We start from the raw sequence: 55583 nt of genomic DNA on the forward strand, positions 1-55583 counted from the left end.
GGTCCGGATCCAGCCCGCAAAGTAACCGGGTGCGGTAGCGCCGGGCCATGCCCGGCGAGCGCAGCGGCCTGCATCAGCAGCCGTGTCGCCCTGTAGAAGGGCCGCCGGCATGGCCCGGCGCTACCGTGACAAATGACCGGTCACAAACCGGCACGCGGCTCCGTCATGGGACACAATCCCAGCAGGAGAGCCGCCGCCATGACGACCTTCGCCGCATCGATCGACCAGACCCTGGAACGCGAACTGCCTGCGGCCGCTGGCGGCTGCCAGCATGCCTATGGCCGCATCGTGCTGGCCTGCCAGAACACGGTCACCGCCATCGCGCTGGCCATTACCCGCGACCGCCAGGCCAGTGAGGACATCGCCCAGGAAGCGTTCGTGAAGGGCTGGCAGCAGCTGCATCAGCTGCGCAGCTCGACCAGCTTCCTGCCCTGGCTGCGGCAGATCACCCGCAACCTGGCCCGCGACTGGCTGCGCGCGCAGCGCGGCCGGCCACTGACCGGCGAGGCGGCCGAAGTGGCACTGGGCATGGCCGCCGATCCAACCCCGGGGGCCGCCGACCGCCTGCAGCGGGTGGAAGAAGAGATCGCCGCCGAGGACATCATCTCCGCCCTTCCCGCCGACAGCCGCGAAGTGCTGTTGCTGTACTACCGCGAAGGCCAGCGTTCGCAGCAGGTGGCCGACCTGCTCGGGCTCAGTGATGCGGCCGTGCGCAAGCGCCTGTCGCGCGCCCGCGCGCTGGTGCGCGATGGCCTGCTGCAGCGCTTCGGCGAATTCGCCCGCAACAGTGCGCCGAGCGCGGCATTCGCCACCGCCGTGGTGTCGATGGTGCTGGTGGCCGCGCCCGGCACGGCCAGCGCCGCGATCCTGCTCGGCACCGGCGTCGGCATCGGCGGCAGCAAGCTTGGCCTCGGCGGCGCCAGCGCTGCGGGCGGAACCGCGATGGGCTCGTTGACCGCCACGCTGGGCCAACTGCACGTGCTGCCGGCCGAAAGCTGGGGGGCGGTCATTGGCGGCGTGGTCGGTGGTGCGATCGGCAGCTATCTGGGCGGACGCTTCCTGATGTCGTACACCGAAACGGCGTCCGAGCGCGCCGACGTGCGCCGCTTCCTCTACCTCAACATCATCACGGGCATGTTCTGGTGCCTGGCGATCCTGCTTGCGGTACTGCTGCAGACACCGGTCTGGGCACAGCTGACGGTACTGGCCGTGGGCCTGGGGGTGGTCAACTACCAGTGCCTGGTGCCGCTGCAACGGGTGATGGCACCGATGATCGCGCGCGATTCGGCACGGCGCGGGCGCACCGGGACCAACTGGAAGTACGAATCCATGTATGGCCGCACCGGCATCATCGCGATGAACCTGATGGTCATCGCGCTGGTGCTGTATTCGCTGGCACGCAGCGGCCGCCTGTAGCGGACAACGCCGGCAGTGCGCCGGCGTTGTCGTCGATCATTGCAATGAAACTCAGCGCTGCGGCTTCGGCGCGGCACCGTCACGCGGGCCGCCGTGGCGCGGGCCACCGTGCATCGGGCCCTTGGCGGCATCGAACTCGGCCTTGCTCAGCTGGCCATCCTTGTTGGTGTCGGCGGCGGCGAACCAGGCATCACGATGCTGCTTCATGCGCAGCTCGCGGTCAGCCTTGTCCAGGTAACCGTCCTTGTTGAGGTCGAGCTGATCGAAGCGCGCGGCCAGGCGCGGATCGGCCTTGGCTTCCTCGCGGCTGATGCGGCCGTCCTTGTTGACGTCCAGCTTGGCCCAGCGCTCACCGCCGTGGCCACCGCGGCGACCATGCTGCCAGCGCGGCAGCTCATCGCGCGAGAGCTTGCCGTCCTTGTTCTTGTCCAGCTCGTCGAACTTCGCGGCCAGGCGCGGGTTGGCAGCGGCCTCGCTGCGGTCGATGACGCCGTCGCCGTTGGTGTCCAGCTTGGCCGGGCGCTGCGCCGGCGTGGTCGGGGTGTCGGCCGCGAGCGCGATACCGGTAGCGGAAGTGCCGAGCAGCAGGGCCAGCAGCAGGGGGGTACGGATCATGGGGTCACTCCTGGGGATGGGGATTGCGTCGGGGTGATCACTTCACCCTCGGGAGACAACAACGCCCGGGCGCGACATCGGTTGACGCCGCTGCCGATTCCATTCATCCGGCGGACAGTCGCCGCCACTGCGACAGGCTGGGGCTATGCTGTGCCCATGGCGATTCACGGCGACAGAGACGACGAACTGCGACTTTTCCAGACCGGCGAGCACCCCTGCGGGTACTGGTCGGACCGGGCGGCACGCGACCTGGTGCTGGACCCGCACGACCGTCGTCTCGGCGGCCTGTACCCGCTGGCATTGAGCTGGGGCTTCCGCCGCAGCGGCGACCTGGTCTACCGCCCGCACTGCGCACACTGCCAGGCCTGCGTGGCGGTGCGTATTCCGGTGGCTCGCTTCGCCCCCGACCGCAGCCAGCGCCGCTGTGCCGCCCGCAATGAAGACCTGGAAGTGCGGATCACCGCCGCCACCGCCCGCGACGACCTGTTCGCGCTGTATCACCGCTACCTCACCCATCGCCACGCCAATGGCGGCATGGATGACCACGGCCCGCACGAGTTCGAGCAGTTCCTGATCGGCAGCTGGTCACACACCCGTTTCATGGAAATGCGCCTGCCGGGCCAAGATGGCCAGCCCAGCCAGCTGCTGGGTGTGGCGGTGACCGACGTCACCGAGCATGGCCTGTCGGCGGTCTACACCTTCTTCGACCCGGACCATGCCGCGCGTGGGCTGGGCACCTTCGCGATCCTGCAGCAGATCGAATGGGCCCGCCGCGAGGGCCTGCCGCACGTGTACCTGGGCTACTGGATCCGCGGGCATCAGAAGATGGACTACAAACGGCGCTATCGACCGCTGGAAGCCTACGACGGCCGCCGCTGGCACGATTTCGACGACGAACTGGACGGACGCTGACAAACCACTGACACCGGGCCGGGTGCACAATACGGCGCATGAACCTCCGACCCCAGATCCTCGCCCTGGCCCTGCTCTGCGGCGCCACCGCCCCCGCCTTCGCCACTTCCCCTGCGATGACCGAAAAGCCGTCCGCTGCGCTGCGCCTGGCCACCTACAACACCTCGCTGTACTCCGATGAGACCGGTGGCCTGATCAAGGAGCTGGAAGGCGACAGCGAGCACGCGCGCAAGATCGCCGCGGTGCTGCAGCAGGCGCGCCCGGACCTGGTGCTGCTGAACGAATTCGATTTCGACGACGCCCACCGCGCCGCCGACCTGTTCCAGAAACGCTACCTGGAAGTGGCCCAGCCCGGCGGCGGCAAGCCGCTGCACTTCGCCTACCGCTACCTGGCCCCGGTCAACACCGGCGTGCCCAGCGGCCTGGACCTGGACAACAACGGCGTGGTCGGCGGCGAAGGCCGAGGCCGCGGCAACGACGCGTGGGGCTACGGCCTGCATCCAGGCCAATACGGCATGCTGGTGCTGTCGCGCTACCCGATCGATGAAGCCAAGGTGCGCAGCTTCCAGCTGCTGAGGTGGAGTGCGATGCCAGGCGCGATCCGCCCGGTCGATCCGCGCACCGGCAAGAGTTTCTACAACGACCACGTGTGGTCGCAGCTGCGGCTGTCGTCGAAGTCGCATTGGGACGTGCCGGTGAAGACCCCGGCCGGCGTGGTGCACGCGCTGGTCTCGCACCCGACGCCGCCAGTGTTCGATGGCCCGGAAAAGCGCAATGCCGCGCGCAACCACGACGAACTGCGCCTGTGGCAGGAATACCTGTCCAAGGGTGACAAGCCGTGGCTGTGCGACGACAAGGGCCAGTGCGGCGGCCTGGCGCAGGACGCGCGCTTCGTGATCCTCGGCGACCTCAACAACGACCCGGTGGATGGTGATGGCCGCCATGAGGCGATCGTCGAACTGATCGAGAACGCCCGCGTGCTGCGCTACCCCACCCCGCGCAGCGTCGGTGCCGAACAGACCAGCCTGGCCTATGCGGCCAAGGGCATCGAGCGCAAGGGCGCACCGTTCCACGCCACCGGCGATTTCGGCCCGAAGTCCGGCACCATGCGCCTGGACTACGTGCTTCCCTCGACCGGTTTCGAGTACATCGGCAGCGGCGTGTTCTGGCCGGCCAATGAAAGCCCGGAAGCGAAGATCGCCGACGGCAGCGACCACCACCTGGTGTGGGTGGATGTGAAGCCGTAACCGGTGTCGGTGGGTACCGACCAACGGTCGGTACCCACCGAAATGCGGTCGCCGGGCATGGCCCGGCGCTACCGGTTTACGGGCGCAGTTCGACGCCGATGGCGTCGGCAGCATCACGCGCGATGGCGCGCGCTTCGTCGATGGTTTCCGCGCGCGCCAGGGTCACGCCCACGCGGCGGTGACCATGCACGCTCGGCTTGCCGAACAGGCGCACGGCGGTATCCGGCACCTGCAGTGCGGCGGCGACGTTGTTGAAGTACGGCACGCCCTCACCATGCGCCAGCAGCGCGCACGAGGCCGACGGTCCGCTCTGGCGGATCACCGGAATCGGCAGGCCGAGGATGGCGCGCGCGTGCAGCGCGAACTCGCTCAGTTCCTGCGATACCAGCGTCACCAGGCCGGTGTCGTGCGGGCGCGGCGACACTTCGCTGAACCACACCTCGTCGCCCTTCACGAACAACTCGACGCCGAACAGGCCCCAGCCGCCGAGGTCATCGGTGATCGCACGCGAGATCTCTTCGGCACGCGCCAGCGCCTTGCTCGACATCGGCTGCGGCTGCCAGCTCTCGCGGTAGTCGCCGTCCTTCTGCAGATGGCCGATCGGCGCACAGAACGAGGTGCCACCGGCATGGCGCACGGTCAGCAGGGTGATCTCGTAATCGAAGTCGATGAAGCCCTCGACGATGCAGCGACCGGCACCGGCACGACCACCGGTCTGTGCGTACTCCCACGCTGGGGCGATGTCCGCCTCGCTGCGCAGGGTGCTCTGGCCCTTGCCCGAGGACGACATCACCGGCTTGACCACGCACGGCAGGCCGATGGCAGCCACGGCTGCACGGTACTCGGCTTCGGTATCGACGAAGCGGTACGGCGAGGTCGGCAGGCCCAGGGTTTCGGCGGCGAGGCGGCGGATGCCCTCGCGGTCCATGGTCAGGCGTGCGGCGCGTGCGGTCGGGATCACCCGCAGGCCCTGCTCCTGTTCCAGCTGCACCAGGGTCTCGGTGTGGATGGCCTCGATCTCCGGCACCACCAGGTGTGGCTGCTCTTGGGCGATCAGCGCACGCAGGGCCATCGCATCCAGCATGTCGATCACGTGCGAGCGGTGCGCCACCTGCATGGCCGGGGCATCGGCATAGCGGTCGGCGGCGATCACTTCCACGCCCAGCCGCTGCAGCTCGATGGCCACCTCCTTGCCGAGTTCGCCCGAGCCCAGCAGCAGCACGCGGGTGGCAGAGGGGGACAACGGAGTTCCAAGCTTGGCCATGGCGGTTCCAGCAGCAATGTGAAGGCGGGGGGGCATTCTAGCTGGCCGGGCACCCAGGCCATGGCATCCGACGAACGGTCGCCCTTATGTGATATCACTTTGATATCTTCATTTCGAACCCTCAAGGACGTACCGCCATGAAAGAGAAGTCGCTGTCTTCCCTCAACGGCCTCGGCACGCTGGCCGGCGCCCTGCTTGTCGCCCTCGCCGGCGGCGCCCTGTTCGTACTGGGGGTGGCAGCCAAGGCCAGCACCGGCTCCCCGAACCTGCTGCTGATGCTGGTCGGCATCCTGGTGGCGGCGCTGGCGATCTTCGCTCTGGCCGGCCTGTACACGGTCCAGCCCAACCAGGCGGCCGTGCTGAGCCTGTTCGGCAAATACGTGGGCACGGTGAAGGACAACGGCCTGCGCTGGAACAACCCCTTCTACAGCAAGCGCCGGGTCAGCCAGCGCGTGCGCAATTTCGAGAGCGGCAAGCTGAAGGTCAACGAGCTCGATGGCAGCCCGATCGAGATCGCTGCGGTGATCGTGTGGCAGGTGGTCGATGCGTCTGAAGCGGTCTACAACGTGGACGACTACGAGAGCTTCGTGCACATCCAGTCCGAATCGGCGCTGCGTGCGATGGCCACCAGTTACCCCTACGACCAGCACGAAGAAGGCCAGCTCGCGCTGCGCAGCCACGCCAGCGAGATCTCCCAGCACCTGAAGAACGAACTGGCCGAGCGCCTGGCCGATGCCGGCGTGCAGGTGATCGACGCACGCATCAGCCACCTCGCCTACGCCGCCGAAATCGCCCAGGCGATGCTGCAGCGCCAGCAGGCCAATGCGGTGATCGCCGCACGTACGCGCATCGTTGCCGGTGCGGTCGGCATGGTGGAGATGGCACTGGCCGAACTGCAGAAGAATGGCGTGGTGCAGCTGGATGAGGAACGCAAGGCGCACATGGTCAGCAACCTGTTGACCGTGCTGTGCTCGGACCGCGGCACCCAGCCGATCGTCAACGCCGGCTCGCTGTACTGAGCCACCCTCGCAACGGGGCGCCCCACCGCCCCGCCAGGAGCCCCCATGAGTGAGAAGAAAGCCTATCCGCTGCGCATCAATGCCGAGGTCCTGGCCGCGGCGCAGCGCTGGGCTGATGACGAACTGCGCAGCCTCAACGCACAGATCGAATACGTGCTGCGCGACGCGCTGCGCAAGGCAGGACGCCTGCCCAAACCCAAGGCATCGCCGGAGGACAAGGAATGAGCAAGCGCTGGAGCTACCAGACGATCGAGGTCAAGACCTCCATGATGGGCGTACTCAAGGCCGAGGATGTCCAGGCCGAGCTGGGCCGGCAGGGCCAGCTGGGCTGGGAACTGGTCAACATCATCATCCCCGCGCCGATGCGCCCGGCCATGCTGGTGTTCAAGAAGGAATCCTGAGCCATGAGCGGCAGCGATCCGAAACCGTTTGAAGTGGCCGAGAGCTCGCCACTGCGCGTGCTCTGGGTGGTCCTTCCATTGCTTGCGGCGTTCGTGGCCTGCGTGTATGCGCAGTTGTACAAGGCACCGGCCACTGCACCCTGGATCGAAGTGACGCTCTCCCCGCCCTGGTTCCGGATGGGTGGCAGCGCAGCGTGGAGCCTGGTGGTGATCGCGCTGATGGGCATCGGGCTGGGCACGGCCTTCTTCCGGCGCCGGGTGGAACTGGCCGGTGACGTGCTGGATGTGCGCTCGACGATGTACCGTCGGCGTGTGCCGGTGGCACAGCTGCGGCTGGACCAGGCCGAGGTGGTCGATCTCAGCCGTGATCGTCGCTATGGCATCCGCTTCAAGACCAACGGCTATTCGATGCCCGGCTTCCATTCCGGCCATTTCCGCCTGCAGGGCGGTGGCAAGGGTTTCGCGCTGGTCACCGACCGTGCACGTGTTCTCGCTCTTCCGGTCAGCGATGGCAGCACGCTGCTGCTCAGCCTGGACCGGCCGCAGGCGCTGCTCGATGCCCTGCGCAAGGTGGCCGCCACCGCGCTGCCGCAGTAAGCTGGATCGATGCACCGCACCACGCCGCTGTTGATCAATACCGAAGCCATCGAGTTGTGGCCCGCCAACCTGCTGCGCGCGCGCAGCAACCTCGATGCACGCCTGCTGGCGCGTGCGCGCTGGGTGCTGCGACGCAAACGCGATGGCCGCTACCTTGCGGCGGTACTGGCGCATGGCGTGCACTCGCTGGTACCGAGCCTGCCGCGCGAGCCCGGGGTCGAGGAAGCGCTGGCGCTGCTGGACGCGGCAGTGGCACGCCCGTTCGGCGCTGCGCTGGAAGAGCAATGGCTGCCGCTGGCCGGGCTGCAGCATCGCCTGCAGCAGCTGGGTCTGGATGCACAGCGCTATGCAGACGACAGCGGCCTTCCACTGGAACCCGAGCCCTGCCTGTTGCACTTCGCCGGCCGTGATCGTTTCGCCCGCCCGTTGTGGCTGCGCCGCGGTGCCGCGCAGGGTTGGCGCCGCATGCGCCTGCACGCCGCGCGGGACGGCATTGCGCTGGACGCGATCTCCGGCTTCCGCAGCCATGCTTACCAGCTGGGCATCTTCGAACGGAAGCTGGCGCGCGGCTTGAGCGTGGCGGAGATTCTGAAGGTCAACGCCGCGCCGGGTTTCAGCGAACACCACAGCGGCCACGCTCTGGACATCGGCACACCGGGCGATGCGCCGGCCGAAGAATCGTTCGAAGCCACCGACGCGTTCGCGTGGCTGCAGGCACATGCCGGCGAGCATGGTTTCCACTTGAGCTACCCGCGCGACAACCCACACGGGATCGTCTACGAACCGTGGCATTGGTGCTGGGGACCGGCCAACGGCTGAGCCCCTCGTGGCGGCCGCAAGGCGAACTCCATGGAGCTGTCCGGGCGAATGGGCTGCGCAGGAGACGCAGTCAATACGTCCCTGTAGGCTCGGGCGCCCCATCCATGGCGCTTGCGCTCCTGCGCAACCCACCCGCCCGGCCACGGACAGATTCCGCGTGCGTCCGCCACGGAATGGAACAAGAGAGCACAGGCAGAAGCGGGTCGCCTTGCTCGAAGCCTCTATAACGGATCAGCACGCGGCTGTTGGGTCCGCCTTCAAGCGAGCCGAGCACCGCAGGTCCGGCGAGGGCGAAGAGGTGCGGGTGTCTGAGCGCAGCGAGTTCCCGCACCGCCCCTCGACGGGCCGAGGAGCACAGGGCACCGGTGCGCAGCACCGGCTCGCCGCCGGCGGCGCGTTTCTTTTGGTTACTTTTCTTTTCGCGCGAAAAGAAAAGTAACGCCCATGAACGGTGCAGATCGCATCAGCATGGATTGAAGCGACAATCTCGACTCAGTTACCGCCTCAACGCATTGATCGCCAGCAGCACCCATCCGGCCATCATGCTGGTGCCACCGATCGGCGCCAGCCGCGTCGGCCACTGCCACAACGCGCCGCCCACCAGGCTGCCGGAAAACAGCAGCACGCCCAGCAGCAGCACGTACAGCGCCAGGTGCGCGATCGCGCCCTGCGCACGTGGCCCCAGCGCCACCAGCACCGCGCCATGCGCGAACGCATACAACGCCGCCATGTTCAGATGCTGCTGCGCCAGCGGATCGGCAACACCGTGCGAAGCATAGGCGGACAGACCGATCGAAGCCGCCGCCAGCAACGCCCCCAGACAGGCCAGCAGCGAGGGCTTACGTGCGCGTCGTTCAACATTGAACATGACTGCTCCTTGCGCAGCGCCCGATGCCGGGCGCGGGATGAAAAAAAACGCGCCGCAGGAAGCGGCGCGTTTTCGTGTCCAGCACTACATGGGTCAGCCGAGGCTTACTTGACGGCCCAGTAGATGTCGTACGTGGCTTCCGGAGTGAACGACTTGTCGAGGCCGTCCTTCCAGGTTTCGTACGGACGGTCGATGACTTCGTTGCCCGAGGTCACGGCCCAGGCACGCAGGCCGCTGCGCGCCACGTCCAGACCCGCCATGTGGCCGGTGTAGGCCGCATGTGCCGAACGGTGCGGAGCAACGTGCACGTACTTGACCGGAGCACCGCCGTCGATCTTGACGGTCAGGGCTTCAGCAGTTGCACCTTCAGCACCCTTCTTCTTCACCGGCTGGGCGATGTCGAAGGCGTACTTCTCAGCACCGAAGTCGGTGGTGATGATGCGGAACGGGCCGGCGGCTTCGAGGCCATTGGCCTCCATCACGCGCTTGATCCACTCCTGGTTGTCCTTGATGGACTTGGTGATGCTGTCCTGGCCGCGGTCCACGTTACCGGCGTTGACGACCAGCAGGTCTTCAGCCGGCACATCGACGATGGCCAGATCGGTCAGCGGGGCTTCCGGGGTGCGGTAGTCCACGTTCGGAACGCTGGCCAGCATGTTGGCCATGCGCGACAGGCCCATCTTGATGTCGTCGCCGATCTGGCGGCTGACATAAAGACCGGCGTAACGGCCGAACAGGTCGAAGCCGTACTTCACCGAGTAGTCCTGGGTGATCTTGACGTTGCGACCGCCCTTGCCGGTCGGCTCCAGGGTGAAGGTGGTGACCTTGTCGTGACCCTTGGTGGCGTCGTCGATGTTGATCACAACACGCTTGTTTTCCTCGGCTTCGGTGATCTTCCAGGAACCGGTGCCCAGGTCCTTGGACGTGAAGTCGAGGGTGGCACCGGTACCGGAGACCGGGCCGGACAGCTTCAGTTCAACGGCGGGATCGCGCAGTACCAGCGGGTTCCAGTCCTTGAAGCGGCGCAGACTGCTGACCGTGTCGTACACGATCGTCATCTTGCGGTTGGTCTCGATGCTTTCGGTGATGTGACGCTCGCCCGGCAGACATACGCCAATGATGACGAACAGGCCAGCCACGATCCCCAAGGCGATCAGGAACTCGATAATACGGGTCATTCAGAGAGTCTCCGGGGCCGATCCCACGGCCGGGTTGATTGAAGCGAAGCGCCAATCCTAGCAGGCTTCGCGGGCATTGTTTATCGGGATTGGCGCACCGGTTTCCCTGCCGGCTGCGTATTTGTATGGACAAAGAATTCGAAGGGTAACGCATACCGGTGCCCGGCATGTAGGGGTCAACCCCGGCCAGGGTCCGGGGTTGCGGTCCAAGTCGTTGTCCGGGAACGATTTTCCTCAGACCAGCTGCAGTTCGAACGCCTTCAGTACGGCACGCGTACGGTCGCGGACGCCCAGCTTGGAGAGAATGTTGGACACGTGGTTCTTGATCGTGCCTTCGGCCACGCCCAGCGAATTGGCGATCTCCTTGTTGGAGAAACCACTGGCCATCAGCCGCAGGATCTCGGTCTCGCGGTCGGTCAACGGATCCGGGCGATCCAGGCTGACGAAGTCGTTGCGCATGTGCTCCAGGCCGGACAACAGGCGCTGGGTCACCGCCGGCTGCACCAGCGAGCCCCCGTCGGCCACCGTGCGGATGGCGCCGACCAGCTGTGCCAGGGTCACGTCCTTGAGCAGGTAGCCCTTGGCACCGGCCTTGAGCCCGGCCAGCACCAGCTGATCGTCATCGAAGGTGGTGAGGATGATGGTCGGCGGCAGTTGTTCCTGCCGGGACAGCATCTGCAGCGCCTCCAGCCCGGACATCACCGGCATGCGCATGTCCATCAGCACCACGTCCGGGCGCACCTGCGGGATCAGCTCAACCGCCTGCCGGCCATCGCCGGCTTCGGCCACCACTTCGATACCGTCGTCGAGCGCCAGCAGGGAGCGGATTCCCTGCCGCACCAGGGTTTGGTCGTCGACCAGGCAGACGCGAATCATCAACGCACTCCTTCAGGAACCTTGGTAAGGGCGGCCACCAGCACCGTTGCCGGCACCGTCGCCCGCAGGCGGAAGCCTTCGCCGGGACGGGTCTCGACCTGCAGCTGGCCACCACATTGTTGCAGGCGCTCGCGCATGCCGCGCAAGCCATTGCCGACATTGACCATTTCCGCGCCGACACCGTCGTCGCGGGCCTCGATCACGACCCGGTCGGGGGCTTCACGGTACACCTTGATCCACAGGTGGCGCGCACCGGCATGGCGCACGGCGTTGGTGATGATCTCCTGGGTGCAGCGCAGCAGTACGTGGGCCCGCTGCGGGTCCTCCACGTTCAGCGAGTCCTCGATCTCCAGCTGGATGTCCAGCGAGGGCACGTTCTCGGTCAGCGGCCGCAGCGCGGCAGCCAGGTCGATGGCACCGGTCTCGCGCAGTTGGCTGACCACCTCGCGGACGTTGCCCAGCAGCAGCTTGGCCAGGCCATGCGAACGCTTTACATGCTCCAGTGCCTGGCCCTCGGCCAGGTGGCTGGCCACTTCCAGGTTCAGGGTCAGCGCGGTCAACTGGTGGCCGAGCAGGTCGTGCAGCTCGCGCGAAATGCGGGTGCGTTCGTTGACCCGGGCACTTTCAGCCAGCAGGGCGCGGGTCGCGCGCAGCTCCGCGTTCAGCCGGCGCTGCTCGTCGCGGGCCTCGGTCTGCTGGCGGGCGACCAGGCTGGTCACGAAGATGAACATGGAGAAGCCGCCGTACAGCAGCGACTGCATCACCGCCTCGAACAGCGGGAAGCGCAGCAGCATGTAGTAGACCGGGGCCACCGCCAGCTGGCTGACCAGCAGCCACAGCACGCCCAGCCGCACCGACAGCATCCAGGGAATGACCCCGGCGGCGACCATCATCAGGATGCTGCCCAGGCCCGATCCACTGAGGAAGCTCACCGCCAGCGCCGAGACGGTCAACAGCAGTAGCAGCCCGCGGTCCAGCCAGGTGGTATGGCTGTCGCTGCGCAGAATGCGGGTCAGCCAGTAGTAGGCGGTGCCGAAGGACAGATAGGCGACGAACAGCAGGATCGCCCAACCGCCCATGTCGTTGCGGCTGTGCAGGTTCTCGAACTGCGAATACGCCAGCGGCAGTCCGACCATGACCCAGGTGAACAGGCCGGCCAGGCGGAGGACGCGTGTATGGCTGAGGACTCCCAACATGCCAGCACTCTACGGGCCCAGCCTGCGTCCCGCACCCCACGGAAGTCATGCCCGCCCGGTCGCCTGTTCATGCCGCAGCCCACCCCGGGCATGCAATAATCGTGCGCAGGGTCCTTTGATGGACCAACCGCGTTACCCCACGGAGTCACAATGTCGATTGTCATCCGCGACGTGCGCGAGCACGAGCTCGATTCCGTCCTGGCTTTGAACAACAACGCTGGCCTGGCCATCCTTCCCCTGGATGCGGCACGCCTGCGCCTGTTCTATGAAACTGCTGAATATTTCCGCGTCGCCGAGCGCGACGGCAACCTGGCCGGCTTCCTGATCGGCTTCGGCAGCGACAGCCAGCACGACAGCAGCAACTTCGCCTGGTTCAAGCAGCAACTGGACACCCCGTTCTTCTATATCGACCGCATCGTGGTCGCCAGCCGCCGTCGCGGCGGTGGCGTCGGCCGTGCGTTCTATGCCGACGCGCAGAGCTTCGCCGAGCTGCGCTATCCGCAGATGACCTGCGAGGTCTTCCTCGACCACGGCGCCGATGCCGCCCTGCTCTTCCACGGCAGCTTCGGCTTCCGCGAGCTGGGCCAGAACACCATGCCGCACGTCGATGTGCGCGCCAGCATGCTGGCCAAGGAACTGTGCAGCTACCCGTGGGTCCAGGAGACCTACGGTGACAAGCTGCCGGATGTGGCATGGACACGTGCCCGGCAGCTGCCGGCACAGGCACAGCGGCCGACGGGGACCTGAGCGTGGCGGTGAATTTCGATTACGAACAGGCCGGTGAACTGAAGATCGGCCAGGTGGGCATCGCCAACCTGCGCATCCGCACCCTTGATGTCGAGCGCCTCGTACAGGAAATGCACGAGCGCGTGACCCGCGCGCCGAAGCTGTTCGGCCGCGCGGCGGTGATCCTCGACTTCGGCGGCCTCAGCCAGGTGCCGGACGTGGCCACCGCGCAGGCGCTGGTCGATGGCCTGCGCAGTGCCGGCGTGCTGCCGGTGGCACTGGCCTATGGCACCAGCGCGGTCGACCTGCTCTCGCAGCAGCTCGGACTGCCGCTGCTGGCCAAGTTCCGTGCCCAGTACGAACGTGCCGAGGCCGAACCGGCTCCGCCACCGCCCGCACCGGAACCGCGCCGGGCCGCGCGCGCCGAACCGAAGCCGGCACCGGCCACGCCGGTAGCCAAGGTCGCCGATGCGGCCGCACCGCAACCGGGCCGCATGCAGCTGGGCAACGTGCGCTCGGGCCAGCAGCTGTACGCGGAAAACTGCGACCTGACCGTGATGGCCACCGTCGGCGCTGGCGCCGAAGTCATCGCCGACGGCAGCATCCATATCTACGGGACCCTGCGCGGCCGCGCGCTGGCAGGGGCCCAGGGCAACACCGCGGCACGCATCTTCTGCCGTGATTTCCATGCGGAACTGGTCGCCATTGCAGGCCACTACAAGGTACTGGACGATGTCCCGGACACCCTGCGCGGCAAGGCCGTGCAGGTGTGGCTGGAACAGGACCAGATCAAGATCGCTGCGCTGGACTGACGCAGCACCCAAACAGAATCATCAGGAGAAGTCCTTTGGCTGAAATCATCGTAGTCACCTCCGGCAAGGGCGGCGTCGGCAAGACCACTTCCAGCGCAAGCCTGGCCTGCGGCCTGGCACGGCGCGGCAAGAAGGTGGCGGTGATCGACTTCGACGTCGGCCTGCGCAACCTCGATCTGATCATGGGCTGCGAACGCCGCGTGGTGTACGACTTCGTCAACGTCGTGCACGGCGAAGCGACCCTCAAGCAGGCCCTGATCAAGGACAAGCGCTTCGACAATCTGTACGTGCTGGCTGCCTCGCAGACCCGCGACAAGGATGCGCTGACCCAGGAAGGCGTGGGCAAGGTCCTGAAGGACCTGGCCGCCGACGGCTTCGACTACATCATCTGCGACTCCCCGGCCGGCATCGAGAAGGGCGCCTTCCTGGCGATGTACTTCGCCGACCGCGCCGTGGTCGTGGTGAACCCGGAAGTGTCCTCGGTACGCGACTCGGACCGCATCATCGGCCTGCTCGACTCGAAGACCCACAAGGCCGAGTCCGGCCAGGACGTGCCGGCCTTCCTGCTGCTGACCCGCTACACCCCGGTGCGCGTGGAAAGCGGCGAGATGCTCAGCATCGCCGACGTCGAGGAAGTGCTTGGACTGAAGGCGATCGGCGTGATCCCCGAGTCGGGTGACGTGCTCAACGCCTCCAACAAAGGCGAGCCGGTCATCCTGGATGTCGAGTCCGCTGCCGGCCAGGCCTACGACGACGCCGTCGCGCGCATCCTCGGCGAAGAACGCCCGATGCGCTTCACCAACGTCGAGAAGAAGGGCTTCTTCAGCAAGCTGTTCGGAGGGTAAGCATGGGCCTGTTTGATTTCCTCAAAGCGAAGAAGACCACCGCCGAAACCGCCAAGAACCGCCTGCAGATCATCATCGCGCAGGAACGCAGCAACCGCGGCGGTCCCGATTACCTGCCGCTGCTGCAGCGCGAGCTGCTGGAAGTGATCAAGAAGTACGTCAACATCGACGTCGATGCGGTGAAGGTCGACCTGGTCAAGGATGGCCAGCACGATGTGCTGGACATCTCCGTGGCGCTGCCGGAAGGCCCGGACAAACCCTGACCCCTGCCCCGCCCGTGCCTGCATGGGCGGGGCTGCATGACCTGCATGACCGACACCACGCCCGAACCGAACGTCACCCGCGTCGGCGATATCGCCTTCGCCGATGCGCAGCGCCTGCTCGCCGCACACGACCTGCGGCTGCACCGGGTCGCCGCCGGCGCGCCGATTCCCGGCAGCTACTGGGGCGAGCCCGAGGCCGGCATCATCGCCAGCGACGTGTACGTGCGCGATGACACGCCTGTGCACTCGATGCTGCACGAGGCCTGCCACCTGATCGTGCTGCCGCCCGAGCGCCGCGCGCAGGTGCATACCGATGCCACCGACTCGGTGCCCGAAGAGGACGCCACCTGCTACCTGCAGATCGTGCTGGCCGGCCACCTGCCCGGTGTCGGCAGCGAACAGCTGATGGCTGACATGGATGCGTGGGGGTATACGTATCGGTTGGGATCTACGAAGGCGTGGTTCGAGCAGGACGCGGAAGACGCGAAAGCATGGTTGATCGAACGCGGGTTGCCGGTAGCGTGAACCACCGTGAACCGGGGTCAGATCCCTTCGTCCTGAATCATCGGTAGTGCCGGCCGCTGGCCGGCAACCTCATGAACCAGTGAAGCATCACCTGGTTGCCGGCCAGCGGCCGGCACTACCCATCAACCCTGCCCCGCCAGCGCGCGCAGGGTGATGCCGACGATGTAGGCCAGGTAGGTGCCGGTGGCATAGCCCATCGTGCCCAGCAGCACACCCACCGGTGCCAACGCCGGATGGAACGCGGCCGCCACCACTGGCGCCGACGCGGGTCCGCCGATATTCGATTGCGAACCGATGGCAAAGTAGAAGAACGGCACTTTCAGCAGCTTGCCCAGGCACCACAGCAGCACGATGTGCACGCTGATCCAGATGATGCCAAGCAGGAACAGCCACGGGCGGTCCAGCAACGCCAGCAGATCCATCTGCATCCCGATGCAGGCGATCAGGAAATACAGCAGCAGCGAGCCCAGCCGCGAGGCACCCGCGCCTTCCAGCGTGCGTGCGCGGGTGAAGCTCAGGCTCAGGCCCAGCGTGGTCGACAGTACCACCACCCAGACAAACGGTGCGTCCAGGCTGAACTGCGAGGCCCAGCTGACGTTGAGCTTGAACCATGCCGCCAACGGCGCACCGATCGCATGCGAGAGGCCGACGCCGCCGAAAGCCACCGCCACGATCAGCATCAGGTCGGTCAGGCTGGGAATGCGCTCGTGTTCGGCCTGGAAGCGCGCGATGCGCTCCTTCAGCTCATCGATCGCCGAGGTATCGGCACCACTGCGCGCGTCGATCTTCGCCGCGCGCCCAGCAAGGAAAATGAGCGCCGCCATCCACACATAGCCCACGCCGACATCGACCACCGCGAACTGACCAAACGTGGTGGCGTTGACGTCGAACACTTCGCGCATCGCCAGCATGTTGGCACCGCCGCCGATCCAGCTGCCCGCCAACGCGGCCATGCCGGCCCAGGTATCGCCGGCCACGGTTTCCGGATGCACGGCGCGCATCAGCAGGAAGGCCACCACCGCACCGAGCATGATGCTGGCCGAAGCACCCAGATACATCAGTACCAGCTTCGGGCCGAGCCGCAGGATGCCCTTGATGTCCACCGCCAGGGTCAGCAGGATCAGCGCCGCCGGCAACAGGATGTCGCGCGCGATCGGGTTGTAGAGTTTGGTGTTCTGGCCGTCGATCAGGCCGACGGTGTTGTAGATGCCGGGAATCAGGTAGCACAGCAGCAGTGCCGGCACGAAGGTGTAGAAACGCTTCCACAGCCCCTGCTCGCGCGAGGCGGTCCAGAACACGGCGCCGAGGGTGGCGGCGATCAAACCGAAGACGACGATGTCGTTCTGGATCATGCAGGTGCTCTGGGTAGTGCCGGTCGCTGGCCGGCAATCTCGTTCAGGTGGGAAGCAGCAAGCGGTTGCCGGCCAGCGGCCGGCACTACCAGAAAGCAGAGCGCCGCCCCGGAGGGCGGCGCTGCAGTCATCAGTTGCCGATGTGCTGCTTCAGCCAGGCATTGACGGTGTCATGCCACAGGATGCTGTTGTTCGGCTTCAGCACCCAGTGGTTTTCATCCGGGAAGTACAGGAACTTCGATTCGATGCCCTGGCGCTGGGCGGCGGTGAACGCGGCCAGGCCCTGCTCGACCGGGATGCGGAAGTCCTGCTGGCCGTGGATGACCAGGATCGGCTTCTTCCAGTCCGCCACGTGGTTGACCGGGTTGAACTTCTCGTAGTTCGCGGCCTTCTGGTACGGCGTGCCGCCCTGCTCCCACTCGGTGAACCACAGTTCTTCGGTGGCGTAGCCCATCATGCGCTGGTCGAACACGCCGTCATGGTTGACCAGGCACTTGAACGGGCTGTTCCAGTTGCCGGCGATCCAGTTGACCATGAAGCCGCCGTAGCTGGCGCCCAGTGCACAGGCCTTGTCGCCGTTGAGGAAGGAGTACTTCTTCAGCGCGGCGTCCCAGCCCTTCTGCAGATCTTCCAGCGGGCGGTCGCCCCAATGCTGGCTGATCGCATCGGTGAACGCCTGGCCGTAGCCGGTGGAACCGTGGAAGTCGATCATCACCACGGCGTAGCCCTGGCCGGCGTAGGTCTGCGGGTTCCAGCGGTAGCTCCAGCCGTTGCCGAAGCTGCCCTGCGGGCCGCCGTGGATCAGGAACGCAACCGGGTAGGACTTGCCTTCCTGGTAGTTGTGCGGCTTGACCACATAGCCGTGGACGGTGTCGTTGTTCCAGCCCTTGAACTCGAACTGCTCGTAGTCGCCGAAGGACACGTCCTTCAGCACCTCGCCGGCGGCGGGGGTCAGCGCGCGCAGTTCACCGATGGCTTCGCCTGCGGTCGGCAGCAGACCCACCAGCACCTGGTCGTTGCTCTTCAGACTGTTGCGGGTGATCGCCACGCTGGTGCCGGCCACGTCCACCGAGGTCACGCTGCCGTCGCCGATCAGCTTGGTGGCCTTGCCGCTGGCCACGTCGATCTGGAACAGCGGGTGTTCGCCGAGGTCATCGGCGGTGGTGTAGATGCTGCTGCCATCGGCGGACAGGGTGATGCCGCCCGCCGAACGATCCCACTGCGGCGCGATCTCGCGGGTCTTGCCGCTGGACACGTCCATCGCCATCAGGCCGAAACGGTCGGCCTCGAAGCCCGGGCGCTTCATCGCACGGTAGAACAGCGTCTTGCCGTCGGCGCTGAACACCGGGCCGGCATCCCAGGCGGGGTTGGAGGCGGTCAGGTTGACCGGTGCCTGCTTGCCCGCAGCGTCGAAGCGGTACAGGTCGAAGTTGGTCGACCACGGCTCCTGCTTGCCGGCCACGCGGATGCTGGCCACCACGCTGGCGCCATCCGGCGACCACGCGAAATCATCGTTGCCACCAAACGGCTTGGACGGCGCATCACCATCGATGGTCGCGCTCAGCGCCGAGGCGCCCTTGACCGCACCGGCCTTGCCTGCCGGCAGCGGCGCCACGAACAGCGTGTTGCGGCGGCCGTCGTTCCAGGTATCCCAATGGCGCACGAACAGCGAATCCCACACCTGGCCGCTGGCCTTGGCGTCCTTCTTTTCCTTCAGCTTCTTTTCGGTGCAGGCCAGGTCCGAGGCGCAGGCCTGGAACACGCCGGCACTGAACAGCACGCGGTCGTCCTGCGGCGACACGTGGTAGCTGTCCACGTCCACCGGGAAGTCAGTCAGCTGGCGCGGGGTGCCGCCGCTGATCGGCTGCGCGTACAGCTGCTGGCTGCCGTTCTTGGCGCTGAGGAAGTACACGGTCTGGCCATCGGCCGACAGCGACGCCGAGTTGACGTTCCAGCCGGCCGGGGTGATCTGCTTCGGCGGCGCTGCATCGCGGGTACGCAGGTTGCGCGCGAACAGTGCGGTAGAGGCCTTCAGGTTGGCGTCCACGCTGCGCTTGGCGAACACCACGGTGCCGCCGTCTGCGGTCAGTACCGGCGCGGAAACGCGGTCCATGGCCACCATGTCGCGGACTTCCAGGCCACGGGCAGCGGCAACGCTGGGCAGGGCAGCCAGCAGGCTCAGTGGCAGCAGGGCATGATGCAGTTTCATCGGGGTCTCCGCAGGACGGCAAAAAACCGATGTTAGGCCCGTGCGGGCGGGCCTGCCAAGGCCATCGGTCATGGCCGCGGCTGAGCTGCCGCCAGAAAAAGCAAACCGCGCCGTAGCGCGGCTTGTCGGAGGTCGGGGTCGGATCCGATTCCATGGGAATCGGCTCTGACCCCAGACGCTGCCAGCATGGGGTCAGAGCCCTTCCCTGCGGGAAGGGATCCGACCCCATGGCCCTTACGCCACGGCGCGCTTGCCGGTGCGGTAGATCAGCCAGCCGACCAGGAACAGCACGGCCAGGCCGATCCACTGCGCGGCCGGCAGGTGGAACGGCACGGCCAGCACGTCGGCGCGACTGCTGACCACGATCGGCACGGCGATGGCGATACCCATCAGTGCCTCGCCGGTGATCAGGCCGGCAGCGAACAGCACGCCCGGCTTGTGCACGCGGTCGCGGCCTTCTTCATCATCGGCGCGCACCTTGTGGAAACGCTCGACCAGGTAGGAGATCAGGCCGCCGAGGAAGATCGGCACCATCAGCTCCAGCGGCAGGTAGATACCGATCGCGGCGGCCAGCACCGGCACGCGGAAGCGCGCATTGCGCGACTTGAGCCAGCTGTCGAAGGCGATGATGGCCGCACCGACCACTGCACCGATGCCGATGAAGGTCCACGGCAGTTCACCACCGAACAGGCCCTTTGCGACCGAGGCCATCAGGTTGGCCTGCGGCGCGGCCAGCGCGTTCGGGTGCAGCTCGGACTTGACGCCGATGCCATAGGCGGTGGCCAGCAGGTTCAGCACCGGGGCCATGATCAGCGCGCACGAGAATGCGCCGATGCCCAGCATCAACTGCTGTTTCCAAGGGGTCGCGCCGACGATGTAACCAGCCTTCAGATCCTGCAGGTTGTCGCCACCGACGGCGGCGGCGCAGCACACCACCGCACCGATCATGATTGCGGCCACCGCACCCAGCGGTGCGCCGAAGGCACCCACCGGCTGCAGGCCATCCTTGCCCAGCAGCAGCACCAGCACCGCCGAAGCAAACAGGATGGTGGAGATGGTGATGCCCGAGACCGGGTTGTTGGACGAACCGATGAGGCCGGCCAGATAGGCCGACACCGACACGAACAGGAAGCCGGCGACGATCATGATCAGGGTCATCGGGATCGACACGTGCCACTGGCCGACGATGGCCTGGTACAGCGCCAGCAGCGGCAGGGTGAACACCACCAGGGCCACCAGCATCCACTTCATTGGCAGGTCGCGTTCGGTGTGCGCCAGTACCGGACCACCGCTCTTGCGGGCAGCGGCAAAGCCACTCTTGACCCCGTTGAGCAGCGACTTGCGCAGCGAGATCAGGGTCCAGATGCCGCCGATCAGCATCGCGCCGACACCCAGGTAGCGCATCTTCGCGCCCCAGATGGCGAACGCCGCCTCGGTGGAGGATGCGGTAGCGACCGAGGCGGCCAGGCCCGGATCGGTGTTCATGAAGAACGCCTGGTAGATCGGAATGGCGATGTGCCAGGTCAGGATCGAGCCGGACACCACCACGATGCCGACGTTCAGGCCGACGATGTAGCCCACGCCCAGCAGCGCCGGCGACAGGTTGGTGCCGATGAAGGCGGTGACCTTGGAGCTGCCGACGTAGGCCGAGGTAGCCCAGGCATCGGGAATCAGGCGCATGCCGCTTTCCGCGGCCAGCTTGACGAAGGCACCGATCACCGCCGACAGGCCGAGGATCTTCAGGCCCGGGCCCGGGTTCTCACCGGCCTTGAGCACTTCGGCCGCGGCCTTGCCTTCCGGGAACGGAAGCGGGTCTTCAACGATCATCGAGCGCCGCAGCGGCACCGAGAACAGCACGCCCAGCAGGCCACCGAGACCGGCGATGCCCAGCACCCACCAGTACTTGAAGTCCGGCCAGTAGCCCATGATCACCAGCGCGGGGATGGTGAAGATGACACCGGCGGCGATCGACGAGCCAGCCGAGGCACCGGTCTGCACGATGTTGTTTTCAAGGATGGAACCGCCACCCAGCAGGCGCAGCACGCCCATGGAAATGACCGCGGCGGGAATCGCGGTGGCGATGGTCAGGCCTGCGAACAGACCGAGGTAGGCGTTTGCGGCCGACAGCACCACCGCCAGCACGATGGCAAGGACCACCGCGCGGAAAGTGAGCTGCTTGGGCGCAGCGTCATGGTTCATGAAAGCCCCTGCTGGCAAAAAATCCCTGCCACGCTAGCGTTCAGGCTCCGGCAAGTCCAGCGTGCCAAAGGATGGGGCCCGATGCTGCGGTGCGATGGACCCGCACATGCACGGGCAACCGACCGATGCAGCAAAGCCGGAGTGGGCATGAACTCAATTGATATGTTATATCTTTCTGTTGCCCCTTCACATCCTGCATCGCATGCCCCCTTCCCCCGCCCCGCGCCTGGCCTCCATCGACCAGCTGCGCGGCACCGTGATGCTGCTGATGCTGCTCGACCACGTCCGCGAGACCTTCTTCCTGCAGTACCAGGTCAGCGACCCGATGGATGCGTCCACGGTCTCTCCCGCCCTGTTCGCCTGCCGCCTGCTGGCCCACCTGTGCGCGCCAGCGTTCGTGCTGCTCACCGGCCTGTCGGCCTGGCTGTACGGCCAGCGCCAGCCGGATCCACGACGGGCCACGGCCGCCTTCCTGCTCAAGCGCGGCCTGTTCCTGGTGGTGCTGGAACTGACCCTGGTCAACTTCGCCTGGACCTTCCAGCTGCCGCCGGACACGTTGTACCTGCAGGTGATCTGGGCTATCGGCCTCAGCATGATCGCGCTGGCCGGCCTGCTATGGCTGCCGCGCCCGGCCTTGCTGGTGCTGGCAATTGCGCTGGTGGCCGGCCATGACCTGCTCGACGGCGTGCGCGTGGAAGGCAATGGCGCGCTGGCAGTACTGTGGAAGGTGCTGCACCAGCGCGACTGGATCGAGGCCGGGACACTGCGATTGCGCACCTCCTACCCGGTGCTGCCGTGGATCGGAGTGATCGCCCTGGGTTACCTGATGGGACCGTGGTTCGCCCGCGAGCGCGCGCCGGAGCAGCGGCGGCGCTGGCTGTTCAGGGCCGGTGCGGGGGCGCTGGCCCTGTTCGCATTGCTGCGCTTCGCCAACGAATACGGCGATTCCCCCTGGCAGTACCAGACCACCGCGCTGCGTACCTGGCTGAGCATCTTCAACCTCACCAAGTACCCGCCGTCGCTGCAGTTCCTGCTGTTGACGCTGGGCGTGGGCCTGCTGCTGTTGCGCCTGTACGAATGGCCGCCGTTGGCACGTGCGCTGCAGCCATTGGCCGATATTGGTGCAGCACCGATGTTCTTCTACCTGCTGCACCTGTATGTGCTGAAGGGGCTGTACCTGGCGGCGCTGGCGGCCTGGGGCCCGACCCACGGCGAGCTGTATGCGCTGGATTCGGTCAGCGGCCTGCTGCTGGTGGCCTGTGCACTGGCGGTGGTGATGTATCCGCCGACGCGGGCGTTCGCGCGGTTCAAGGCACGAAGGCGCGATCTGGCGTGGCTGCGGTACCTGTGACTCCGTTCGCCGGGCATGGCCCGGCGCTACCGGGTGCGGCGCCGGTTACGGGCCTATAATCGCGCCCTTTCCTGCTGTCCCTGCCGTCGATGACCGTTGCCGCTACTGCTTCCAACGACTTCCTGGGCCATCCCAAGGGCGTCTACGTCTGCTTCTTCACCGAAATGTGGGAGCGCTTCTCCTTCTACGGCATGAAGGCGCTGCTGCTGCTGTATCTGACCAAGTACCACCTGTTCGGCGACAAGGCCGGCCTGGACCTGCTCGGTGCTTATGGCGGCCTGGTGTACTGCATTCCGGTGTTCGGCGGCATGCTGGCCGACCGCTGGCTGGGCATGCGCCGGGCAGTGCTGTTCGGCGGCATCCTGCTGGTGCTCGGCCATCTGGGCATGGCCTTCGAGGGTCACGCCGCCTATCGGGTCAACGGCGAAGTGGTGCGCGATACCTCGGCACTGGCGGTGACCTACCTGTCGCTGGCGCTGATCATCATGGGCGTCGGCTTCCTCAAGCCGAACATCTCCACCATCGTCGGCAAGCTGTACGCCAAGGACGACCCGCGCCGTGATTCGGGCTTCTCGCTGTTCTACGCCGGCATCAACCTTGGCGCGCTGTTCTCGTCGCTGGTGTGTGGCTTCCTCGGCGAGGCCTACGGCTGGAAGTACGGTTTCGGTGCCGCCGGCATCGGCATGCTGGCCGGCCTGGCAATGTTCCTGTGGGGCCAGAAGTACCTGCAGGGCCATGCCGAACCGCCGCAGCCGGCCGCGCTGAAGCAGAAGGTGCTGGGCCTGCCGCGCGAATGGCTCATCTATCTGTGCGCGGTGCTCGGTGTGCTGCCGGTCGCGTGGCTGATGTGGGCGGCCGGCAACGGCGCGTTCGCGCTGGGCGGTGAAATCAGCCTGGCGCTGATGCTGATGCTGGTGGTGCTGGGCGGCGTACTGGTCTGGTTCGCCTGGTTCACCGGCAGCAAGTGCACGCCGGTACAGCGCCAGCAGATGATCGCGCTGATGGTGCTGATCTTCATGGCGCTGGTGTTCTTCACCATGTACGAGCAGTCCTACGGCTCGTGGGTGACCTTCACCGACCGCCTGCTGACCAAGGACATCGTGCCCTCGCTGGTGATCACCGGCGGCACGCCGCTGCCGTGGTCGATCATCTCGCTGCTGCTGGCGCCGCTGGGCTTCGTGGTCAGCGCGCGCCTTTCCGAACGACGCCCCGGCTCGACCGCACCGCGTGCGTTCTTCATCGGCATCGTTGCGCTGATGCTGGTGCTGCTGGTGCGCGACTGCCTGGTGATTCCGCAGACCGCCGGTTCGCTGACCTACCTGGGCGGCCTGTTCCTGGTGCTGCTGGCACCGGCCTTCGCGGCGTTGTGGACCTGGATGGACCGCCGCGGCTGGGAGCCGGGCAAGCCAGTGAAATCAGCGTGGGGCCTGGTGATCGGCGCGCTGTCGTTCGTGCCACTGGCGCTGGCCGCACAGCAGGTCGGCGCCACCGGCGAGATGGCCAGCGTGTGGTGGCTGGTGCTGGCCTACTTCCTGCTGGCCAGCGGTGAGATGTGCCTGTCGCCGGTCGGCCTGTCGGCGGTGACCCAGCTGGCCGTGCCGCGGGTGATGAGCCTGATGATGGGCACCTGGTTCCTGGCCACCGCATTCTCGGAGACGCTGGCCGCGCTGTTCGGCAAGCTGGCCGCGATCGAGGTGCCAGAAGGCGAATCGCTGGACATGGTGGCCGCGGCCGGCGCCTATGCCCACCTGTTCTGGCTGCTGATGTGGATCGGCCTGGGCTGCGCGGTGCTGGCCTTCATTGCTGCGCCACTACTGAAGCGGATGATGCACGGGGTGAAATAATTTCCGCGCGTGTGGAAAGCCAGGGCGGCGGATCGAGCATCCGCCGCCCTTTGCGTCAGGGCGCCTTGTCCTTGCCGGCCGCGGGTGCGGTGGTCGCGGTCTTGCCACCCAGGCTGCGCGACAGGAAGGCCAGCAGCTTGCCGTAGTACTCGCTGCGGTGGGCCTCGGTGTAGAAGCCATGGCCCTCTGTCTTGTAGTACAGGCTTTCCACCGGGGTACCAGCGCGCTTGAGCGCTGCTTCCATGCGCTCGGTGTGCTGGATCGGCGCGCGCTTGTCTTCGCCACCCGCTGCGAGGAACACCGGTACCTTGATCCGCTCGGCCAGGTTCACCGGCGAGACCGCGCCCAGCTTGGCCGGATCTCCCAGCCATTCGCGCAGGTAGGTCACACCTGAACCGCGGTCCTGGATATCGCCGCGGGTGTACATCATCGGCAGGTCGTAGACACCGACATAGCCGGCCGCGCACTGGTACAAGCCTGGCTCGCGGGCAGCGCCCATCATCGCCGAGTAGGCCCCGTAACTGGCGCCATAGATGCAGATGCGACGGCCATCGGCGATGCCCTCGGTGATCGCCCAGCGCGTGGCATCGGTGACATCGTCCTGCATCGCCGCGCCCCACTGCTGCGCACCGGCCTGGGTATGCGCACGGCCGTAATTGCCGGAGCCACGGAAATTGACCTGCAGCACGGCATAACCGGCAGCGGCCAGCATCTGGGTTTCACGGTCGTACTGGCCCGAATCGAAGATGTCGAAGGGGCCGCCATGCGGCATCACCACCATCGGCAGGTTGCGCCCGTCACTGCCGGCCGGCAGGGTCAGGAAGCCATGCAGCGGCAGTCCGTCGCGAGCCTTCAATGCAACCGGGCGCACGCTGGCACTGCGGTCCACATCGATCCACTCACTGCGGCTGATCAGGTGCTCGGCCTTGCGTGCCACTGTATCGTACAGATAGAAATCGCCGGGGTTCGCGCCCGACCAGGTCTCCACCAGCACAACGCGACCATCGCGGGTACTGGAGGTGATGTAGACCGCGCTTCCGAATGCCGCCTCCAGACTGCGGTACAGGCGCGCCTCGGCCGAACTGTCGTCGAAGAAGCGGGTCCGCGGCTTGTCCCCGAGGTACAGCGCACCCACGGGCACATGGGTCCCGGGTCGATGGATGATCCGGTACGGATTGACCACCTCGTCGCGCAGCAGCGTCGCGCGCTCACCGGTCTGCGGATTCCAGCTGACGATCGCGTTGGGCCCTTGCGCCTGCTCGACATTGAGATAGGCCAGGCCGTCACCAGCGGAGAAACCGATGGCGGTTTCGATGCGCTTGCTGACCGCTTCGTCATTGATCAGCTTCCAGTTGTCGCCGGAACGCTCACGGAAGTAGAGCTTGTTGACGTTGTCACTGCCGGCGCCGTGCACGAAGCGGACTTCGCCGGCACCATCGGTGGTGAACTCGCCACGCCGTACCGGCGACGACGCCACCCGCGAGCGACGGCCGCTGGTCACGTCCATCCGATCGACACGGGTGAAGGGGTCTTCGGCAAGCGGCCACACGGTAACCAGCACATTGCGCTCGTCGCCTGGCAGGTCATCGGCCAGGAATGCGGCAACGGCCTCCACCTTCTTCGGCTGGATCAGGGTGCCCGGCCCCTTGCTTTCCACCCGATAGCCGACCAAGAGCTCGCCGCGGTTGCCATTGGCATTGATCGCGTACAGCTCGCCAGTCGGGTTGGGCTGGTCAAGCGAACCCCACTTCTGGGCCAGGCCGATCAGCAGGCGCTCGTCGCTGACCCAATCGAACTGGTAGGCGTGATTCTTGTCCGGTGGCCGGAAATTGCCGACCATCTGCTTGTCCTTGAGGCGCAGCACCACGATCGCGGTGGCATCCTCCAGCGGCACGGTCGCCGCGACGTACTCGCCAGTCGGTGAAATCTTGATGTCGGTGAAGGCTTCCTGCCGCACGTACTGCGACAGATCCACCGCACCCACGCTGCCCATGGCAACGCACCCCAGAGCGGCCAGTGCAGCCGCCAACATCGTCCTGCGCATCCTTCCCCCTGCTCCTTCGGACACCTTGTCCTGGTCGCCGATTCTAGGCAGGCCCCGATGCTTCCCGCCAGAGGTGGACGAAGCGGCCCCACAAAAAACGACGGCACCGTTGCCGGTGCCGTCGTTACCACTACCTTGGAGAGAGAGTCAGGACGTGGGTTCGGGGGGCGTGCGCCGGGTCAATGGACCCCGCGCACCGCCAGAGTGAGGGCCAGGATGCTGAGGATCACGGCGATGGTGCCATCCAGCACGCGCCAGGTGCTGGGCTTGGTGAACAACGGTGCCAGCAGGCGCGCGCCGAGACCCTGCGCGGTCAGCCACAGGCAGCTGGCGGTGACCACGCCGGCCGCGAAGGCCATGCGGGCATTGCCGAAGTTCTCGGCGATCGAACCGATCACCATCATGTCCAGCCAGAAGTGCGGATTGATCAGCGAGAAACCGACTGCGGCCATCAGCACCGCGCGGCGGCTGCCGTCGTCGCTGTCAGCCTCGCCCATGCCGCCGCCACCGGCGATCGCACGGCGTGCCGACTTCATCGCGTACCAGGCCAGGAACGCGACACCGGTCCACAGCACTGCGGTGGTCAGCCACGGCAGCGCCGAGGTCAGCGTGCGCAGGCCGGCCACGCTGGCGAAGATGAAGATGGCATCGATGGCCGCGCAGGTGGCGACCACCGGCACGATGTGCTTGCGCAGGATGCCCTGGCGCAGAATGAAGGCGCTCTGGGCCCCGACCACGGCGAACAAGCCGATGCCGGTGGCTGCACCAGAGAACCAGGCACCGAGGCCGGTGCTGGCGGAGATGACCGAGAACATGGGATTCACTGCCTTTACTTGCTTGGGGGACGGTGCCTCGCGAAGGCGGACAGCACCGGAACTGGCGCCATTGTCGCGCCGCAACATTAAAAAGACGAGCTAAACTTACTAATCCAACATTAGCAGAGCTTAATTCGATGCGTATCGACCATGCCCAGCTGCGCGCCTTGGCTGCAGTGATCCGCGAAGGTAGCTTCGACCGCGCCGCGCAGTCGCTGAATGTCACGCCGTCGGCCATCTCGCAGCGGGTCAAGGCACTGGAGGACAGAGTCGGCCGCCTGCTGGTCAAGCGTGGCACTCCGGCCACCGCCACCGCCGAGGGCCAGGTGCTGGTGCAGCTGGCCGAACAGACCGCCCTGCTTGAGCACGATGCGCTGCACCGGATGGGCCTGGCCGACGAGGACCTGCCGCAGGCCAGCATCCCGGTGGCGGTGAACCATGACAGCCTGGAAACCTGGTTCCCGCAGGCGGCCTTCCAGTTCGCGCAGAGCACCGGCACCACCCTGGACCTGCGCGTGGAAGACCAGGACCACACCGTCGAACTGCTGCGCCAGGGCACCGTGCTGGGTGCGGTGACCACCCTGGACGAGCCGGTGCAGGGCTGCCAGATCCATGCGCTGGGCAGCATCCGCTATGCCGCCACCTGCACCCCGGAGTTCCGCGAGCGCCATTTTGCCAAGGGTGTGACCGCCCAGGCCCTGGCCACGGCACCGGTACTGGTGTTCAACCGCAAGGACGATATGCAGTCACGCTTTGCGAGACGCATGGCCGGCGACGACCTGCCCAGCACCGCACCGACCTGGTGGATTCCCTCCACCCGTGCCTTTGTGCAGGCCAACCTGGGCGGCATGGGCTGGACCATGAATCCCCTGCCCTTGGTCAAGCGGCATCTGGACGCCGGACGCCTGGTCTACGTTCGCCAGCGCGCGTGGGAAGACGTGCCGCTGTACTGGCAGCACTGGAAGGGCGACGTGCAGACCATGGCGCTGCTGACCCGCGCAGTGCTGGAGGCGTCGTCGGCGCTGGTGCGGCGCAAGCGCTGATGAAGAGCCACCAAAAAGGGGACGGAGGGAACTAAGTCGCTTAAGACCCAAATGACATCCGGGACAAAGACGACTTAATCCCCTCCGTCCCCTTTTTGCTCCATCGGATCTCCACGAAACCTCCACATCCGGTCCATGCGCGATGCGGATACTGATCGGCCAATCACTACAAGGATGTCCTGCATGCCCGTCTCCGTGCGCGATGCCCACCCCGACGATGCCGCCGCCTGCATCGACCTGCGCGGGCGTACCCGCGAGAACGCCTTCAGTGCCGCTCAACTGGCAGAACTGGGCATCACCGAGCAGAGCTGGGCCGCAGGCATCGCCGAAGGCGATTCGATCGGTCGTGTTGCCTGGGAAGGCGAGCGCATGGCCGGCTACTGTTTCGCCGACCGCGACAGCGGCGAGGTGCTGGTACTGGCCCTGCTGCCGGACTACGAAGGCCGTGGCATCGGCCGGCAGCTGCTGCAGGAAGTGGTCAGCCTGACCCGCGACGCCGGCCACCAGCGCCTGTTCCTGGCCTGTTCGGCAGACCCCCGTTCGCGCTCTCACGGCTTCTACCGCCGCCTGGGCTGGCGCCCGACCGGTGAGATCGACGACGCCGGAGACGAGATTCTGGAACTGGTCTGATTGAAGGCGTCGCCAGGCATGGCCTGGCGCTACCGGGTGAAGGTGCCGCGAAACGCCGGATGCTGCGTTGCATCAAAAAAGGACCAGAAGCGGTTAAAATCCGCGAATGGATGGCGCAACGCCTTGTTTCTTCACGTCCTTTCGCGTTCCCTCGCGCATCCTGACCCCCTCCCCTCCGCCAACGATCCCGCCCCCATGAAGAAATTTGGCAAGGTTCTGCTCGCCCTGCTCGTGCTGCTGTTGCTGGCCGCCGCACTGTTCCTGTACTGGCCGCTGACCAAGCGCTCGGTGCCCGCCGCCAGCAACGACAAGCCCGTCGACGTTGTACTGGTCGGCGCCGGCATCATGAGCATCACCCTGGCCACCTACCTGCAGGAACTGCAGCCGGACTGGAACATCCAGATCTACGAACGCCTCGACGGCGTCGCCGGTGAAAGCTCGGACGGCTGGAACAACGCCGGCACTGGCCACTCGGCATTCGCAGAACTGAACTACACCCCGGAACTGCCCGATGGCAGCATCGAGACCAAGCGCGCGGTCGGCATCGCCGAATCGTTCGAAGTCTCGCGCCAGTTCTGGTCGCACCAGGTGAAGGAAGGGCGGCTGAGCCAGCCCAGCGACTTCATCAACCCGACCCCGCACATGAGCTTCGTCTGGGGCGATGACAACATCGCCTACCTGCACAAGCGCCAGCAGGCGCTGGTGAAGAACCCGCTGTTCTACGGCATGCAGTACTCCGAGGACCCGGCGCAGATCAAGCAGTGGGCACCGCTGCTGATGGAAGGCCGCGACCCGAAGCAGAAGGTTGCCGCAACGTGGATGCCGCTGGGCACCGACGTCAACTTCGGCGTCATCACCCGCCAGCTGACCGCCGGCCTGCAGCACAGCCCGAACTTCGGCCTGCACCTCAACCACGAGGTCAGCGCGTTGCGGCAGAACGCGGACAAGAGCTGGAACGTGACGGTGAAGGACCTCAAGGCCGGCACCGAATCGACCACCCACGCCCGCTTCGTGTTCATCGGAGCCGGTGGTGCTGCGCTGAAGCTGCTGCAGATGTCGGGCATCCCGGAATCGAAGGACTACGCCGGCTTCCCGGTGGGCGGCCAGTTCCTTGCCTTCCAGGGCCAGGACGTGACCTCGCGCCATGGCGTGAAGGCCTATGGCATGGCCGAGACCGGTTCGCCGCCGATGTCGGTGCCGCACCTGGATGCGCGCAAGCTGGATGGCAAGCCGGTGGTCCTGTTCGGGCCGTTCGCGCTGTACAGCACCAAGTTCCTCAAGCACGGCTCGTGGTGGGACCTGTATTCGTCGGTCAACCACAACAACGTCGGCCCGATGCTGGAAGTGGGCAAGGACAACCTGGACCTGGTGCAGTACCTGATGGGCCAGGCGCGCCTGAACGATGCCGATCGCCAGGCCGAGCTGGTCAAGTACTTCCCCAATGCCAAGCCGGGCGACTGGAAGCTGGTCACCGCCGGCCAGCGCGTGCAGATCATCAAGCGTGATCCGCTGAAGGGCGCGGTGCTGCAGTTCGGTACCGAGATCGTGACCGACAAGGACCACACCCTCGCTGCGCTGCTGGGTGCCTCGCCGGGCGCTTCGACCTCGCCGCCGATCATGCTGGACCTGATGGCCAAGGCCTTCCCGGAACAGATGAAGGCCGGTTGGGAAGCCCGCCTGCGCGAGATCGTTCCCTCGTACGGCCGCAAGCTCAACGAGAGTGCCGCGCTGACCAACGAGATCCGCACGTTGACCAGCCAGACCCTGCACCTGCCCTACCTGGAGGTTCCGGTGGAAGCAGGTACGACGCCGGCACTGGCACCCACGGCCGCGCCGGCCCCGGCCAAGGAAAAGCGCAACGCCAACGAAGAGCTGCAGGCGCTGTAAGCCTGCGCTTGGCGGATGCCTGCGGACGGCCACCTTCGGGTGGCCGTCTGCGTTTGCGCGCGGCGACGGATCGAATTTCTCCCGCACGGGAGCGCTCCGACCCGTTTCGGGAGGCCCCTCGTAGGGTCAGGGCCCAATGCCTGCGGCAATGGGCTCCGACCCCGCCCTGACGCTTGCTGCGCGCCTGAAAGCCCCTGCGCAATGACGCGAATTGTAATGTTGTTAAGAATTATTTACATTTGCGTCCTGCGCAGTGACCGCGCCCCTCCCAGATGGACCTGACGTGCCCGAAGCCGCCGCCCCGGGTGCTGGACGACTGTTGCCGCCCCTTCCCCGCCTCCACGCTTCGAGCCCGCCATGACCCAGAGTTTCTCCAACCGCCTGCCCCGCCGTGCGCTGCTGCCCGCTGCCCTGTTGTCCTGCCTCACCTTGGTTGTGCCGTCGGCACTGGCCGAGGTCGCTGCCGATGTCTCCGACGCCAAGACCCTGGACCGGGTGAGCGTGCGCGCCGAGCAGTCCGCGCCGCCATCGAGCACTACCCGCCTGCCCATCACCCTGCAGGAAACGCCGCAGTCGTCCACGGTGATCGGCCTGCAGCGCCTGCAGGACGAATCGTTGTTCAGCCTCAACGACGTGATGCGCAATGTCACCGGCGTCAGCGTGTCCTTCTATGACACCCAGCGCCCGCTGTACTACGCGCGTGGTTTTGCCATCACCGATTTCCAGGTGGATGGCATTCCCACCTACAGCGGCTCGACCAACCAGGAATACGACACCGCCTTCTATGACCGGGTGGAAGTGATCCGCGGCGCCAACGGCCTGCTCAGCGGCGCGGGTGTGCCGTCGGCCACGGTGAACCTGCTGCGCAAGCGCCCGGGCAAGGAGTTCGACGCCTCGTTCTCGGTCAGCGCCGGCAGCTGGGACTACCGCCGCATGGAAGCGGACGTGACCGCGCCGCTGACCGCCGACGGCCGCTTCCGCAGCCGCGTGGTCGCCGCCTACACCGATCGCGATTTCTATTACGACCGCTACAAAGAGAACAAGATGGCCGGCATGGCCGTGCTGGAAGGCGATGTGACCGACAGCACCACGGTGACCGTCGGCTACCAGACCCAGGACAACAACCCGGTGGGCTCGACCTGGGGCACCGTGCCGTTCTTCGACAGCAAGGGCAACTTCGCCCATCTGCCGCGCTCGACCAACCTGGCACCGAAGTGGAGCTACTGGCAGCGCGAGACCAGCACGGTGTTCGCCAACCTGGAGCAGCGCTTCGGTGACAACTGGCTGCTGAAGATCAACACCGCCCATACCCGTGGCAACGTGCAGAACATGCGCCTGTACGGCACTGGCAATCCCGACCCGGTGACCGGCGCGGGCATCTACCTGCGCACCGCCGCCGGCGATTCGGAAGACACCCGCCGCAACGTCGACGCCTACCTGACCGGCACCTTCAACCTGTGGGGCCAGCAGCACGACGTGACCGTGGGCGCGCAGTGGGCCGACCTGGAAGGCACCACCAACACCCTTGCGCTGAACTACCCGCGTGACTGGGCTCGTTGCGGCAGCGAGCGCTGCTACTACATTCCCAACGTGCACACCTGGGATGGCGACATCTCCGAAGTGACCTACACCCTGACCGGCGCACGCCGCGTGGCCAAGACCACGCAGAGCGGCTTCTACCTGGCCACCCGCCTGCGCCTGGCTGATCCGCTGGCGCTGATCGCCGGCGCACGCCTGAGCCGCTGGCAGACCCAGACCCGCGCCTACAACGCGGCCGGTGCCTACACCGCCACCAGCGGCGCGTACAAGGTGAGCGATGAAATCACCCCGTACGTGGGCCTGGTGTACGACATCACCCCGAACGTGGCGGCCTATGCCAGCTACACCGAGATCTTCAACCCGCAGAACTACAAGGACCGCAACGAGAACCTGCTGGCGCCGGTGCAGGGCTCCAACCTGGAAGCCGGCCTGAAGACGCAGTGGTTTGACGGCCGTTTGACCGCCAACGCGGCGGTGTTCGAAGCCAAGCAGGACAACTACGCGGTGCGTGACATGGGCGTGCCGGAAGGTTCGCTCAGCGACGGCAGTTCGGCCTACATCGGCGTCAACGGCACCAAGGCGCGCGGTTGGGAAGTGGACGTCAACGGCGAGATCCTGCCGGGCTGGACGGTCAATGCCGGCTATACCCACGTCAAGGTGACCCGTGCGGCCACCGATCTGCTGTACGCCAACCCGGCCGAAGACCTGCTGCAGCTCAACACCCAGTTGCAGCTGCGCGGCGCGCTGGAACGCCTGAGCATCGGCGGTGGCGTGCAGTGGCAGAGCAAGGTGCAGGGCTACAACATCCCCTACCCGCTCGGCGGCACGGTGACGGTGAACCAGCCGGCGTATGCGCTGGTGCAGTTCAACGCCAACTACCGCATCAGCGACAACTGGACGGCGACGCTGAGCGTGCGCAACGCGCTGGACAAGACCTACTGGGCCAACCTGGACTACAACAACTACGGCGAACCGCGCTTCGTGGCGGCCAGCCTGCGCTGGAAGTTCTGAGCAACCCGGAAATGGTGGGTGCCGACCATTGGGGGGGCCCACTGTTTGGGGTGGGTGCCAACCGTTGGGGGTGGGTGCCAACCGTTGGGTGTGGGTGCCGACCGTTGGTCGGCACGCTTCTGATGCTCCGCCACGACCCACGGTCGTGGCCCACCTGAATGGGCCCGCCTTCGCGCGGGCCTTTTCTTTGCTGCACTGCGGGTTGCACACCCCTCCGTAATTATGGCGTAATTATTCCAACGCCATTCGGAAGTCCGTCGATGAACCCGAGTTGGGACACGCTGGAGCGGGGCCGCCAGGCGCGGCTGGAACGCGCCGCGCCATGGGCCAGGGGCCACGAGGTGGCGGCTGGCGATGTCGCCGAGCTGCTGCACGCGCTGCTGGAGCCGGGCGACAAGGTCTGCCTGGAAGGCAACAACCAGAAGCAGGCCGACTTCCTCGCCCAGACGCTGGCCGACCTCGACCCGGCACGGGTGCATGACCTGCACATGGTGCAGTCGGTGCTGTCCCTGCCTTCGCACCTGGACGTGTTCGAACGCGGCATCGCCTCCAGGCTGGACTTCTCCTTCTCCGGGCCGCAGTCGGTGCGGCTGGCCAACCTGGTGGCCGAAGGACGCATCCAGATCGGTGCCATCCACACCTACCTGGAACTGTTCGGCCGCTACTTCATCGACCTCACTCCGCGTGTGGCACTGGTCGCGGCGCAGGCTGCCGACCGCCACGGCAATCTCTACACCGGCCCCAACACCGAAGACACGCCGGTGATCGTGGAGGCCACCGCATTCGGTGGCGGCATCGTCATCGCCCAGGTCAACGAGATCGTCGACACCCTCCCCCGCGTCGATATTCCTGCCGACTGGGTCAACTTCGTGGTGCAGGCGCCGCGCCCGAACCATATCGAACCGCTGTTCACCCGCGATCCGGCACAGATCTCCGAGATCCAGGTGCTGATGGCGATGATGGCGATCAAGGGCATCTACGCCGAGTACGGGGTGAACCGGCTCAACCATGGCATCGGTTTCGATACCGCAGCAATCGAACTGCTGCTGCCGACCTACGCCGAATCGCTGGGGCTGAAGGGAAAGATCTGCCAGCACTGGGCGCTCAATCCGCACCCGGCGCTGATTCCGGCCATCGAATCGGGTTTCGTCAAATCGGTGCACTCGTTCGGTTCGGAACTGGGCATGGAGAAGTACATCGCCGCGCGCGGTGATGTGTTCTTCACCGGCGCCGATGGTTCGATGCGCTCCAACCGCGCGTTCTCGCAGACCGCAGGGCTGTATGCCTGCGACATGTTCATCGGCTCCACCCTGCAGATCGACCTGCAGGGCAACAGTTCCACCGCAACGCGCGACCGTATCGCCGGTTTTGGTGGCGCACCCAACATGGGCTCGGATGCACGCGGACGCCGCCATGCCAGCGACGCCTGGATCAAGGCGGGCCAGCAAGCCGCGCGGCCGGGCGAGATGCCACGCGGACGCAAGCTGGTGGTGCAGATGGTGGAAACCTTCCGCGAGCACATGGCGCCGGCCTTCGTCGACCGCCTCGATGCCTGGGACCTGGCCGAGCGCGCGGCCATGCCGCTGCCGCCGGTGATGATCTACGGCGACGACGTCAGCCATGTACTGACCGAGGAAGGCATCGCCAACCTGCTGCTGTGCCGCACTCCTGAGGAGCGCGAACAGGCGATCCGTGGCGTGGCCGGCTACACCGCAGTGGGCATGGGCCGCGACCGCGCGATGGTGGAGAACCTTCGCGACCGTGGCGTCATCCGCCGTCCCGATGACCTTGGTATCTCCGTGCGCGATGCCAGCCGCGATCTGCTGGCCGCACGCTCGGTGAAGGACCTGGTTCGCTGGTCCGGCGGACTGTACGACCCGCCCAAGCGCTTCCGCAACTGGTAAGGGACAGAGCATGGAAACCCTTGACTATCAATTCGACGGCACGACGCCTGCACACTTCCCCACCGATGCGGTGCTGGTCGGCGTGCTGGCATCGGGCAACCTGGAAATCCTGCTGGAGCCGGCCGCACTGGACGGCGCGATGACGGTGCGCATCATCACCTCCGCGCAGGGCTTCGGCAGCGTGTGGCAAGCGGTGATCACCGACTTCGCGCGACGCCATCCGCTGCGCGATGTGCGCATCTCGATCAACGATGCCGGCGCAACCCCGGCGGTGGTCAGCCTGCGCCTTGACCAGGCAGTGGAAACGCTGCTGGCCGGAGGCACGCCATGAACCGCGTACAGCGCCACAGCTACTACGAAGCCGACGCCCGCGAGCGTATCGCCGGCCTGGTCGATGCCGGATCGTTCCAGGAATTCCTGGGCCCTGCGCGACGGATGATCAGTCCGCATCTGGCGCAGCTGGACCAGCCGGCGGCGTTCGACGACGGCATCGTTGTGGGTGAAGCCACGCTGCGTGGCCGGCGCGTGCTGCTTGCCGCACAGCAGGGCCAGTTCATGGGCGGCGGCGTCGGTGAAGTACACGGTGCCAAGCTCTCTGGCCTGCTGCGCCGCGCAGCCGCGACCCGGCCCGAAGGCGTACTGCTGCTGCTCGATACCGGCGGCGTGCGCCTGCACGAAGCCAATGCGGGATTGATTGCCATTTCCGAGATCATGCGCGCCACGCTGGATGCGCGCGCTGCAGGCGTGCCGGTGGTGGCACTGATTGGCAGCGGCAACGGCGCGTTCGGTGGCATGGGCATCGTCGCCCGCTGCTGCAGCACCGTGATCATGTCGGAGGAAGGCCGGCTGTCGCTGTCCGGGCCGGAGGTGATCGAGACGGTTCGCGGCGTGGAAGAGTTCGATTCCCGCGACCGCGCGCTGGTCTGGCGGGTTACCGGCGGCAAGCACCGCTACCTGATCGACCAGGCGCAGGTGCTGGTGCCCGATGCCATCGAGGCGTTCGCGCAAGCGGCATTCGATGCGCTGCAACCGGACACCGCCAGCAGCGATGCCGATGCGGCACTGAGTGCGCTGCAGGCCCACCATGCCGCGTTGAAGGCACGCGTGCAGGCCTGGGGCGGATGCCGCGATGGACTTGAGATCTGGTCTCTCCAGGGCATCGCCGAACCCGAGCGGCTGCCGCTGCTGGACACCGATGCCTTCCTCGCCGCAACCGCCGATCGGAGCCTGCCATGAGCCTTCCGCTGCACGCGCTGCTTGATGCGCTGTTTCCGCGTGGCCACGCCATTGCGGTGAACGATTCGGTACTGACCGGCAGCGCCGCCACGGACGACGGCGACGTGACCGTGATCGGCACCGCCGACAAGCTTGAGGTGGGTGTGGACCACGCGATGACACTGGCCGAAACCGTGCTGGCCAGCACCGCCGCGCACCCACAGCAACCGATCGTGATGCTGGTCGACACCGCCGGCCAGCGCCTGGCGCGCCGTGACGAACTGCTTGGCATCAACGGTTACTTCGCGCACCTGGCGCAGACGCTGGATCTGGCTCGCCGACGCGGTGCGCGGCTGGTGACCCTGGTCTATGGCGAGTCGGTCAGCGGCGGCTTCCTGTCGTTCGGCTTGATGGCTGACCACATCCACGCCCTGCCCGATGCGCAGGTGCGGGTAATGGACCTGCGCGCGATGGCAAGGGTGACCAAGCAGCCGCTGGAGAAACTTCAGGCACTCAGCCAGAGCTCGCCGGTGTTCGCGCCGGGTGTGGAGAACTACGTGGCAATGGGTGCGGTGGAATCGCTGTGGGATGGCGATCTGGCCACGCACCTGCTTCAGGCTCTGCGCACGCCCGCCGAAGGCGACTGCCGCGCCGCGCGGGGTGCTGAACGTGGTGGGCGCACACTATCCGCAAGCGTGGCGGCAGCCGTGAGCCAGGGCGATGCCTGAGCGGCTGCCCCGCCATACGCTGGTCTGGTTGTCGGCGCGCGCCGGCTGGCAGGCGGACATCGCTGCGCATGAGCCGCGCCTGGCCAACTGGTTTGCGCAGGGTCTGCCGGCCATCGTTGCGCGTCGTGCCGCGGACGATGCCGACCCACGCCTGCGCCTCGGCGTGCCGCTGCCCCCGATGGAGGGCAAGCTGCGCCTCGCTCTGCGCGTGCCGGCACGCGATGTGCTGCGCACCGCGCCGCCACCGACGCTGCAGGCCGTGCTGGAAAGCGACCTTGCACCGGACTGGCAGCGTCCCCTGCTGGCGTTGCAGGACATCGCAGCAGCACGCGTGTTCGGAGCGTTTGCCTGGCAGTACCTCACTGGACTGCACTATGTGCACGCGCGCTCGGACATCGATCTGCTGTGGCGGATCGACACCACCGCGCAGGCCGATGCCCTGGCTGCAAAGCTGCAGGCATGGGAAGCCGGATACGGTCGCCGGGTCGATGGCGAGCTGTGCCTGGCCGACGGTGCCGCCGTGAACTGGCGGGAGTACGCGGGACGCAGCCGCGAGGTACTGGTCAAGCGCCCGGAAGGCGCCGCACTGGAACTGCGCGAGTCCGTGTTCGCCTCCGCCGGGGTGAGCGCATGAACGCCGTTGCGCAGCCGACTGTCCGGCCAGCAACGGCCGTGGACTGCGCGCGCCTGGGGCGTCTCGCCGTTGCCAGCCTGCATGCAGAACTGGCCTTGGCACCGAAGCCGGGACTGGTCACACCGTTCGATCGCGGCAGCCACCACGACATGGATGCCGGCACGTTCCTGCGCAGCCTGTTTGCGCTGCGCCACTATTTCACCGCCGTGGCCCGCGCCGGCGCTACGGAATCCCCGTTCGATGCGTTGCGCCAGCACGGTATCGCGGCCGAAGCAGCGATGCTGCGTGCCACCTCGGGCGTCAACACCCATCGCGGTGCGATCTTCAGCCTCGGCCTGCTGGTGGCGACCGCCGCTGCCTGTCGCTTCCGCCTGGGCCATGCCGCCAACGGTGAGCAGGTCTGCCTGGAGGTACGCCGTTGGGCTGCGGATTTCGCAAACGCCCCGCTGGATGCAGCCAGTCCTGGCCAGCGTGCGCGCGCCCTGCACAAGGTGCCGGGCGTGCGCGAGCAGGCCGCCGCCGGTTACCCGCTGTTGCGCGAGGTGGCGTTGCCCAGCCTGCGCGATGCGCTGGCCAGTGGCCTGACGCGTGAGGCCGCGATGTGCCACACGCTGATGCAGCTGGTCGCCCACACCGACGACCTCAACCTGCTGCATCGCGGTGGTGCTGAAGGCCTGCGTTGGGCACAGCAGCAGGCGCAGGATTTCCTTGCTACCGGCGGTGCCTATGCACCGGACTGGCGCGCACGCCTGAAGCTCGTCGCTGACGCCTTCGTTGCGCGTCGGCTGAGCCCGGGCGGCAGCGCCGATCTGTTGGCATGCAGCGTGTTCCTGCTGCACCAGGAGCGCGCATGAGCCTTGCCCTGCTCTGCCCCGGACAAGGCGCACAGCATCCGGCGATGTTCGATCGCGTGCGCGACCTTGCTGCCGCACGGCCGGTGCTCGATGCCACCAGCGAACTGCTGGGCCGCGATGTATTCGCCGCCGCGACGGCCGACGACCGCTTCGACAATGTGCAGGCGCAGCCCCTGCTGTGCGCGGCAAGCCTGGCGCACTGGCAGGGCCTGCGCGAGGTGTTGCCAACGCCGACAGTGATCGCGGGCTACAGCATCGGCGAACTGGCCGCCCACGCCATCGCTGGAAGCATCGATGCAGCCACCTGCCTGGCATTGTCCGCGCAGCGTGCGCACCTGATGGATGCCGCCAGCCCCGACGATGCTGGGCTCCAAGCGGTACTGGGAGTTGACCGCATTGCCACGCAGCGGTTGTGCGATGCGCATGGCGCCTTCATCGCGATCGCCAGCGGCTACGACCACTTCATCGTAGGCGGCGCATGGCGGTCGCTGCACGCATTGGCGGAGGACGCGCAGTCGCACGGTGCCGAGATCCGTCCGCTGCCGGTCCATGTGCCCGCGCACACGCCGCTGCTGGCTGGCGCAGTGGCACCGTTTGCCGCCGCACTGGAAGCAGCGTCACTGCAGGCGCCACGCCTACCTCTTCTGGCCGGCATCGATGCGCGCCCGGTGCGTGATCGCGCCACGATGGTCCACACGTTGTCGGCGCAGCTGGCACAGACCATCGAATGGGCGCAGGTGATGCGCCAGGCCTTCGAGCGCGGCGCGCGGGTGTTCCTGCAGCTGGGCCCGGGCAACGCATTGGCACGCATGATCGCGCCGGCCTACCCGTGCTGCGAGGTGCGCGCGGTGGAAGAGTTCCACAGCCTTGAAGGCGCGGCGGCATGGGTCCACAGCGCGCTGGAGCGGCTGCAGTAACGGGTTCGAGCAGTACGTATCACGCAACACGCAGTACGTCGCCTTACCCCGGGATGGCGGGTCTCCATCCGCGCTGTACGTGAGCCACGTGTCTGGGAGGGCGCATGAGTCCACAAATCGCAACGATCATCGGTCTGGTGATCATGTTCATCGTTGCCACCGCGATGCCGATCAACATGGGCGCCGTCGCCTTCGCGCTGGCCTTCATCATCGGCGGGCTGTGGGTCGACATGGGGGGCAAGGAAGTCCTGGCCGGCTTCCCCGGCGATCTGTTCCTGACCCTGGTCGGCATCACCTACCTGTTCGCCATCGCGCAGAAGAACGGCACCATCGACCTGCTGGTGCACTGGGCAGTGAAAGCCGTGCGCGGCCATATCGTGGCCATTCCGTGGGTGATGTTCGTGATCACTGCGGTGCTGACCGCCTTCGGTGCGCTGGGCCCGGCAGCGGTGGCGATCATCGGCCCGGTCGCGCTGCGCTTCGCAAAGCAGTACAACATCAACCCGCTGATGATGGGCCTGCTGGTCATCCACGGCGCACAGGCGGGCGGCTTCTCGCCGATCAGCGTGTATGGCAGCATCACCAACGGCGTGGTGCAGAAGGCCGGGCTGGAGGTGACCGAGATGGCGGTGTTCCTGACCAGCCTGGGCTTCAACTTCATGATGGCGACGATCTGCTTCTTCGCCTTCGGTGGCATCGCCCTGCTGCGTCGTGGTTCGATCACCGCGGCGGGAACAGTCGGCAACGCGGAGCTGGCGATGGCCGGTGGCCCGCAGGCGTCGTCGCGCCAGTTCGCGATCGAAGGCCACGGCGCGCTGGTCGCAGCAGGCGGCGGCACGCTCAGCAATGATCCGGCGGCACTGGATGCGGTGAGCCTGACCCGCGAACGGTTGTTCACCCTGATCGGTCTGCTCGGCCTGGGCGTGGCCGCGCTGATCTACAACCTCAACGTAGGTCTGGTGTCGATCACTGTGGCGGTGGTGCTGGCACTGCTTTCGCCGCAGAGCCAGAAAGGCGCGGTCGATGGCATCAGCTGGTCCACCGTACTGCTGATCTGTGGCGTGGTGACCTACATCGGCGTGCTGGAACATGCTGGCGCTGTGGACTTCATCGGGAATGGTGTCTCCGACATCGGCATCCCGCTGCTGGGCGCACTGCTGGTCTGCTACGTCGGCGGCATCGTCTCCGCATTCGCCTCGTCGGCAGCGGTGCTGGGCGCGACGATTCCACTGGCCGTGCCGTTCCTGATGCAGGGTCACCTCAGCGCCGCCGGCGTGATCTGCGCGCTGGCGGTATCGTCCACCATCGTCGATGTCAGCCCGTTCTCCACCAATGGCGCACTGGTGGTGGCCTCCGCCGCAAAGGAAGAACGCGAGACCCTGTTCCGCCGCTTCCTGGTCTACAGCGGCCTGGTGGTGGCGCTGGGGCCGTTGCTGGCCTGGCTGGTGTTCGTGGTACCGGGCTGGATGTAACCGCCATCCGGTCGTGCCGACCGCTGGTCGGTACGACCTGGCGTTACACTCTGCGCATGGCTATTGCCCCTGCCCCACGTTCACCGAAGAAGCGCGCGCCTCTGTATGAAGAGGTGGCCGAACACGTGCGCGAACGCATCTACGACTACCGACTGCCGCCCGGTGAGTGGATCGACGAGCCCGCGCTGTGCGAAGAACTGGGCATCAGCCGCACACCGCTACGCGAGGCGCTGAAGCTGCTGGCAGCCGAAGGCCTGGTGCAGATCGATGCCGGTCGTGGCAGCCGGGTCACCCGTTTGACGTTGGAAGACCTCAACCAGCTGTTCCCGGTGATGGCGATGCTGGAAGGCCGCTGCGCGCATGAGGCGGTCAAGCACATCGACGACGCCGGCGTGCAGCAGCTGGAAGACCTGCATGCGGCGATGGAAACCGCAGCAGCCGAGGGCAACATCGCCGAGTACTACCGCAACAACTACCTGATCCACGAAACCGTGCAGCATTACGCCGGTAACCCGTGGCTGATCCGCATCACCCACGATCTGCACCGCATCCTGAAGATGCATCGCGGCCGTCAGCTGCTGACCCCCGGGCGCACCGCGCAGTCACTGGCCGAACACCGTGAGTTGATGGAGTGCTTCCGCCGCCGCGACGCACAGGCTGCCGAGCGCACCATGGAACGCCATCTGCTGAGCCAGGGCCAGGCACTGGCCGCCTACGTGGCGGCAGGGGGCCTGTTGAACGTTCCCGCACCGTTGCCGACCGCAGGCGGCGGCTGAGCCTGCCATTGTTCGCCGGGCATGGCCCGGCGCTACCGACCGCGGCCAACCGCTGTTTTGTAGAGTCGAGCCATGCCCGACTGCTTTTCGATCGGGCATCGCGGCGTTGAGAGCGAAGTGCAGTCGAGCATGACTCGACTCTACAGAGAGCTTCAATCGCTGCAGCTGCCACCGTCACCCCCACCACCATCACTGCTGCAGTCGGAGCTGCTGTGGCTGTGATGGCTGTGGTTGTCACCGGAATAGCCGCCTGTGCTGTCGTAGCTTCCGCCGCCATCCCCCCGGCTACCCGAGCCATCGGCCGTGGCCACCGCGATGCACAGGATCGCGCCGACCAGCGGCAGCAGCCAGACCAGCAGCAACTGCACCGTCCGGCCGCCCGCCGTCAGGCCGTCACGCTGCGCGATCACCACGGTGGCCACCACGTTCAGGCCCAGCACCAGCAGGACCAGCAGAAGGGCAACGATCAGCATTCGGCGGCTCCGTGCCTGGACTGGGGGCATTATGGCCTGCCACCCCGGCAATGGCCCTGCCTGTCATGAAGATGGGACAATGTAGGGCGCGCCGGCCTGCCCGCAAGGCCGCCGGCCCCCCTGCACCACACGGAAGAAGAAGAACAACAACATGCTGAAAGTCATTTTCGATACCGACCCGGGCGTCGACGACGCCCTGGCCCTGCTGTACCTGCACAAGCACGCCCAGATCGACCTGATCGGCGTCACCACCACCTTCGGCAATGCCTCGGTGGAGTCGACCACCCACAACGCGCTGTACCTGAAGCAGGCCTGGGGCCTGTCCGCGCCGGTCGCGCGCGGCGCCGAAGGCCCGCTGCAGCCGGAAGCCACTCCGGAAGCCTGGCCGGTGCACATCCACGGCCACAACGGCCTGGGCAACCACCCGGTGCCGGCCAACCTGGACGTGGCTGCCGACGCACGCCCCGCCCACCAGCTGATCATCGAACTGGTCCGCGCCCATCCGGGCGAAGTGACCCTGGTCGCGGTCGGCCGCATGACCAACCTGGCCCTTGCCCTGCAGCAGGCGCCGGACATCGCCGGCCTGGTGCGCGGCGTGGTGATCATGGGCGGCGCCTTCCACGTCAACGGCAACATCACCCCTGCCGCCGAGGCCAACATCTGGGGCGATGCCGAAGCCGCCGACGTGGTGTTCACCGCCAGCTGGCCGGTCACCGCGATCGGCCTGGACGTGACCACCCGCGTGGAAATGAACCGCGACGGCCTGAACAAGCTGGCCGCCCTCGGCGGTGCCGACGCCGAGCTGGTCCGTGCGCTGTCACAGGACTACGTCGACTTCTACCTGCAGGCCGGCCACAAGGGCATGGTCGTGCATGACTGCTGCGCCTGCATCGCGCTGACCCGCCCGGAGCTGTTCCAGTTCGAACGTGCCAGCGTGCGCGTGGCCACCGATGGCGTTGCCCGTGGGATGACCATTCCCAAGCCGGAAGGCATGGGCTTTGGTCCCAGCGTGTGGGACGGCCATGTAGTGCAGTCGATTGCCATCGGCGTGGATGCGGCCGCCGTACTGGCCGACATCGAGCAGACCCTGAAGGTCTGATCGCCTAGCGCTTGGCCCTGCCCGGGACCGTCTCGGGCAGGGTCCACAGCACTGGCAACACCAGCACCGCCACCAGCGCGATCATCGCGCCCGGCGCGGCCGCCCAGCCGCTGCGCTCCACCCACCATTGCGCCAGCCAGGGTGTTGCCCCGCCGAAGAATGCGGTGGCCATGGTCACCCCCAGTGCCAGCCCACTGACCCGGCCTTCGCCGGGGAACTGCTCGGCCGTGGCCGGGGCCGCCACCGCGCTCACACCACCGGCTACACAGGCCAGCAACACCGCCGCCAGCGCGATGCCCAGCGCCGTCGCCTGCGCCATCCACGCGAACAGGGACAGCGGCAGCAGCGCTGCCAGCAGGGTCAGGCCCAGCAGCATCGGCCGTCGCCCTACGCGATCGGACAAGGCACCACACAATGGCGTGATCGCGATGACCGCGACTGCCGCAATCGTCGACAGCCACAACGCATCGCCCTCGTCGTGGCCCTGTGCATGCAGGAACGCCGGCACATAGGTGATGCCCACGTAGTAGGTGATCGAGCCCAGCGCCGAGATCGCGAAGGTGCGTGCCACCGCCAGCGGATGGTTACGCAATACGTGGCGAAGCGGCGTAGCCGGAATACTGCCCTCGCGACGCTGGCGTTCGAACTCCGGCGACTCGTGCATGCCCGAGCGCGCGACCAGGATCACAACCGCCAACGCCGCGCCGACGAAGAAGGGAATACGCCAGCCCCAGCTGTCCAGCTGCGGGCTGGGCAGCAGCGCAACCGTAAGCGCGGAGATCGCCACTGCCAGCAGCGCACCCACTTCACTGGCCGCCGAAGCCAGCGAGGTCACCAGGCCGCGTCGCCGCACCGGCGCGCTTTCCAGCAGGTACGCCACCACGCCGGTGTATTCGCCTCCTACCGAGAACGCCATCACGCAGCGCAGCACCAGCAGCAGCACTCCCGCCGTGGCACCTGCGGTGGCCGCAGTCGGCAGCAGCGCAGTGGCCAGCATCGCCGCCGCCATCAATGCCATCGACGCCAGCAGCATCCAACGCCGGCCCAGCCGGTCGCCCAGGTGGCCAAAGCACAGTGCACCGAGTGGGCGCATCAGATAGGACACCGCGAAGCCGGCCAAGGTGACCAGCATCGCCTCCTTGCCGCCGCCGAAGAACACCCGCGACAACACCGTGGCGAAGTACAGGTACAGAGTGAAGTCGTACCACTCCACCACCGTGGACAAGCCGGCCACCCACATCGAGCGCTGCCGCGTCGCCGTCATTTCATTCATCGCCGCAGGGTGTCATGCGCAGGGTGATGGCGCGGTGCACCTGCGTGCAGGGTCAGACCGGGGTCGGATCCCTTTGCCGTTGGCAAAGGGATCCGACCCCGGTCTGCATCACGGTGCGCGGCGCAAGGTGATCAGGGTGATTTCCGATGGCACGCCGATGCGTGCCGGGAAACCCGCCCAGAGGCCTGCACCGTTGCTCACGTACAGGGTCATCCCATCCACGTCGTAGCGGCCGGAGACAAAGCCACCGTTGGCACGCTTCACCAGCTGGTCCATACCGATGATCTGCCCGCCGTGGGTATGTCCGGACAATTGCAGCTTGACGCCACGCGCCGCCGCCTCGCGTGCATTGCGCGGGCGATGATCAAGCAGGATCACGGGTGCCGCCGGATCGGCACCCGCCAGCGCGGCCTCCAGGTCCGGCAGAGGCAGGCCATAGCGGGCCGCCACCGGGTCGGTGACGCCGGCGATGGTCAGCGCTGCATCACCGCGTCGTACCTGCAGGTGGCTGTTCTCCAGCACTTGCATGTGCAGCGCGCGGAACGCCTGCATCCACTCCTGGTATTGCGCGTAGTACTCGTGGTTGCCGGTGATGGCGATGACGCCGTCGGGCGCCTGCAGGTCAGCCAACGGGCGCGCGTCATCGCGGCGGGCCTGGACGCTGCCATCGATCAGGTCGCCGGTGATCACGATCAGGTCCGGCTTCAGTGCGTTGCTCTCGTCCACGACCTTGCGCACCCAGTCACCGGTCAACAGGCGGCTGGCATGGATGTCGGTCAGCTGGAGCACGCGATAGCCGTCGAACGAAGCCGGCAGTCCGGCGATGCTCACTTCGATCTGCCGGGGCTCGGGTACGGCCATGCCCTGGCTGACGCCATAGCCGCTGACCAGCAGCGCCAGCACACCCGCCACCGGCCGCAGCTTCGGCGCGCGCAACGCCGATACAGCACGTGGCCTGCGCAGGATGCGCGACACCAGCAGGCCCGCGTCCAGCACCAGCAGGACCAGCGCCAGCAGCAGTACGGCAGTCGAACCCGTGGCCAACGAGGCGATGGACAGCTTCGGAATTTCCGGCGAGGCCATCGTGCCCCAGAAGGTAGCAACAATGCGTAGCTGCACGGCCACGCCCACCAGCAGCAGCGACAGCACCACCTTCAGCCCGGTGGGCATACGCAGCGGCCAGAACAGGCGCCAGGCCACGTACAGGCCCATCAACAAACCGATCGTACTCAGCACTGCAATCATCCGGGAAGGAAAACGGGCCCGCCATGGTGACGGTTGCCGGCAGTGTTGTGTAGAGCCGGGCCATGCGGCGCTGCTTTGAATGTAGAGCCGGGCCCATGCTCGGCTTCTCAACATGCAGCCGAGCATGGGCTCGGCTCTACAACAACAGGTAGGTCAAGCCATTCCGTCGAGGCGCTCCACCCGCAGTCGCGTGATGCGGCGCTTCTCCATCGCCAGCACAGTGACGCGTACACCGGCCACACCCACCGCATCGCCAACGTCCGGCAGGCGACCCAGCTGTTCCAGCACCAGCCCGGAGATGGTCATGTAGTCGTCACTGCGCGGCAGCGACACACCGGTCAGCCGCTGCAGATCGTCCAGGGTCAGCGCGCCATCGGCCTCCCAGCAATCGTCACCCTGCGCGACCACGCCATAGCGTTCGTCCTGGGTGTCGACCAGGTCACCTGCAATGGCCGCCAGCAGGTCGTTGGCGGTCACCAGGCCTTCCACGCTGCCGTACTCGTCCACCGCCACCGCCAGCGGCACCGGGTGCTGGCGGATCAGTTCCAGCGCCTGCAATGCGCTGGCACTGGACAGCACGTACTGCGGCTCGCGCAGGTTGGCTTCCAGCTGCAGCGGCTTGCCCTGCAGCAGGTCGGCCAGCAGGTCGCGGCTCTGTACCACGCCGCGCAGACTGTCCAGATCGCCATCGCCCACCAGCAAGCGAGTGTGCGGCGACGCCACCAGGCGTGCCACCACATCCTCCGGCCCACGCGCCATGTCGATCCACTGCACGTCGGCACGCACGGTCATCACGCTCGACACCGGGCGATCGGCCAGGCCCAGCACGCTGCGGATCATCTCGTGCTCGGCCGGCTGCAACCGCTCTTCGGCATCCACCTGCTCGCTCGCATCTTCATCGTGATGACCATTGGCCGGACGCGCGCCGAGCATGCGCAGCACGGCGTCGGCGGTGCGCTGGCGGAACGGCTGGCGGCGCTCGTTGCGCTCACGGTTGAAACGCACCCACTGGTTGAAGGCTTCGACCAGGATCGAGAAGGCAATGGCCGCGTACAGGTAGCCCTTCGGAATCTTGTAGCCCAGGCCTTCGGCCACCAGGCTGAAACCGATCATCAACAGGAAGCCCAGGCACAGCACCACCACCGTGGGATGCTTGTTGACGAAGCGGGTCAGCGGCTTGCTGGCCACCAGCATCAGCACCATCGCGATGGTCACCGCGGCATACATCACGCCCAGGTTGTCGACCATGCCGACCGCGGTGATCACCGAGTCCAGCGAGAACACCGCATCGAGCACCACGATCTGCGCCACCACCATCGCGAAGCTGGCATAGACCTTCTTGCCATCTTCGTGATGCTCGCGGCCTTCCAGCCGTTCGTGCAGTTCCATCGTGCCCTTGAACAGCAGGAACAGACCACCGCCCAGCAGGATCAGGTCACGCCCGGAGAAGCTGTGGTCGAACAGCGTGAGCAGCGGCTCGGTCAGTTTCATGATCCATGCCAGCGCGGCCAGCAGCACCAGCCGCATCAGCAGGGCCAGGGCCAGGCCGATCACCCGCGCGCGATCGCGCTGGTGCGGCGGCAGTTTGTCGGCAAGGATCGCGATGAACACCAGGTTGTCGATGCCGAGAACGATCTCCAGCACGACCAGGGTTGCAAGGCCCATCCATATCGAGGGGTCAGCCAACCATTCCATTTCAGGTCCGTTTCGTCAGTAGGTAAGGGAAAAGGGGAAACACTCAGTCAGCCTCCTGCGCCTGCGCCGGGTCATGCCCGAGCAGGTCGCCAGGTGTGCACTGCAGTTCGCGGCATATCGCATCCAGCGTGGAAAAGCGGATGGCGCGTGCCTTGCCGGTCTTCAGGATCGACAGGTTGGCCAGGGTGATGTCGATGCGCCCGGCCAGCTCGGACAGGGTCATGCCCCGCTCCTGCAGCATGCGGTCCAGGGTGATGACGATCGCCATCAGTACATACCCATCAAATCAGGCCATCCAGGTCATCGCGCATCGCCGCACCCACCGCGAACACGCGCGCCAGCACGAACAGCATCAGCACCGCGACCAGGCCGGTGATCGACATGCCGCCACCGACTTCCATCCAGGTGAAGTCCGGGCCCATCCATGCGGCGTAGGCGCCGATCAGGATCGACAGCAGTTCCATCGCCAGCATCAACCACGCCATGCGCTGCAGGCGCTGCGCATTGGCATGGGTGAACGGCCGCTCGCGTGCCGCTGATGCCAGCAGCCGCAGCAGGTGGCGCAGGAACACCAGGCACAGCACCAGCAGCGCGACGATCGCGCCCAGGCCCAGGCAGAAATGCAGGAACAGGTCGTTGCCATGCGCGGCGGCAGCATTGGCGTCGTGGACACTGTCGAGCAGCCAGCGACGGTCGTGGGCAACCAGCGGCACGGCCAGCAGTGCGGCCAGGATGCCCAGCCAGCACATTGCCCGGACGGCCTGTACGGCGGCCTGGGCCAGGGTGAACAAGCCTCGCGCGGATCTGGCGCGGGCGGGACGAGCGGTCAAGCGGCCTCCGGTGTTGGGATGGCTTCGCCGCCCCGGGGTGAATTTATCGATAAACGATATACCACATCCCCGGTGAAAAGCTGAATCGCGGGCGTGGCCCCCGCGCCTGGCCCGGCGCTAGCGTACGGGCGCGGCCTGTTCCAGCATCGCCTCACCCGGGGTCGCCGACGCCATCGCCTGCACGCCGGCCTCCGGTGCCTGCCGCGTGACCAGGCGGAAACGGACCTGCAGCCTGCTCTGGCCAGGTGCGGCCCAGCCGTACTGGATGGCGACCTGGTCGGCCGACAGCGGTCCGCGCCCAGGCAACGAACGTGCCTGCAACGGCTTCGGTGCGGCCAGCATCAACCGTGCGAAGCCCTTCTGCACCACCGCCGCATCGGCCTTCTCCGCATATACCGTACAGGTGCCATCGTCGGCCCAGCTCACCGCATAGCGGCCACTGGCCAGCGGTACCATCCAGGCCACGCCCGGCTGGCCCTGCAGCAGCGTGGCCGCTTCGGCAGGCTGCAATGGCGACAGTCCATTGGATTCCATCAACGACTGCAGCCGCGCCGGGGCACCGATGTGCTGCATGCAGGCGGTATCGAACAGTTCGCTGAAGGGGTCCTGCGCGGGGGCGTTGCCCTTGGTCGTGCGCGCGGGCTGTGCCACTGCCAGGGTGGGCAGCAGGGCCAGGACCAGCCAGAACGCAGCGCGCATCGGAACTCCAAGGGCGGAAAGCAACAGGGAGGATGGCAAAGGGCATGCGGGCCGTGCAACTGGCCAACGCTTGACAGCCGGCCGTAGCGGGAGGACTATCAATTAACGAATTAGTTAATTAACTCGCCATGGACCGCATCTTCGAAGCCCTCGCCTCCACCGCCCGCCGACAGATCCTGGCCTATCTCAGCGCCGGCGAGCTCAGCGCGGGTGAACTGGCCGAGCGCTTCGATTTCAGCAAGCCCGCGCTGTCCAGCCATCTGCGCATCCTTGAGGAAGCCGGGCTGATCGAACGCGAGAAGCGTGGCCAGTTCGTGTACTTCCGGCAGGTGCCGGACCGCCTGGCCAATACGTTGTTCTCCTGGGCCGCTGAAGTCTGTCCGGTCGGTGGCCCGCTCAAGCGCGAAGCCCGCGCCCGCCGCAAGTCCCCTGCCCGCTGAGCATCCCTGCCAAGGAGCGCGACCATGCCTGGATCGACCCGCGACCGCCGTTCGTTTCCAGCAGTCAAGCTTCCCGCCCGGGAAGGAGCCAGCCCGACCGAAGTCACGCTGATCGCGCAATTGGGCATCGGTGCCGGTGATGCACTGATCACCGACGCCAGCCAGCGCCAGCGCCACCATCCGGCCTTCATCGATGCGCTGGATGAGCCCTCCGCACGGCTGGGCGGCATGCATCTGCAGCAGGGTGATCCGTCCTCGCTGTACAGTTTCTCTGTTGGTGCCGGTGGCCATCCGTTCCATCGCCATGCCGGTCCACGAATGTTCACGGCCATCGCCGGCAGCGCTGGTGCCGAGCTGCGCTTCGCCAGCGCTTCCGACGCCGAGCTGGCGAGCGATCCCGGCGTCTTCGCGCGCACGCTGCGGCGCGTCCGCATCCCGCCGGACTGCCTGTTCACCGTGCGCTTCGGCGGCGGCACCTGGCACCAGTTCGCATCGAACCACCGCAACCATCCGGCGCTGTTCGCGCTGTCGTGCCACAGCAATGAACTGGCCGGTGCGATGAGCGAGCACACCCGTGCGCAGGTACAGCGCAATGCCGGCGACATTCCCAGCCTGACCGACGTACTGCCGGAAGCCTGCTGGCCAACGGCCGCCGCACTGACGGCCACACCGCTGGTACAGCTGTCATTGCAGGCTGCGGCCCCCAGCCTGCGTGCCCGGCTATGCGCGCGCACCCGCGCATGGTTCGGCCCGCTGCGGCGGATCACATTGCAGCCGCTGCGTGGGTTCGTCGAACGCGCTACGCCGGCCTACCCCATCCAGTCGCAGCCGCCACACAACGACGGCCTGCTGGCCACCGCGCTACCGCTCAGCCACTACCAGGACCTGACTACGCTACTGCTGGACAGTACGCAGGTGCGGCAGCGTTCCGCGTCGACACTGCTGGCCGAGGTACTGGAAGGCTTCCTGCGCAATCCCCCCAGCGGCGTGGGCCGGTTGATGGCGCTGCGCAACCGCCTGGTTGCGCCGCTGAGGCTGCGCACCTCACCGCTGGGCTGCCCGGTATCGTCGCTGCTGTCCAATGACCGCAGCCGGTTGTTTGTTGGCCGTTATCCAGTGCTGGATTCGCGGGTCGATGCAGATGACCACTGCGCGGAAGTCCTGCTCGGTGCCGACGACCGCCATCTGCGTTTCCGCAGCAGCGTGCGGGTGCAGCTGCGTGCGGATGGTGGCGTCGAGATCAGTCTCGGTTCGCGCGTGCAGACCCACAATGCGTTCGGTCGCATCTACATGGCGCTGATCGACAGCACACATCGCCACTACGTCGCACCGGCACTGCTGCGGCGTGCGGCCGAGCACGCACTGGCACCGGAACTGGACGGCATCGGTGACTGGGCGGGACACCCCGCGCCCAGGTAATGCCGGCCAGCGGCCAACGCTATCCCGCGCTGTAGCGGTACACCAGATCGCCAGCATCGCTGCGCACGGCCTGCGCATCGAGCACGCCGCCCAGCCGCTGCGCAACGGCCTGTGATGCCACATTGTCCGGGGCCATGTAGCTGACCAGGGTCGGCAACTGCGCCACCACGAAGGCCCAGTCGCGCAGCGCGCCGGCCGCCTCGGTGGCGAATCCCTGCCCTTCATGACCGTCATACAGCAGCCAGCCCAGTTCCTTCTCCGGGAACAGCGGACCGTGGTTGATACCGACCTGGCCGATGCAGGCACCATTGTCACCACGCTCGATCATCAGCGCACCGTGGCCGAACAACTGCCAGCTGGCCAGATCGTGACAGAACTGCCCCCACGCGGCGACCTCACCAAACGGACCGCCCATGCCGCCCGCGCGCGGCGATGCCAGGAACGCGGCGTAGACCTCGAAGTCATCGAGCCGTTGCGGGCGCAGCCGCAAGCGTTCGGTGTAAAGCGTGGGAATCTCAAGCATGCCGTCGCGCGACCTCAATACACCGCCAGGTGGCCACAACCGCGGCGCTGTGGCTGCCCTTCCATCGTCACCTGTACGCTGGCCAGGGTGTCGACACCTTCGGCAGTGCGGCACGACTCGCGCTTGATCTCGACGACGGCCGGCTGCCTGCCAAGTTCGCCGTTGAGCACGATCAGCGAGCTGGGTGCATCCGCCGGTTGCCCCATATAGCGCAGCGTGCCCTTGTGGGTGCGGCCGTCAGCGCTGAGGCTGGCATCGTGGTTGCCCTTGCCGGTAGAAGCAATCTCGATGCTCCAACCCGCACCGCCACCGGTGAAGGCCGGCACCGGGCTCAGGTCCGCGGCGATCGAAGGATGGCGCGGCGCATCCGCAGCGGTCTGCGAAGCGGTGGAGGTACAGCCGGCCAACAACCCGGCCAGCAGCACTGCGGCGACAACAGGGCGAGCGGTCATGATGGCTCCTTCCAAGCGATCGGAGGGTCAGTCTAGATGGCACTGCGTGCGCCAGCGATGAACGTGGCGTTTCAGCGCGGAACGCGCCCACCACCGGCCACCCGGACGCGATCACGGCCCTGCGCCTTGGCCTGATACATGGCGGCATCGGCGGCACGCAGCAGCGTGCGCCAGCCCAGTGCATCGGTGCCGCCCTGGGCCACGCCGAAACTGGCGGTCACCCGCAGTTCGATGCCACCCGAGATTACGATGTCCAGCTGCTGCAGCGCCAGGCGCAGCGACTCCGCCAGGCGGCGGCCACCCGCGAGATCACCGTCGGCCAACAGCACCAGGAATTCCTCGCCACCGTAGCGGGCAATGCTGTCACTGCGGCGCAGGTGGCGCTGCAGCAGCTGTGCGACCTGCTCCAGCACCTGGTCACCGGCATCGTGGCCATGGCCATCGTTGATCGCCTTGAAGCGGTCGACGTCCAGCAGGATCACCACCGCACTGGCCTCGCCCTCGGCATGCCGCTGCTGCACCACTTCCTCCAGCGCGCGCCGGTTCAGCAGGCCGGTCAGCTCATCGGTACCGGCCAGCTGGCGCAGCTCGCTGGTCAACGCCGAGCGCTCCCGCGACTTCTCGCGCAGCACTTCGATGGCATCGAACAGGCGCTGCATTTCGGCCAGCGGATGGGTGACGTGCTGCTCCGGCCCGGGTACATCGGAGGCGATCTGGATCACCTGCCGCTGTGCCTGCAGCAACGGCCGCAGGATCTGCAGATGGGCAATGCGCAGGGCCACCCCAAGCACCACCAGCGTGCCCAGCGCAGTCGCCAGCAGCACTGCCAGCCGCGTCGCCTCGCGGTTGCGGGTGCGCTCGAAACGGGCGATGGACACGCTCAGGTAACCATCACGCAGCGCTTCCAGCGACTGCAGTGTCGGCACGTAGCGTGCGGTGAACTCGGCCGCGGTCCACGGTGGCGGCACGCCGCGGCGACCGTCCTCGATCAGCTGCTCGATCATCGGCAGCGACTCGCCGAAGAACTGCCGGCGAGCCATATCCCAATGCCAGGACAGCGCCGGGTCACTGCGGAACACCGATTGGTGGCTGCCAGCCAGCCGCCACAGCTCCAGAAGGCGGCCCTCGGTCTGCAGAGCAGCGCGTACCTGTTCGTCGCGCCAAGCACCCCGCACCGCCACCGGTGCCATTACATTGGACGCCAGGCGACCGCCATGCTCGCGCAGATCGATCAGCACCTGGCCCTGCATCGCCGGAATGGCTGCTTCACGGTCGACACTGACCAGCAGATTGATCTGCGCCGAGGTCAGCAGGTGCAGCCGGTCGACGACCGCGAACATGCTGTTGATCGCCCGCTCCACTTCCTCCACCCGGCGCGCCTCCTGCGGCTGCGCGGTGACGCGGTCGACCGCCGCACGCGCCGATTTCAGCCGACGCTGCGCATCGGCCAGCAGGCCTTGCTCATCCACTACGCTGGGAGCAGCCCTGAACACGCTGTCCAGCTGCTGCATCGAGGTATCCACCCGCCTGCGCGCCATCGCCAGCTGCGCAGCCAGCCGCGCGTGTTCGGCGGCATCGGCCGGGTCGGCGCCGAGCAGGCTGTTGGCCGGGCCGCGTTCGGCGGAGACCAGGTTGGCCAGGTCGAAGGTCTGCCGCAGCTGGCGCAGGCTGACCAGATTGTCTTCGGCGGCGCTGTAGCGCAGTGTGCCCTGGACCAGCGCGATGGCCATCAACGGCAGCGTACAGACCACGAACAACCCCGCCAGGATCCAGACCCAGGTCCGCAACCCGATGGGCGATGCCTTGCCGGCCATGCAAATTTCCCCTGAAGTGCGGATCACTGTAGCCGCCGGTCCCGGTAGCGCCAAGCCAGTGCCGCGCGAACCGTGACCACGGATATACCGCAGTCACCGCGAATGCGCCGGCAAGGCCTCACCAAGCGCCTGGCCGGGGCAAATGCGTCACACCCTGCCGTACTAGATCCAGCGCTGGTCGACCAGTTCGCGCTTCACATAGGCGTAGAACACCGGCGCGGCAACCAGGCCCGGCAGGCCGAACGCCGCTTCCATCACCAGCATCGCCAGCAGCAGCTCCCAGGCACGGGCCTGGATCTCACCACCGACGATGCGTGCGTTGAGGAAGTACTCCAGCTTGTGGATCACGATCAGGTACAGCAGCGCCGCCACCGCCACATAGAACGAAACCGACAGCGCGACGATGGTGATGATGGTGTTGGAGATGATGTTGCCCACCACAGGCAGCAGGCCGGCGATGAAGGTGATCAGCACCAGGGTCTTGGACAACGGCAGGTGCACGCCGAACAACGGCAGTACGCCCAGCAGGAAGATGGCGGTGAACACGGTGTTGAGCAGCGAGATCTTCACCTGCGCGAACACCACCTGGCGGAACGCGGTGGCCAGGCGGCTGGTGCGGCCGATCAGCTCCTGCGCCAGCGGGCCCATCTTCGGCAGCGGCAGTTCGTCGTACAGCGCGATCATCGCGCCCAGCACCATACCGATCAGTACGCGTACACCCACCTGCACCACCGAGGTACCGGCCACGCCCAGCTGGCGCTGATGTTCGGCGGCCCAGTCGTTCAGCGCCGTACGCAGTGCCGGCATGTCCTCGGGGATGTACGGCTGCAGCAGCGCCGGCACCTGGTGCCGCGACGAATTGAGGATCTCCATCAGCCGCGCCAGCAACGCGTCCGGCCCGCCGGTCTCGTTGCGGAAAAAAGACGCCACGCCGATTCCGGCCAGCACCAGCGCACTGATGATCACCGCTGACAGCACGATCACCGCGATGGCCCGCGCCCGGCCTGGCGGCAGCTTGCCCTCCACGGTGGAAGCCAGCAGGTGGGTCAGCTGGAACACCAGCAGGCCCGACAGCAGGGTCACCACCAGGCCCAGCTTCAACGCCAGCCACATGCCCAGCAGCATCATCAGCCAGGCCGCGATCCTCGGGACGGGGGGCTTGGGCTGGGCAACAAGGGCGTCATGCATCAGGGCAGGTCCGGGCGGGGTGGCCCATGGTAGAGGATTGCCGTGGCGATGCCGCGTGCAGGATGAATGGCCGTTACGCCACGATTGCACAGGCCGCCTCCCTGCCCCCGGCAGGCTTCCTCGACTCAGGCGCGATCCAGCGCCAGATAACGACCGGTACGCACGATCTCCTCGCGCTCGCTGAAGCTGGCCAGCGCATTGGCGACACGTCCGCTGTCACCGGTCACAGCAATCTCCTGCAGGGTGCGTTGCATGGCCCGGATCGCCGCGCGTTGCAGGTCCGAGGGAATGATCACCAACCGGTAATCGAGTTCGGCAAGCCGCACCACCGGCACCAGCGGCGTCTTGCCGCTGTGGAACATGTTGATCAACTTCGGCCCGGGAACACGCTGCGAAATCACCTCGATCTGTTCCAGCGTTTCCGGTGCTT

General features: G+C 66.7%; 55 protein-coding genes (2 of these 55 running past the window's edge). 32 read left to right on the forward strand and 23 right to left on the reverse strand.

From position 1 onward, the window contains the following. A protein-coding gene (locus V9K93_RS03060; protein ID WP_046988009.1) for a pathogenicity-like protein crosses the window boundary here: on the forward strand, nt 1-25 show its end. It extends 485 nt beyond the left edge of the window; 25 of the gene's 510 nt are visible here — the last part of the coding sequence; the start codon falls outside the window, past its left edge; its stop codon occupies nt 23-25. Nucleotides 26-198: 173 nt separating this feature from the next. Then, on the forward strand, nt 199-1416 hold the full coding sequence (locus tag V9K93_RS03065) for an RNA polymerase sigma factor (RefSeq protein ID WP_253079759.1): 1218 nt from the start codon (nt 199-201) through the stop codon (nt 1414-1416). 51 nt (nt 1417-1467) lie between these two features. Here the strand turns inward: V9K93_RS03065 and V9K93_RS03070 are convergent, their stop codons facing one another. Beyond that, entirely contained in the window at nt 1468-2031 is a 564-nt protein-coding gene (locus V9K93_RS03070; RefSeq protein ID WP_136638361.1) for an EF-hand domain-containing protein, read from the reverse strand. A gap of 156 nt (nt 2032-2187) precedes the next feature. On the opposite strand from V9K93_RS03070, the gene V9K93_RS03075 reads away from it, so the two are divergent. Next, a complete protein-coding gene (locus V9K93_RS03075; protein WP_046985248.1) occupies nt 2188-2943 on the forward strand; it encodes an arginyltransferase in 756 nt (251 codons plus the stop codon). A gap of 38 nt (nt 2944-2981) precedes the next feature. Continuing rightward, a complete protein-coding gene (locus V9K93_RS03080) occupies nt 2982-4190 on the forward strand; it encodes an endonuclease/exonuclease/phosphatase family protein (protein ID WP_046985247.1) in 1209 nt (402 codons plus the stop codon). A gap of 76 nt (nt 4191-4266) precedes the next feature. On the opposite strand, the gene purT is transcribed toward V9K93_RS03080, so the two are convergent. Then, entirely contained in the window at nt 4267-5454 is a 1188-nt protein-coding gene (gene purT, locus V9K93_RS03085; RefSeq protein ID WP_046985246.1) for a formate-dependent phosphoribosylglycinamide formyltransferase, read from the reverse strand. A gap of 137 nt (nt 5455-5591) precedes the next feature. Here purT and V9K93_RS03090 point away from each other — a divergent pair, with 137 nt between their 5' ends. The 5 genes from V9K93_RS03090 to V9K93_RS03110 are packed head-to-tail and all read left to right on the forward strand — an operon-like array spanning nt 5592 to nt 8290. Then, nucleotides 5592-6473 (forward strand): SPFH domain-containing protein, encoded by an 882-nt coding sequence (locus V9K93_RS03090; protein WP_004148136.1) that lies wholly within the window; start codon nt 5592-5594, stop codon nt 6471-6473. Nucleotides 6474-6518: 45 nt separating this feature from the next. Then, nucleotides 6519-6698 carry a type II toxin-antitoxin system antitoxin gene (locus V9K93_RS03095; protein ID WP_004148134.1) on the forward strand — a complete coding sequence of 60 codons (180 nt, stop codon included), beginning with the start codon at nt 6519-6521 and terminating at the stop codon, nt 6696-6698. Beyond that, entirely contained in the window at nt 6695-6874 is a 180-nt protein-coding gene (locus V9K93_RS03100) for a DUF4177 domain-containing protein (protein WP_004148133.1), read from the forward strand. Before V9K93_RS03095 ends, V9K93_RS03100 begins: the two co-directional genes overlap by 4 nt. 3 nt (nt 6875-6877) lie before the next feature. Beyond that, entirely contained in the window at nt 6878-7471 is a 594-nt protein-coding gene (locus V9K93_RS03105) for a PH domain-containing protein (protein WP_046985245.1), read from the forward strand. A gap of 9 nt (nt 7472-7480) precedes the next feature. Further along, the gene (locus V9K93_RS03110) at nt 7481-8290 is read left to right on the forward strand and encodes a M15 family metallopeptidase (RefSeq protein WP_046985244.1); all 810 of its coding nucleotides are present in this window, start codon (nt 7481-7483) and stop codon (nt 8288-8290) included. Between the two features lie 496 nt (nt 8291-8786). Here the strand turns inward: V9K93_RS03110 and V9K93_RS03115 are convergent, their stop codons facing one another. The 4 genes from V9K93_RS03115 to V9K93_RS03130 form a co-directional block, all read right to left on the reverse strand. Beyond that, nucleotides 8787-9158 carry a DUF423 domain-containing protein gene (locus tag V9K93_RS03115; RefSeq protein ID WP_046985242.1) on the reverse strand — a complete coding sequence of 124 codons (372 nt, stop codon included), beginning with the start codon at nt 9156-9158 and terminating at the stop codon, nt 8787-8789. Between the two features lie 104 nt (nt 9159-9262). Then, entirely contained in the window at nt 9263-10336 is a 1074-nt protein-coding gene (locus tag V9K93_RS03120; RefSeq protein WP_046985241.1) for a polyketide cyclase, read from the reverse strand. Between the two features lie 234 nt (nt 10337-10570). After that, nucleotides 10571-11212, reverse strand: coding sequence for a response regulator (locus V9K93_RS03125; RefSeq protein WP_004148082.1), 642 nt, complete (start codon nt 11210-11212; stop codon nt 10571-10573). Next, on the reverse strand, nt 11212-12408 hold the full coding sequence (locus V9K93_RS03130) for a sensor histidine kinase (RefSeq protein ID WP_046985240.1): 1197 nt from the start codon (nt 12406-12408) through the stop codon (nt 11212-11214). The genes V9K93_RS03125 and V9K93_RS03130 overlap by 1 nt, the downstream gene beginning before the upstream one ends. 150 nt (nt 12409-12558) lie before the next feature. Here V9K93_RS03130 and V9K93_RS03135 point away from each other — a divergent pair, with 150 nt between their 5' ends. Genes V9K93_RS03135 through V9K93_RS03155 form a run of 5 tightly spaced genes read left to right on the forward strand, consistent with a single transcriptional unit; the run spans nt 12559 to nt 15579 of the window. Further along, nucleotides 12559-13155, forward strand: coding sequence for a GNAT family N-acetyltransferase (locus V9K93_RS03135; RefSeq protein WP_004148078.1), 597 nt, complete (start codon nt 12559-12561; stop codon nt 13153-13155). Beyond that, nucleotides 13101-13946 (forward strand): septum site-determining protein MinC, encoded by an 846-nt coding sequence (minC, locus tag V9K93_RS03140; protein WP_046985239.1) that lies wholly within the window; start codon nt 13101-13103, stop codon nt 13944-13946. The genes V9K93_RS03135 and minC overlap by 55 nt, the downstream gene beginning before the upstream one ends. A 35-nt stretch (nt 13947-13981) precedes the next feature. Continuing rightward, nucleotides 13982-14791, forward strand: coding sequence for a septum site-determining protein MinD (gene minD, locus V9K93_RS03145; RefSeq protein ID WP_004148075.1), 810 nt, complete (start codon nt 13982-13984; stop codon nt 14789-14791). 2 nt (nt 14792-14793) lie between these two features. Continuing rightward, nucleotides 14794-15054 carry a cell division topological specificity factor MinE gene (minE, locus tag V9K93_RS03150; RefSeq protein WP_004148073.1) on the forward strand — a complete coding sequence of 87 codons (261 nt, stop codon included), beginning with the start codon at nt 14794-14796 and terminating at the stop codon, nt 15052-15054. 45 nt (nt 15055-15099) lie between these two features. Continuing rightward, a complete protein-coding gene (locus V9K93_RS03155; RefSeq protein WP_295377483.1) occupies nt 15100-15579 on the forward strand; it encodes a hypothetical protein in 480 nt (159 codons plus the stop codon). Between the two features lie 122 nt (nt 15580-15701). On the opposite strand, the gene V9K93_RS03160 is transcribed toward V9K93_RS03155, so the two are convergent. The 3 genes from V9K93_RS03160 to V9K93_RS03170 form a co-directional block, all read right to left on the reverse strand. Further along, the gene (locus V9K93_RS03160; protein ID WP_136638364.1) at nt 15702-16931 is read right to left on the reverse strand and encodes a DUF819 family protein; all 1230 of its coding nucleotides are present in this window, start codon (nt 16929-16931) and stop codon (nt 15702-15704) included. A 130-nt stretch (nt 16932-17061) separates the two neighbouring features. Beyond that, nucleotides 17062-19140, reverse strand: a complete 2079-nt coding sequence (locus tag V9K93_RS03165; RefSeq protein WP_337302069.1) for a prolyl oligopeptidase family serine peptidase — start codon at nt 19138-19140, stop codon at nt 17062-17064. Between the two features lie 234 nt (nt 19141-19374). Then, nucleotides 19375-21339: an OPT family oligopeptide transporter gene (locus V9K93_RS03170; protein ID WP_004148011.1), complete on the reverse strand. Its 1965-nt coding sequence runs from the start codon at nt 21337-21339 to the stop codon at nt 19375-19377. 202 nt (nt 21340-21541) lie between these two features. Here V9K93_RS03170 and V9K93_RS03175 point away from each other — a divergent pair, with 202 nt between their 5' ends. Together V9K93_RS03175 and V9K93_RS03180 are read left to right on the forward strand one after the other, a co-directional pair. Continuing rightward, nucleotides 21542-22690, forward strand: a complete 1149-nt coding sequence (locus V9K93_RS03175) for an acetyltransferase domain-containing protein (protein WP_046985249.1) — start codon at nt 21542-21544, stop codon at nt 22688-22690. Nucleotides 22691-22779: 89 nt separating this feature from the next. Continuing rightward, nucleotides 22780-24534 carry a peptide MFS transporter gene (locus tag V9K93_RS03180; protein WP_046985236.1) on the forward strand — a complete coding sequence of 585 codons (1755 nt, stop codon included), beginning with the start codon at nt 22780-22782 and terminating at the stop codon, nt 24532-24534. Nucleotides 24535-24589: 55 nt separating this feature from the next. Here the strand turns inward: V9K93_RS03180 and V9K93_RS03185 are convergent, their stop codons facing one another. Beyond that, a complete protein-coding gene (locus tag V9K93_RS03185; RefSeq protein ID WP_136638365.1) occupies nt 24590-26578 on the reverse strand; it encodes an alpha/beta hydrolase family protein in 1989 nt (662 codons plus the stop codon). 179 nt (nt 26579-26757) lie between these two features. Beyond that, entirely contained in the window at nt 26758-27393 is a 636-nt protein-coding gene (locus tag V9K93_RS03190; RefSeq protein ID WP_005408523.1) for a LysE/ArgO family amino acid transporter, read from the reverse strand. Between the two features lie 137 nt (nt 27394-27530). On the opposite strand from V9K93_RS03190, the gene V9K93_RS03195 reads away from it, so the two are divergent. The 13 genes from V9K93_RS03195 (at nt 27531) to V9K93_RS03255 (ending at nt 42003) form a co-directional block, all read left to right on the forward strand. After that, nucleotides 27531-28436: a LysR family transcriptional regulator ArgP gene (locus V9K93_RS03195; protein ID WP_046985233.1), complete on the forward strand. Its 906-nt coding sequence runs from the start codon at nt 27531-27533 to the stop codon at nt 28434-28436. A gap of 183 nt (nt 28437-28619) precedes the next feature. Then, nucleotides 28620-29066, forward strand: coding sequence for a GNAT family N-acetyltransferase (locus tag V9K93_RS03200; RefSeq protein ID WP_046985232.1), 447 nt, complete (start codon nt 28620-28622; stop codon nt 29064-29066). A 195-nt stretch (nt 29067-29261) separates the two neighbouring features. Continuing rightward, entirely contained in the window at nt 29262-30953 is a 1692-nt protein-coding gene (mqo, locus tag V9K93_RS03205) for a malate dehydrogenase (quinone) (RefSeq protein ID WP_337302070.1), read from the forward strand. 357 nt (nt 30954-31310) lie between these two features. Continuing rightward, the gene (locus tag V9K93_RS03210; RefSeq protein ID WP_337302071.1) at nt 31311-33503 is read left to right on the forward strand and encodes a TonB-dependent siderophore receptor; all 2193 of its coding nucleotides are present in this window, start codon (nt 31311-31313) and stop codon (nt 33501-33503) included. A gap of 260 nt (nt 33504-33763) precedes the next feature. Next, the gene (gene mdcA, locus V9K93_RS03215) at nt 33764-35407 is read left to right on the forward strand and encodes a malonate decarboxylase subunit alpha (RefSeq protein ID WP_337302072.1); all 1644 of its coding nucleotides are present in this window, start codon (nt 33764-33766) and stop codon (nt 35405-35407) included. A gap of 10 nt (nt 35408-35417) precedes the next feature. Then, nucleotides 35418-35738 (forward strand): malonate decarboxylase acyl carrier protein, encoded by a 321-nt coding sequence (mdcC, locus tag V9K93_RS03220; RefSeq protein WP_046988478.1) that lies wholly within the window; start codon nt 35418-35420, stop codon nt 35736-35738. Beyond that, nucleotides 35735-36643, forward strand: a complete 909-nt coding sequence (locus tag V9K93_RS03225) for a biotin-independent malonate decarboxylase subunit beta (protein ID WP_337302073.1) — start codon at nt 35735-35737, stop codon at nt 36641-36643. Before mdcC ends, V9K93_RS03225 begins: the two co-directional genes overlap by 4 nt. Next, a complete protein-coding gene (mdcE, locus tag V9K93_RS03230) occupies nt 36640-37350 on the forward strand; it encodes a biotin-independent malonate decarboxylase subunit gamma (RefSeq protein ID WP_253078431.1) in 711 nt (236 codons plus the stop codon). Before V9K93_RS03225 ends, mdcE begins: the two co-directional genes overlap by 4 nt. Next, on the forward strand, nt 37343-37984 hold the full coding sequence (gene mdcG, locus V9K93_RS03235; RefSeq protein WP_253078432.1) for a malonate decarboxylase holo-[acyl-carrier-protein] synthase: 642 nt from the start codon (nt 37343-37345) through the stop codon (nt 37982-37984). The genes mdcE and mdcG overlap by 8 nt, the downstream gene beginning before the upstream one ends. Further along, complete coding sequence (mdcB, locus tag V9K93_RS03240; RefSeq protein WP_337302074.1) at nt 37981-38838, forward strand: triphosphoribosyl-dephospho-CoA synthase MdcB; 858 nt, start codon at nt 37981-37983, stop codon at nt 38836-38838. The genes mdcG and mdcB overlap by 4 nt, the downstream gene beginning before the upstream one ends. Then, nucleotides 38835-39755, forward strand: coding sequence for a malonate decarboxylase subunit epsilon (gene mdcH, locus V9K93_RS03245; RefSeq protein ID WP_136638424.1), 921 nt, complete (start codon nt 38835-38837; stop codon nt 39753-39755). Before mdcB ends, mdcH begins: the two co-directional genes overlap by 4 nt. Nucleotides 39756-39859: 104 nt before the next feature. Then, nucleotides 39860-41227, forward strand: a complete 1368-nt coding sequence (locus tag V9K93_RS03250) for an SLC13 family permease (protein ID WP_046985730.1) — start codon at nt 39860-39862, stop codon at nt 41225-41227. A 56-nt stretch (nt 41228-41283) separates the two neighbouring features. Beyond that, nucleotides 41284-42003 (forward strand): GntR family transcriptional regulator, encoded by a 720-nt coding sequence (locus V9K93_RS03255; RefSeq protein ID WP_046985729.1) that lies wholly within the window; start codon nt 41284-41286, stop codon nt 42001-42003. Nucleotides 42004-42155: 152 nt separating this feature from the next. Here V9K93_RS03255 and V9K93_RS03260 read toward each other — a convergent pair whose 3' ends face one another. Beyond that, on the reverse strand, nt 42156-42476 hold the full coding sequence (locus tag V9K93_RS03260) for a hypothetical protein (protein WP_136638423.1): 321 nt from the start codon (nt 42474-42476) through the stop codon (nt 42156-42158). Nucleotides 42477-42627: 151 nt separating this feature from the next. On the opposite strand from V9K93_RS03260, the gene V9K93_RS03265 reads away from it, so the two are divergent. Then, entirely contained in the window at nt 42628-43575 is a 948-nt protein-coding gene (locus V9K93_RS03265) for a nucleoside hydrolase (protein WP_337302075.1), read from the forward strand. 4 nt (nt 43576-43579) lie between these two features. Here the strand turns inward: V9K93_RS03265 and V9K93_RS03270 are convergent, their stop codons facing one another. The 6 genes from V9K93_RS03270 to V9K93_RS03295 all read right to left on the reverse strand — a co-directional run bounded on the left by V9K93_RS03270 (nt 43580) and on the right by V9K93_RS03295 (nt 49317). Then, a complete protein-coding gene (locus V9K93_RS03270) occupies nt 43580-44839 on the reverse strand; it encodes an MFS transporter (protein ID WP_136638438.1) in 1260 nt (419 codons plus the stop codon). A 117-nt stretch (nt 44840-44956) separates the two neighbouring features. After that, nucleotides 44957-46093: a metallophosphoesterase gene (locus tag V9K93_RS03275; RefSeq protein ID WP_337302076.1), complete on the reverse strand. Its 1137-nt coding sequence runs from the start codon at nt 46091-46093 to the stop codon at nt 44957-44959. Nucleotides 46094-46246: 153 nt separating this feature from the next. Beyond that, nucleotides 46247-47788, reverse strand: coding sequence for a TerC family protein (locus V9K93_RS03280; RefSeq protein ID WP_136638421.1), 1542 nt, complete (start codon nt 47786-47788; stop codon nt 46247-46249). A 43-nt stretch (nt 47789-47831) separates the two neighbouring features. Then, the gene (locus V9K93_RS03285) at nt 47832-48056 is read right to left on the reverse strand and encodes a helix-turn-helix domain-containing protein (protein ID WP_032127628.1); all 225 of its coding nucleotides are present in this window, start codon (nt 48054-48056) and stop codon (nt 47832-47834) included. Between the two features lie 13 nt (nt 48057-48069). Beyond that, entirely contained in the window at nt 48070-48537 is a 468-nt protein-coding gene (locus V9K93_RS03290; protein ID WP_032969209.1) for a DUF2975 domain-containing protein, read from the reverse strand. A gap of 198 nt (nt 48538-48735) precedes the next feature. Further along, nucleotides 48736-49317 (reverse strand): NMCC_0638 family (lipo)protein, encoded by a 582-nt coding sequence (locus V9K93_RS03295; protein WP_046985724.1) that lies wholly within the window; start codon nt 49315-49317, stop codon nt 48736-48738. Nucleotides 49318-49445: 128 nt separating this feature from the next. On the opposite strand from V9K93_RS03295, the gene V9K93_RS03300 reads away from it, so the two are divergent. Then, on the forward strand, nt 49446-49757 hold the full coding sequence (locus V9K93_RS03300; RefSeq protein WP_004147836.1) for a metalloregulator ArsR/SmtB family transcription factor: 312 nt from the start codon (nt 49446-49448) through the stop codon (nt 49755-49757). 24 nt (nt 49758-49781) lie between these two features. Further along, nucleotides 49782-51176 carry a DUF2867 domain-containing protein gene (locus tag V9K93_RS03305; RefSeq protein ID WP_046985723.1) on the forward strand — a complete coding sequence of 465 codons (1395 nt, stop codon included), beginning with the start codon at nt 49782-49784 and terminating at the stop codon, nt 51174-51176. Nucleotides 51177-51195: 19 nt separating this feature from the next. Here the strand turns inward: V9K93_RS03305 and V9K93_RS03310 are convergent, their stop codons facing one another. From V9K93_RS03310 to V9K93_RS03330, 5 genes are all read right to left on the reverse strand, one after another. Next, a complete protein-coding gene (locus V9K93_RS03310) occupies nt 51196-51699 on the reverse strand; it encodes a GNAT family N-acetyltransferase (protein ID WP_337302077.1) in 504 nt (167 codons plus the stop codon). 14 nt (nt 51700-51713) lie between these two features. Next, nucleotides 51714-52151, reverse strand: a complete 438-nt coding sequence (locus tag V9K93_RS03315; RefSeq protein ID WP_337302078.1) for a hypothetical protein — start codon at nt 52149-52151, stop codon at nt 51714-51716. Nucleotides 52152-52222: 71 nt separating this feature from the next. Beyond that, on the reverse strand, nt 52223-53965 hold the full coding sequence (locus V9K93_RS03320; RefSeq protein WP_337302079.1) for a GGDEF domain-containing protein: 1743 nt from the start codon (nt 53963-53965) through the stop codon (nt 52223-52225). A 162-nt stretch (nt 53966-54127) separates the two neighbouring features. Further along, a complete protein-coding gene (locus V9K93_RS03325; RefSeq protein WP_046985719.1) occupies nt 54128-55153 on the reverse strand; it encodes an AI-2E family transporter in 1026 nt (341 codons plus the stop codon). 125 nt (nt 55154-55278) lie between these two features. Further along, nucleotides 55279-55583, reverse strand: the final stretch of a protein-coding gene (locus tag V9K93_RS03330) for an isocitrate lyase/PEP mutase family protein (protein ID WP_136638419.1). Its footprint extends 544 nt past the window's final position; the window shows 305 of its 849 coding nt (coding positions 545-849); its start codon lies beyond the right edge, outside the window; the stop codon is at nt 55279-55281.

This window comes from Stenotrophomonas sp. CCNWLW162, assembly GCF_037203745.1.
Taxonomy (GTDB): domain Bacteria; phylum Pseudomonadota; class Gammaproteobacteria; order Xanthomonadales; family Xanthomonadaceae; genus Stenotrophomonas; species Stenotrophomonas maltophilia_AQ.

Bases quoted from the DNA above. Each gene is read 5' to 3' on its own strand.
- V9K93_RS03160 (WP_136638364.1), bottom strand. From the start codon at position 16,931: ATGATCCAGAACGACATCGTCGTCTTCGGTTTGATCGCCGCCACCCTC.
- V9K93_RS03195 (WP_046985233.1), top strand. From the start codon at position 27,531: ATGCGTATCGACCATGCCCAGCTGCGCGCCTTGGCTGCAGTGATCCGC.
- V9K93_RS03275 (WP_337302076.1), bottom strand. From the start codon at position 46,093: ATGATTGCAGTGCTGAGTACGATCGGTTTGTTGATGGGCCTGTACGTG.
- V9K93_RS03315 (WP_337302078.1), bottom strand. From the start codon at position 52,151: ATGACCGCTCGCCCTGTTGTCGCCGCAGTGCTGCTGGCCGGGTTGTTG.
- mqo (WP_337302070.1), top strand. From the start codon at position 29,262: ATGAAGAAATTTGGCAAGGTTCTGCTCGCCCTGCTCGTGCTGCTGTTG.
- V9K93_RS03185 (WP_136638365.1), bottom strand. From the start codon at position 26,578: ATGCGCAGGACGATGTTGGCGGCTGCACTGGCCGCTCTGGGGTGCGTT.
- V9K93_RS03320 (WP_337302079.1), bottom strand. From the start codon at position 53,965: ATGGCCGGCAAGGCATCGCCCATCGGGTTGCGGACCTGGGTCTGGATC.
- V9K93_RS03175 (WP_046985249.1), top strand. From the start codon at position 21,542: ATGCCCCCTTCCCCCGCCCCGCGCCTGGCCTCCATCGACCAGCTGCGC.
- V9K93_RS03190 (WP_005408523.1), bottom strand. From the start codon at position 27,393: ATGTTCTCGGTCATCTCCGCCAGCACCGGCCTCGGTGCCTGGTTCTCT.
- V9K93_RS03165 (WP_337302069.1), bottom strand. From the start codon at position 19,140: ATGAAACTGCATCATGCCCTGCTGCCACTGAGCCTGCTGGCTGCCCTG.
- mdcE (WP_253078431.1), top strand. From the start codon at position 36,640: ATGAGCCTTCCGCTGCACGCGCTGCTTGATGCGCTGTTTCCGCGTGGC.
- V9K93_RS03210 (WP_337302071.1), top strand. From the start codon at position 31,311: ATGACCCAGAGTTTCTCCAACCGCCTGCCCCGCCGTGCGCTGCTGCCC.
- V9K93_RS03075 (WP_046985248.1), top strand. From the start codon at position 2,188: ATGGCGATTCACGGCGACAGAGACGACGAACTGCGACTTTTCCAGACC.
- V9K93_RS03295 (WP_046985724.1), bottom strand. From the start codon at position 49,317: ATGCGCGCTGCGTTCTGGCTGGTCCTGGCCCTGCTGCCCACCCTGGCA.
- V9K93_RS03155 (WP_295377483.1), top strand. From the start codon at position 15,100: ATGACCGACACCACGCCCGAACCGAACGTCACCCGCGTCGGCGATATC.
- mdcC (WP_046988478.1), top strand. From the start codon at position 35,418: ATGGAAACCCTTGACTATCAATTCGACGGCACGACGCCTGCACACTTC.
- V9K93_RS03100 (WP_004148133.1), top strand. From the start codon at position 6,695: ATGAGCAAGCGCTGGAGCTACCAGACGATCGAGGTCAAGACCTCCATG.
- V9K93_RS03325 (WP_046985719.1), bottom strand. From the start codon at position 55,153: ATGCATGACGCCCTTGTTGCCCAGCCCAAGCCCCCCGTCCCGAGGATC.
- mdcB (WP_337302074.1), top strand. From the start codon at position 37,981: ATGAACGCCGTTGCGCAGCCGACTGTCCGGCCAGCAACGGCCGTGGAC.
- mdcH (WP_136638424.1), top strand. From the start codon at position 38,835: ATGAGCCTTGCCCTGCTCTGCCCCGGACAAGGCGCACAGCATCCGGCG.
- mdcA (WP_337302072.1), top strand. From the start codon at position 33,764: ATGAACCCGAGTTGGGACACGCTGGAGCGGGGCCGCCAGGCGCGGCTG.
- V9K93_RS03095 (WP_004148134.1), top strand. From the start codon at position 6,519: ATGAGTGAGAAGAAAGCCTATCCGCTGCGCATCAATGCCGAGGTCCTG.
- V9K93_RS03255 (WP_046985729.1), top strand. From the start codon at position 41,284: ATGGCTATTGCCCCTGCCCCACGTTCACCGAAGAAGCGCGCGCCTCTG.
- V9K93_RS03135 (WP_004148078.1), top strand. From the start codon at position 12,559: ATGTCGATTGTCATCCGCGACGTGCGCGAGCACGAGCTCGATTCCGTC.
- mdcG (WP_253078432.1), top strand. From the start codon at position 37,343: ATGCCTGAGCGGCTGCCCCGCCATACGCTGGTCTGGTTGTCGGCGCGC.
- V9K93_RS03260 (WP_136638423.1), bottom strand. From the start codon at position 42,476: ATGCTGATCGTTGCCCTTCTGCTGGTCCTGCTGGTGCTGGGCCTGAAC.
- V9K93_RS03200 (WP_046985232.1), top strand. From the start codon at position 28,620: ATGCCCGTCTCCGTGCGCGATGCCCACCCCGACGATGCCGCCGCCTGC.
- minE (WP_004148073.1), top strand. From the start codon at position 14,794: ATGGGCCTGTTTGATTTCCTCAAAGCGAAGAAGACCACCGCCGAAACC.
- V9K93_RS03120 (WP_046985241.1), bottom strand. From the start codon at position 10,336: ATGACCCGTATTATCGAGTTCCTGATCGCCTTGGGGATCGTGGCTGGC.
- V9K93_RS03130 (WP_046985240.1), bottom strand. From the start codon at position 12,408: ATGTTGGGAGTCCTCAGCCATACACGCGTCCTCCGCCTGGCCGGCCTG.
- purT (WP_046985246.1), bottom strand. From the start codon at position 5,454: ATGGCCAAGCTTGGAACTCCGTTGTCCCCCTCTGCCACCCGCGTGCTG.
- V9K93_RS03290 (WP_032969209.1), bottom strand. From the start codon at position 48,537: ATGTGCTGGCTGGGCATCCTGGCCGCACTGCTGGCCGTGCCGCTGGTT.
- V9K93_RS03300 (WP_004147836.1), top strand. From the start codon at position 49,446: ATGGACCGCATCTTCGAAGCCCTCGCCTCCACCGCCCGCCGACAGATC.
- V9K93_RS03265 (WP_337302075.1), top strand. From the start codon at position 42,628: ATGCTGAAAGTCATTTTCGATACCGACCCGGGCGTCGACGACGCCCTG.
- V9K93_RS03090 (WP_004148136.1), top strand. From the start codon at position 5,592: ATGAAAGAGAAGTCGCTGTCTTCCCTCAACGGCCTCGGCACGCTGGCC.
- V9K93_RS03280 (WP_136638421.1), bottom strand. From the start codon at position 47,788: ATGGAATGGTTGGCTGACCCCTCGATATGGATGGGCCTTGCAACCCTG.
- V9K93_RS03225 (WP_337302073.1), top strand. From the start codon at position 35,735: ATGAACCGCGTACAGCGCCACAGCTACTACGAAGCCGACGCCCGCGAG.
- minC (WP_046985239.1), top strand. From the start codon at position 13,101: ATGGACACGTGCCCGGCAGCTGCCGGCACAGGCACAGCGGCCGACGGG.
- V9K93_RS03310 (WP_337302077.1), bottom strand. From the start codon at position 51,699: ATGCTTGAGATTCCCACGCTTTACACCGAACGCTTGCGGCTGCGCCCG.
- V9K93_RS03080 (WP_046985247.1), top strand. From the start codon at position 2,982: ATGAACCTCCGACCCCAGATCCTCGCCCTGGCCCTGCTCTGCGGCGCC.
- V9K93_RS03105 (WP_046985245.1), top strand. From the start codon at position 6,878: ATGAGCGGCAGCGATCCGAAACCGTTTGAAGTGGCCGAGAGCTCGCCA.
- V9K93_RS03180 (WP_046985236.1), top strand. From the start codon at position 22,780: ATGACCGTTGCCGCTACTGCTTCCAACGACTTCCTGGGCCATCCCAAG.
- V9K93_RS03270 (WP_136638438.1), bottom strand. From the start codon at position 44,839: ATGACGGCGACGCGGCAGCGCTCGATGTGGGTGGCCGGCTTGTCCACG.
- V9K93_RS03070 (WP_136638361.1), bottom strand. From the start codon at position 2,031: ATGATCCGTACCCCCCTGCTGCTGGCCCTGCTGCTCGGCACTTCCGCT.
- V9K93_RS03285 (WP_032127628.1), bottom strand. From the start codon at position 48,056: ATGGCGATCGTCATCACCCTGGACCGCATGCTGCAGGAGCGGGGCATG.
- V9K93_RS03170 (WP_004148011.1), bottom strand. From the start codon at position 21,339: ATGAACCATGACGCTGCGCCCAAGCAGCTCACTTTCCGCGCGGTGGTC.
- V9K93_RS03065 (WP_253079759.1), top strand. From the start codon at position 199: ATGACGACCTTCGCCGCATCGATCGACCAGACCCTGGAACGCGAACTG.
- V9K93_RS03250 (WP_046985730.1), top strand. From the start codon at position 39,860: ATGAGTCCACAAATCGCAACGATCATCGGTCTGGTGATCATGTTCATC.
- V9K93_RS03110 (WP_046985244.1), top strand. From the start codon at position 7,481: ATGCACCGCACCACGCCGCTGTTGATCAATACCGAAGCCATCGAGTTG.
- V9K93_RS03115 (WP_046985242.1), bottom strand. From the start codon at position 9,158: ATGTTCAATGTTGAACGACGCGCACGTAAGCCCTCGCTGCTGGCCTGT.
- V9K93_RS03125 (WP_004148082.1), bottom strand. From the start codon at position 11,212: ATGATTCGCGTCTGCCTGGTCGACGACCAAACCCTGGTGCGGCAGGGA.
- V9K93_RS03305 (WP_046985723.1), top strand. From the start codon at position 49,782: ATGCCTGGATCGACCCGCGACCGCCGTTCGTTTCCAGCAGTCAAGCTT.